This window comes from Allobosea sp. LC85 (assembly GCF_000735605.1).
Classification (GTDB): domain Bacteria; phylum Pseudomonadota; class Alphaproteobacteria; order Rhizobiales; family Beijerinckiaceae; genus Allobosea.
Genome location: NZ_JPKG01000068.1, coordinates 1 through 42,859, shown reverse-complemented (window position 1 = coordinate 42,859; position 42,859 = coordinate 1). Strand labels below are relative to the sequence as shown.

At 66.4% G+C, this 42,859-nt stretch carries 44 protein-coding genes, 1 pseudogene and 1 riboswitch; of the genes and pseudogenes, 18 read left to right on the top strand and 27 right to left on the bottom strand.

Translation table 11 applies throughout. The annotated features are described in order from the left end of the window. Positions 1–106, top strand: a pseudogene (locus tag FG93_RS33765) (IS630 family transposase); the annotation flags it as partial. 594 nt (positions 107–700) lie between these two features. On the opposite strand, the gene FG93_RS30340 reads toward FG93_RS33765, so the two are convergent. Further along, positions 701–1,108, bottom strand: coding sequence for a VOC family protein (locus tag FG93_RS30340; RefSeq protein WP_043242570.1), 408 nt, complete (start codon positions 1,106–1,108; stop codon positions 701–703). Between the two features lie 66 nt (positions 1,109–1,174). After that, complete coding sequence (locus FG93_RS30335) at positions 1,175–1,645, bottom strand: MarR family winged helix-turn-helix transcriptional regulator (protein WP_043242558.1); 471 nt, start codon at positions 1,643–1,645, stop codon at positions 1,175–1,177. Between the two features lie 62 nt (positions 1,646–1,707). Here FG93_RS30335 and FG93_RS30330 point away from each other — a divergent pair, with 62 nt between their 5' ends. Next, positions 1,708–2,439 (top strand): thioredoxin family protein, encoded by a 732-nt coding sequence (locus FG93_RS30330; protein WP_043242555.1) that lies wholly within the window; start codon positions 1,708–1,710, stop codon positions 2,437–2,439. Between the two features lie 161 nt (positions 2,440–2,600). Here the strand turns inward: FG93_RS30330 and FG93_RS30325 are convergent, their stop codons facing one another. Both FG93_RS30325 and FG93_RS30320 read right to left on the bottom strand, forming a co-directional pair. After that, positions 2,601–4,253, bottom strand: coding sequence for an acyl-CoA dehydrogenase family protein (locus tag FG93_RS30325; RefSeq protein ID WP_043242553.1), 1,653 nt, complete (start codon positions 4,251–4,253; stop codon positions 2,601–2,603). Between the two features lie 108 nt (positions 4,254–4,361). Then, complete coding sequence (locus FG93_RS30320; RefSeq protein WP_043242551.1) at positions 4,362–5,900, bottom strand: 4-hydroxyphenylacetate 3-hydroxylase family protein; 1,539 nt, start codon at positions 5,898–5,900, stop codon at positions 4,362–4,364. Between the two features lie 93 nt (positions 5,901–5,993). Between FG93_RS30320 and FG93_RS30315 the strand changes: the two genes are divergently transcribed. The 5 genes from FG93_RS30315 to FG93_RS30295 all read left to right on the top strand — a co-directional run bounded on the left by FG93_RS30315 (position 5,994) and on the right by FG93_RS30295 (position 9,280). After that, positions 5,994–6,632, top strand: coding sequence for a TetR/AcrR family transcriptional regulator (locus FG93_RS30315; RefSeq protein ID WP_043242550.1), 639 nt, complete (start codon positions 5,994–5,996; stop codon positions 6,630–6,632). Continuing rightward, complete coding sequence (locus FG93_RS30310; RefSeq protein WP_043242547.1) at positions 6,629–7,159, top strand: isochorismatase family protein; 531 nt, start codon at positions 6,629–6,631, stop codon at positions 7,157–7,159. Before FG93_RS30315 ends, FG93_RS30310 begins: the two co-directional genes overlap by 4 nt. An 8-nt stretch (positions 7,160–7,167) precedes the next feature. Continuing rightward, positions 7,168–7,803 carry a 2-hydroxychromene-2-carboxylate isomerase gene (locus FG93_RS30305; protein ID WP_161783917.1) on the top strand — a complete coding sequence of 212 codons (636 nt, stop codon included), beginning with the start codon at positions 7,168–7,170 and terminating at the stop codon, positions 7,801–7,803. Positions 7,804–7,898: 95 nt separating this feature from the next. After that, positions 7,899–8,903 (top strand): lyase, encoded by a 1,005-nt coding sequence (locus FG93_RS30300; RefSeq protein WP_043242543.1) that lies wholly within the window; start codon positions 7,899–7,901, stop codon positions 8,901–8,903. Beyond that, positions 8,900–9,280, top strand: a complete 381-nt coding sequence (locus FG93_RS30295; protein ID WP_043242542.1) for a cytochrome c family protein — start codon at positions 8,900–8,902, stop codon at positions 9,278–9,280. Before FG93_RS30300 ends, FG93_RS30295 begins: the two co-directional genes overlap by 4 nt. Positions 9,281–9,282: 2 nt before the next feature. On the opposite strand, the gene FG93_RS30290 is transcribed toward FG93_RS30295, so the two are convergent. The 6 genes from FG93_RS30290 to FG93_RS31555 all read right to left on the bottom strand — a co-directional run bounded on the left by FG93_RS30290 (position 9,283) and on the right by FG93_RS31555 (position 14,949). Beyond that, complete coding sequence (locus FG93_RS30290; protein WP_043242539.1) at positions 9,283–10,275, bottom strand: branched-chain amino acid ABC transporter permease; 993 nt, start codon at positions 10,273–10,275, stop codon at positions 9,283–9,285. Between the two features lie 34 nt (positions 10,276–10,309). Beyond that, the gene (locus FG93_RS30285) at positions 10,310–11,197 is read right to left on the bottom strand and encodes a branched-chain amino acid ABC transporter permease (protein ID WP_043242538.1); all 888 of its coding nucleotides are present in this window, start codon (positions 11,195–11,197) and stop codon (positions 10,310–10,312) included. A gap of 205 nt (positions 11,198–11,402) precedes the next feature. After that, the gene (locus FG93_RS30280) at positions 11,403–12,608 is read right to left on the bottom strand and encodes an ABC transporter substrate-binding protein (protein WP_043242536.1); all 1,206 of its coding nucleotides are present in this window, start codon (positions 12,606–12,608) and stop codon (positions 11,403–11,405) included. 41 nt (positions 12,609–12,649) lie between these two features. Beyond that, positions 12,650–13,393, bottom strand: a complete 744-nt coding sequence (locus tag FG93_RS30275) for an ABC transporter ATP-binding protein (RefSeq protein WP_043242533.1) — start codon at positions 13,391–13,393, stop codon at positions 12,650–12,652. Continuing rightward, positions 13,383–14,147, bottom strand: a complete 765-nt coding sequence (locus FG93_RS30270) for an ABC transporter ATP-binding protein (protein WP_043242531.1) — start codon at positions 14,145–14,147, stop codon at positions 13,383–13,385. The genes FG93_RS30275 and FG93_RS30270 overlap by 11 nt, the downstream gene beginning before the upstream one ends. 178 nt (positions 14,148–14,325) lie before the next feature. After that, positions 14,326–14,949, bottom strand: coding sequence for a TetR/AcrR family transcriptional regulator (locus FG93_RS31555; protein WP_052514391.1), 624 nt, complete (start codon positions 14,947–14,949; stop codon positions 14,326–14,328). Positions 14,950–15,144: 195 nt separating this feature from the next. On the opposite strand from FG93_RS31555, the gene FG93_RS30260 reads away from it, so the two are divergent. From FG93_RS30260 to FG93_RS30240, 5 genes are all read left to right on the top strand, one after another. Continuing rightward, the gene (locus tag FG93_RS30260; RefSeq protein ID WP_043242528.1) at positions 15,145–15,603 is read left to right on the top strand and encodes a (2Fe-2S)-binding protein; all 459 of its coding nucleotides are present in this window, start codon (positions 15,145–15,147) and stop codon (positions 15,601–15,603) included. 3 nt (positions 15,604–15,606) lie between these two features. Beyond that, complete coding sequence (locus FG93_RS30255) at positions 15,607–17,784, top strand: xanthine dehydrogenase family protein molybdopterin-binding subunit (protein ID WP_043242526.1); 2,178 nt, start codon at positions 15,607–15,609, stop codon at positions 17,782–17,784. Next, positions 17,784–18,410, top strand: a complete 627-nt coding sequence (locus FG93_RS30250) for a hypothetical protein (RefSeq protein ID WP_043242524.1) — start codon at positions 17,784–17,786, stop codon at positions 18,408–18,410. Before FG93_RS30255 ends, FG93_RS30250 begins: the two co-directional genes overlap by 1 nt. A 147-nt stretch (positions 18,411–18,557) precedes the next feature. Then, positions 18,558–19,265, top strand: a complete 708-nt coding sequence (locus FG93_RS30245) for a CoA transferase subunit A (protein ID WP_043242522.1) — start codon at positions 18,558–18,560, stop codon at positions 19,263–19,265. 13 nt (positions 19,266–19,278) lie between these two features. Then, the gene (locus FG93_RS30240) at positions 19,279–19,935 is read left to right on the top strand and encodes a 3-oxoacid CoA-transferase subunit B (protein WP_043242521.1); all 657 of its coding nucleotides are present in this window, start codon (positions 19,279–19,281) and stop codon (positions 19,933–19,935) included. 131 nt (positions 19,936–20,066) lie between these two features. Here FG93_RS30240 and bluB read toward each other — a convergent pair whose 3' ends face one another. Then, entirely contained in the window at positions 20,067–20,690 is a 624-nt protein-coding gene (gene bluB, locus FG93_RS30235; RefSeq protein WP_043242519.1) for a 5,6-dimethylbenzimidazole synthase, read from the bottom strand. Further along, positions 20,687–22,015: a cobyrinate a,c-diamide synthase gene (locus tag FG93_RS30230; protein ID WP_043242518.1), complete on the bottom strand. Its 1,329-nt coding sequence runs from the start codon at positions 22,013–22,015 to the stop codon at positions 20,687–20,689. The genes bluB and FG93_RS30230 overlap by 4 nt, the downstream gene beginning before the upstream one ends. Positions 22,016–22,071: 56 nt before the next feature. On the opposite strand from FG93_RS30230, the gene FG93_RS30225 reads away from it, so the two are divergent. After that, the gene (locus FG93_RS30225; RefSeq protein ID WP_043242566.1) at positions 22,072–23,175 is read left to right on the top strand and encodes a cobalt-precorrin-5B (C(1))-methyltransferase; all 1,104 of its coding nucleotides are present in this window, start codon (positions 22,072–22,074) and stop codon (positions 23,173–23,175) included. Between the two features lie 11 nt (positions 23,176–23,186). Here the strand turns inward: FG93_RS30225 and cobM are convergent, their stop codons facing one another. Genes cobM through FG93_RS30210 form a run of 3 tightly spaced genes read right to left on the bottom strand, consistent with a single transcriptional unit; the run spans position 23,187 to position 25,587 of the window. After that, on the bottom strand, positions 23,187–23,954 hold the full coding sequence (gene cobM, locus FG93_RS30220; protein ID WP_043242517.1) for a precorrin-4 C(11)-methyltransferase: 768 nt from the start codon (positions 23,952–23,954) through the stop codon (positions 23,187–23,189). Further along, on the bottom strand, positions 23,951–24,331 hold the full coding sequence (locus FG93_RS30215; protein ID WP_161783916.1) for a cobalamin biosynthesis protein: 381 nt from the start codon (positions 24,329–24,331) through the stop codon (positions 23,951–23,953). The genes cobM and FG93_RS30215 overlap by 4 nt, the downstream gene beginning before the upstream one ends. Beyond that, positions 24,328–25,587 (bottom strand): bifunctional cobalt-precorrin-7 (C(5))-methyltransferase/cobalt-precorrin-6B (C(15))-methyltransferase, encoded by a 1,260-nt coding sequence (locus tag FG93_RS30210; RefSeq protein WP_052514390.1) that lies wholly within the window; start codon positions 25,585–25,587, stop codon positions 24,328–24,330. Before FG93_RS30210 ends, FG93_RS30215 begins: the two co-directional genes overlap by 4 nt. On the opposite strand from FG93_RS30210, the gene FG93_RS30205 reads away from it, so the two are divergent. Further along, on the top strand, positions 25,586–26,350 hold the full coding sequence (locus FG93_RS30205; RefSeq protein ID WP_043242514.1) for a cobalt-precorrin-6A reductase: 765 nt from the start codon (positions 25,586–25,588) through the stop codon (positions 26,348–26,350). The two genes, FG93_RS30210 and FG93_RS30205, sit on opposite strands and share 2 nt — an antisense overlap. Here the strand turns inward: FG93_RS30205 and cobJ are convergent. Genes cobJ through FG93_RS30160 form a run of 9 tightly spaced genes read right to left on the bottom strand, consistent with a single transcriptional unit; the run spans position 26,293 to position 35,526 of the window. After that, positions 26,293–27,084: a precorrin-3B C(17)-methyltransferase gene (gene cobJ / locus FG93_RS30200; RefSeq protein ID WP_043242512.1), complete on the bottom strand. Its 792-nt coding sequence runs from the start codon at positions 27,082–27,084 to the stop codon at positions 26,293–26,295. The genes FG93_RS30205 and cobJ overlap by 58 nt on opposite strands. After that, a complete protein-coding gene (locus FG93_RS30195; protein WP_043242511.1) occupies positions 27,081–27,839 on the bottom strand; it encodes a precorrin-2 C(20)-methyltransferase in 759 nt (252 codons plus the stop codon). Before FG93_RS30195 ends, cobJ begins: the two co-directional genes overlap by 4 nt. Positions 27,840–27,843: 4 nt before the next feature. Then, a complete protein-coding gene (locus FG93_RS30190) occupies positions 27,844–28,476 on the bottom strand; it encodes a precorrin-8X methylmutase (RefSeq protein WP_043242509.1) in 633 nt (210 codons plus the stop codon). Beyond that, a complete protein-coding gene (gene cobG, locus FG93_RS30185; RefSeq protein WP_052514389.1) occupies positions 28,473–29,771 on the bottom strand; it encodes a precorrin-3B synthase in 1,299 nt (432 codons plus the stop codon). Before cobG ends, FG93_RS30190 begins: the two co-directional genes overlap by 4 nt. Next, positions 29,768–33,097, bottom strand: coding sequence for a cobaltochelatase subunit CobN (gene cobN, locus FG93_RS30180; RefSeq protein WP_043242508.1), 3,330 nt, complete (start codon positions 33,095–33,097; stop codon positions 29,768–29,770). The genes cobG and cobN overlap by 4 nt, the downstream gene beginning before the upstream one ends. Before the next feature lie 3 nt (positions 33,098–33,100). Beyond that, complete coding sequence (gene cobW, locus FG93_RS30175; protein WP_043242506.1) at positions 33,101–34,150, bottom strand: cobalamin biosynthesis protein CobW; 1,050 nt, start codon at positions 34,148–34,150, stop codon at positions 33,101–33,103. A gap of 4 nt (positions 34,151–34,154) precedes the next feature. Beyond that, positions 34,155–34,544: a DUF1636 domain-containing protein gene (locus tag FG93_RS30170; RefSeq protein ID WP_043242504.1), complete on the bottom strand. Its 390-nt coding sequence runs from the start codon at positions 34,542–34,544 to the stop codon at positions 34,155–34,157. A gap of 49 nt (positions 34,545–34,593) precedes the next feature. Beyond that, positions 34,594–35,334: a CbtA family protein gene (locus tag FG93_RS30165; RefSeq protein ID WP_043242503.1), complete on the bottom strand. Its 741-nt coding sequence runs from the start codon at positions 35,332–35,334 to the stop codon at positions 34,594–34,596. Between the two features lie 12 nt (positions 35,335–35,346). Next, the gene (locus FG93_RS30160; protein WP_043242562.1) at positions 35,347–35,526 is read right to left on the bottom strand and encodes a CbtB domain-containing protein; all 180 of its coding nucleotides are present in this window, start codon (positions 35,524–35,526) and stop codon (positions 35,347–35,349) included. 37 nt (positions 35,527–35,563) lie between these two features. Beyond that, positions 35,564–35,747: riboswitch (cobalamin riboswitch) on the bottom strand. A gap of 145 nt (positions 35,748–35,892) precedes the next feature. Here FG93_RS30160 and cobU point away from each other — a divergent pair. After that, positions 35,893–36,411, top strand: a complete 519-nt coding sequence (gene cobU, locus FG93_RS30155; RefSeq protein WP_152579709.1) for a bifunctional adenosylcobinamide kinase/adenosylcobinamide-phosphate guanylyltransferase — start codon at positions 35,893–35,895, stop codon at positions 36,409–36,411. Between the two features lie 14 nt (positions 36,412–36,425). After that, positions 36,426–37,037, top strand: coding sequence for a cob(I)yrinic acid a,c-diamide adenosyltransferase (gene cobO, locus FG93_RS30150; protein WP_043242501.1), 612 nt, complete (start codon positions 36,426–36,428; stop codon positions 37,035–37,037). A gap of 103 nt (positions 37,038–37,140) precedes the next feature. Here the strand turns inward: cobO and cbiB are convergent, their stop codons facing one another. Beyond that, the gene (gene cbiB / locus FG93_RS30145) at positions 37,141–38,121 is read right to left on the bottom strand and encodes an adenosylcobinamide-phosphate synthase CbiB (protein ID WP_043242499.1); all 981 of its coding nucleotides are present in this window, start codon (positions 38,119–38,121) and stop codon (positions 37,141–37,143) included. Between the two features lie 11 nt (positions 38,122–38,132). Between cbiB and cobD the strand changes: the two genes are divergently transcribed. Beyond that, a complete protein-coding gene (gene cobD / locus FG93_RS30140; RefSeq protein WP_043242498.1) occupies positions 38,133–39,137 on the top strand; it encodes a threonine-phosphate decarboxylase CobD in 1,005 nt (334 codons plus the stop codon). Between the two features lie 76 nt (positions 39,138–39,213). After that, positions 39,214–40,185, top strand: a complete 972-nt coding sequence (locus FG93_RS30135; protein WP_043242497.1) for a D-2-hydroxyacid dehydrogenase — start codon at positions 39,214–39,216, stop codon at positions 40,183–40,185. A gap of 113 nt (positions 40,186–40,298) precedes the next feature. Here FG93_RS30135 and FG93_RS30130 read toward each other — a convergent pair whose 3' ends face one another. Together FG93_RS30130 and FG93_RS30125 are read right to left on the bottom strand one after the other, a co-directional pair. Further along, positions 40,299–42,002: an ABC transporter ATP-binding protein gene (locus FG93_RS30130; RefSeq protein ID WP_043242493.1), complete on the bottom strand. Its 1,704-nt coding sequence runs from the start codon at positions 42,000–42,002 to the stop codon at positions 40,299–40,301. 215 nt (positions 42,003–42,217) lie between these two features. Further along, positions 42,218–42,859 (bottom strand): energy transducer TonB (locus tag FG93_RS30125; protein ID WP_043242490.1); only part of this gene is annotated, 642 nt, incomplete at its 5' end.

The following is a 42,859-nucleotide window of genomic DNA, read 5'->3' as shown; positions in this document are numbered from 1 at the left end:
CAGAACCTTCGATGCGCTCTGGAAGGCCGTCGGCAACATCTGCGACCTATTCAAGCCGCAAGAGTGCCAAAACCTCTTCAAACATGCCGGGTATGCGTACGATTAAACGTCCGACGGTCTAATGCCTGCGTCATCGAACAGATCGGCTCGTCTCCCTATGCGGGTCGTACTCGGTGTTTCGCTTTCAGGACGCGTCGCGTGAGTGATCTGACGCGAGACCGATCGCCTGGCGTCGAGTGCAGGTCGAAGCAGTGAATGCTCCCTGCGCGCGTCGTTGCTCGTGCCGGGAATACCCGGGCGAGGTTTCGGCCCGCGGGAGGGGGCGCCGTGATGGGGAGATCGCGGCGCCTCCTCTTCGATCGCATATTGAATGGTGCGCATCTCGGGGCAGCCTGGCGGTGTGACGTGTGTCACGCCGGAGGATACAACGTCGTTCCGCCCCCATGCATCCGTGGGCATGCATCCGTGGGCATGCATCCGTGGGTATGACTGCGGAGCCAAATCCCTGGGCTGCGGAGCGCCGGGCGGCCATCGCCCAAGAAAAAAGGGCCACGCCAAAAGCGCAGCCCGAAGTCTAGGGAGGAAACGCCCAAGGAGGGCGCCACAGCATCTCTGCTGCGGTGCACAGGAGATAGGGCGGCCCTCTCGCGACTGCAAGAGGAAAAGGGCAGTATCGCTGCCCTTTTTTCAGGCGGCCTGCTCAGCCTTGCTGCACGGCCGCGGGATCCATCCACATCAGCTCCCAGACATGCCCGTCGAGATCCTGGAAACCGTGGCCATACATGAAGCCGTGGTCCTGCGGCTTCGCGTAGGTCTTGCCGCCGGCAGCGACCGCAGCGTTCACCATCGCGTCGACATCGGCGCGGCTTTCGCGCGACAGGCAGGTCAGGACCTCGGTGACCTTGCTCGAGTCGGCGATCGGCTGCGGTGCAAATCCTGCAAACTTCTCGTGCGTCAGCAGCATCGCGAAGATGGTGTCGCTGATCACCATGCAGGCGGCGGTGTCGTCGGTGAATTGCGGGTTGAAGCTGAAGCCGAGCGCCTTGAAGAAGGCCATGGAGTTCTGCAGGTCCTTCACCGGCAGGTTGACGAAGATCATCTGGGGCATGGTCGTTCCTTGCTTGGTCTTGGTGACGTGGGAGTGGGAAACGGCCGCCGCCATAGGCGGTAGCATTCAGGGCCGAGAGAGTGCCCTGAGATCGTGCCGGAACCGGTCAGGATCCGTCTCTGGCAAGAGCGCGTCGACCTCGCGGTGGACACGCTCCCAGATCGGGACAGCGAGGAGGAGCAGTGCATGGCCGGCTGGCAACAGGGTCAGCAGCCGGTTGCGCCGATCCTCCGGATCGATGCCGACGGACACGAGACCGCGCCGTTCGAGCGGCTTGAGCGCCGCCGTCAGGGTCGTGCGGTCCATGGCGAGAAGGCTCGCCACCGGGCCGAGGCTCGGTGGCTGCGGGCGATTGAGTGACATCAGCAGCGAGAATTGCTGGTTCGTCAGGTCAAACGGTCGCAAAGCCTCGTCAAAGCGCCGTGCCAGTGCCCTGGCTGCCCGTTGCACATGCAGGCACAGGCAATGGTCCCGCACATGCAATGTGGTCTCGAAGGGCAGCCGGCTCTCGGCGGAAAGGGGGATGGGCTTTGACATGGAGCTTTTATGTTGATATCAACCTATCCTGTCAAGAGGGGCGTTTCTGAAGGAGGAAGACCATGCAGCAACACCCGGTTGTTTCCCGCGAGGACTGGCTCGCGGCGCGCAAGGCCCTTCTCGCGCGCGAGAAGGAAGAGACACATCTGCGCGACGCAGTGAATGCCGAGCGGCTGGCTCTGCCCTGGGTCAGGGTCGACAAGAACTACGTCTTCGACACGTCGGCAGGGAAGCGGCGGCTGGTCGACCTGTTCGACGGGCGAAGCCAGCTGATGATCTATCATTTCATGTTCGGGCCGGACTGGGAGGCAGGCTGCCCCGGCTGTTCCTTCCTGGCCGATCATCTCGACGGCACGCTGGCGCATCTGAACAATCACGACGTGACATTGGTCGCGGTCTCGCGCGCACCGCTGCCGAAGATCGAGGCCTATAAGCGTCGCATGGGCTGGCGTTTCCCCTGGGTCTCGTCCCATGGCAGCGACTTCAATTTCGACTACCACGTCTCGTTCACGCCCGAGCAGCTCAAGGGCGACAGCGTCCGCTACAATTTCACCGATACGCCGGTGGACAATGCGCATGACGAATTGCCCGGCTTGAGCTCGTTCATCCGCAACGAAGCCGGCGAGGTGTTTCACACCTATTCGAGCTATGCGCGGGGCCCCGAGGAGCTGATCGGCACGCTGATGATCCTCGACCGCGCGCCCAAGGGCCGCAACGAGGACTCGACCATGAGCTTCGTGAAGCGGCACGACGAGTACGAGACGATGCCGATGGCCGCTGCCTGCTGCGCCTGATTCTAAGGCCTGGAGCGCCCGGAAACCGGGCGTCATCCCGGCCGATGCGAAGCGCAGGACCGGGGTCGATGCCAGCTTGAACCTATCCACGTTCAGGCATGGGCCCCGGGTCTCCCTTCAGTCGCTCCCGGGCGACGGGATCCGCCTGAAGGCAGAGTGGCTCAACCCCGCGCCACGCTCGCGCGTTTCACGATGCTTGCCAGTTCCGGCGATGGATCGAGCGTGCCAAAGACATAGCCCCAGTCTGCGTCGAGCCTGGAGCGGCAGAAGGTCTCGAACACCGCCTCATCCGCGTGCTTCTTCAGCTCCGAGGCCTGCAGCGCATAGGCCATCAGGTTGGCGAGCCGGCGGCCGTGGCCGTCATCATTGCGGGGCTTTGCCACCTCGTCGCCGAGTCTGTCGAGCCAGCGGTCGAGCGCGCGGTTGGTGCCGCGCGCAGAGCTGACTTCGGCCATGAAGGCCTCCTTCGTGCGCGAATCGCGGTTGAACGAGCGCAGCACATCCATGCACATCATGTTCGAGGTGCCTTCCCAGATCGCGTTCAGCGGCGCCTCGCGATAGAGCCGTGCCATCGGGCTCTCCTCGATGAAGCCATTGCCGCCATGGCATTCCAGCGCCTCGACGACGAAGGCGGCAGCGCGCTTGCAGTTCCAGAATTTGGCCAGAGGTGTGGAGACCCGTGCGACATGGCGTTCCTGCTCGCTGCTCTCCATCGCGTCCGTCGCGGCGGCAACGCGGAAGGCCATGAGGGTCGAGGCCTCTGAGTCGATCGCGAGATCGGCAAGAATATTGGTCATCATCGGCTGTTCGGCCAGCGACGAGCCAAAGCCCTTGCGCGATTGCGTGTGGTTGAGCGCCAGGGTCAGCGCCTGCCGCATCAGCCCGGCCGAGCCGATGGCGAAATCCAGCCGGGTCAGATGGGCGTGGCTGAGGATCTCGCGGATGCCATGACCCTCTTCGCCGACCAGCCAGCCCAGGCACTCGCGGAACTCGACTTCCGACGAGGCGTTCGAGCGGTTCCCCGCCTTGTCCTTGAGCCGCTGGATCTGCAGCCGGTTGCGGCTGCCATCCGGCAGGAAGCCGGGGGCGAAAAAACAGGAAACGCCGCTCTCGCTGCGGGCGAGCGTGAAGAACCCGTCCGATTGCGGCACCGAGAAGAACCATTTGTGTCCGGTGATCAGATAGACGCGTCCCTCCGGCGTATCCTCCAGATAGCGCGCGGTCGTCTGGATCTGCCGGAGGTCCGATCCGCCCTGCTTCTCGGTCATCGCGTAGCCGATGCTCGCACCTGTCTTCTGTGAGACCGGGAGCGGGCGCATGTCATACTGGCCAGACGTGATCTTTTCGCGCCAGAGCGAGAATTCAGGCTGGGCCAGACCCGGCCAGGCGGCATAGGTCATGCCGGTCGGGCAGCCGACGCCGTGCTCGATCTGGTTCCAGACATAAGAGAGGACGCCACGTGCGGCATGGCCGCTCGGCGCTGTCGTCGTCCAGGCCAGCGAGGGCACTTCGTGCCGGAAGGCGAGCGCCATCAACTCGTGCCAGGCCGGATGAAACTCAACCCAGTCGATGCGGTTGCCGAAGCGGTCATGTGTCCTGAGCTCCGGCGTGAACCTGTTGGCGAGCCGCGCCAGATCCTGCACGGCCTCGTCTCCGGCATGGGCGCCGAGCGTTGTCGCCTTGCCTGCAACCCAGGGAGCCTGGCGCGCGACGATGCCCTGCAGCACCGCGTCGTCGGAATAGGCGTTCCAGCCCGCGGCCGGGCGCGCCTGGTTCAGCACCTGATGGGTCGAGGCAATGGCGTGCGCGGTCATGATGGTCCTCTGCTCATGCCCGGCGCTGTGCCGGGTATCCCCGCCCTGAGACGGGGAATGAAGGGGATATGAGGCTGGTTGGGACGATCCCGGCCAGGGCGGATTGCACTACTCGGCCGCTTCGCGCGGGAGCCCGCCTGGCGGTTCCGGCACCTCGCAACCTGTGACACAGCAGCGACCCGGCTGTTTCGAGACCCGGCTGCCATCGGCGAGGACGCCCCGCCCGAGCAGGCTCTCGACCAGTTCGACCTTCTCCGTCACCGGATAATTGCGCCAGATCTCGCGCTTCATCGCTTCCGGGGAGCCGCCGCCATGCAGCGAGATCACCGAATACCAGCCGGCCTCCTTCGAGACGGTGATATCCTCGATGAAGCGCGCGACCTCGGCGCGCTGGGCATGCGGGATATCGGGTCGGCCAGCGAGCACGGCGGACAGCGAGGCGGCGGTCTCGGGATTATGGTCCTCATCAGGGCCTGGCAGCGCCACGATCAACCCGCCCGACACGTAATGGGCGATGCGGTGCATGTCGTAGATCTGCGTCGCCAACAGCAGCTTGCCGATATTGGAGAAGACGCTGTCCGGCATCACCGAGCCTGCAGGATCCTTCTGGCAGTAGACGGAGGCCGCCACACCGCAGGCGAAAAATCCTTCGGTGATCTTGATCAGCTCGACCATCTGTTCGCGGACATGGCCATGGCGCTCGGTATCGAGCCCGTTGGCCTCGATCATCAGCGCGCCGGCCCCGATCAGGAGATCGCCGAACCCGGCCCTGGCGCCGATGCAGGAATGGCGGTGATGCGTCGCGTAGCTGGTGGTCAGGAAACCGCCTTCCTCGGTCTCGCCGGCAAGGAAGACGCGGTCCCACGGCACGAAGACATCGTCGAACATCACGACGCCGGTCGACTGGCCATATTGCGCAGAAAATTTCGCGGCCGGATCGCCGGGGCGTCCGGCAGGTCGCGCCACGATGGTGACGCCCTCGGCATCGCAGGGCACGGCGCAGCAGACGGCGAAATCCTCGTCGCCCGGCACATGGGTGCGGCAGGGCATCACCAGGAATTCGTGCATATAGGGTGCGCCGGTGACGATGGCCTTGGTGCCGCGAATGACAACGCCGTCCTTCCGTCGCTCCTTGATGTGAACATACGAATCGCGGTTCGCCTGTGCGCCAGGTCGCTTCGAGCGGTCGCCCTTGGCGTCCGTCATCGCGACGCCGAGCGTCAGGTCCTTGTCCTGAACCTCGTGCAGATAGGCGCGGAAGCGTTGCGCATAATCGGTGCCGTGACGGGCATCGGTGAGGGCCGTTGCCTGCCAGAGCGCGTTCAGCGCGTCATGGCTGAGATAGCGCTGGGCGCAGCCCGAGATCTTGCAGACCAGCCGAACCGCCTCGAGCTTGGCGAGCAGGTCGCTGGAGCTCTCGTCGATGTGCAGCATGCGGTTGACGGTCTTGCCGGAGCTTGTCTGCCGCGCCCTCATCACCGGGAGATGGGCTTCGTGATGGGCGAGACCATAGGTGATTCCGACCGCGTTGATGCCCGGCGCCAGCAAGGGCTCGTCGGCCACGCTCTCGACGCGCTGGCCGTTGACGAAAACGCGTGGATGATAGGCGCGCAGCGACTCGCGATAGCCAGCAGCATCCATCAGCATGAGCGTGTCCTCGTGATATTTGGTTATTGCCCATAAAATTGAACGTCGTTAGAATTTCCGTCAACTCAAATCTGGAGCGATGGCGAGGTGGCAGTGGCCGAGACGACGCGAGGTCGCCGCAAGCGGGCGGTCACGGAACTCAAGCGCGGGCTGATCCTTGATGCGGCGCGCACGATCTTCGAGCGCGACGGGCTGGATGGCGCCTCGCTGCGCGCCATTGCGGCGGAGGCCGGCTACACGCCGGCGGCGCTCTACTTCCATTTCGATTCCAAGGAAGCGCTTTATGCCGAGGTCCTTGGCCAGTCACTGACAGCGCTGCGCGACCATGTCGATATGACGGTCGAAGGGGCTGGTACGCCGGAAGCCCGCTTCCGGCTGGCAGCACTCGCCTTCTTCGACTTCTATGCCACCCATCCGCGCGATCTCGATCTCGGCTTTTATCTGTTTCGAGGCGGCATGCGCCCGCACGGGCTTGGCCGCGAGCGGGACAAGGCGCTGAACGAGGCCCTTGAGGCGGCGCTCTCGCCAATCAGGCAGGCGGCAGAGCAGCTGGGCTCCGATCAGGAAACGGCACGGCTGGCCATGGCCGATGCCTTCGCCCATGCTTCGGGCGTGCTGCTGCTCGCCCATACGCAGCGGCTGAGGATGTTCGGTGCGCAGGCGCGCGTCCTGATGGAACGTTATGTCGATGTCCAGATCGGACAGTTGCTCATGAAGGGAGAGCGTCCATGACGCTGCTGAAGGTCGAGCGCGCCCGCCTCGTCATCATCGATTTTCAGTCGCGCCTGATGCCGGTGATCCATGAAGGGCCTCGCATGGTCGCAAATGCGCGCCGGCTCGTCGACGCGGCGGCCCTGCTCGATGTTCCCGTGGTGATGACCGAGCAGAATCCGGTTGGGCTCGGCAGTACGGTGCCGGAACTGTCGGGCGCCGGTCCGGTGGTGACGAAGATGAGTTTCGATGCCTGCGCCGAACCGGCCTTTCTTGGGGCGCTGGAAGAGGACGAGGAGCTGGTCGTCTGCGGTTGCGAGGCGCATGTCTGCGTCGGCCAGACGGTGCTTGGGCTGCTCACGCAATGGCGCCGCGTACTCGTGGTGCAGGACGCCATCGGTTCACGCGCGGCCGAAAACAAGGAAGCTGCAATCCGGCGCATGTCTGGCCATGGCGCCGAAATCGTCACGACCGAGATGGTCCTGTTCGAATGGCTGCGGACGGCGGACCATCCGCAGTTCCGCGCCGTGTCCAAGCTGATCAAGTGAGGATGCGAATGACCAAGCCTGCCATCTGGTATTTCGATCTCATCTCACCCTTTGCCTATCTCGCACTGACGAAGCTCGCCACGATTGAAGAGCTGCGGCCCGTCGTGATGAAGCCGATCGTCTTTGGCGCCGTGCTCAAGCACTGGGGCCAGCTCGGCCCGGCCGAGATCGCGCCGAAGCGCGTCCACACCTATCGGCTCGTGACGCACCTAGCCCAATCGCTCGGCGTGCCCTTCCGGTTCCCGCCGAGCCACCCGTTCAATCCGCTCGCCATGCTGCGCCTGTTGACCGCGCTGGATGGGCAGCAGGGCGCGGTCCGCGAAGCCTTCCGGCTGATCTGGGGGCAGGGGCGCGACGGTAACGACCCCGCCGTGCTGGCCGAGGTCGCGGCGGCCGCCGGAGATCCTGCGGCGCTCGACCGCATAGGCGATCAGCCAGTCAAGGATAGTCTTCGCCAGACCACGGAGGAGGCCGTCGCGGCCGGAATTTTTGGCGTGCCGAGCTTGCTGATCGATGGAGAGGTCTTCTGGGGTGTTGATGCCATGGCCATGGCACGCGACTATCTGGTGGCGCCCGAACGCTTCCTGACCGGTGAAATGGCGCGGATTTCCAGCCTGCCCGTCGGCGTTCGGCGGCAGGTCTGACGGACAGCGGAGACGGCGCAGTTTCACCATCTTGTCGTCCCAAGCTGGACCCTGGCCGAGGCGTTGCGTCCGGCTGGTACAGGAGGAGACGTTTCATGCTGCGCCGGTCTTTTCTTCAGCTCGGCCTTGCCGGGCTTGCGGCGCCGGCCCTGGTTGGCCGGGCGGCCGCGACCGACCCGACAGTGCCGGGTTCCAGGTTCAACGTCACCTATTTCGATGTGCCCGCGATCAAGGGCTCGCGCGATGTCACCGATGCCGGCGACGGCACGATCTGGGTCTGCGGCCAGCGCAATGGCACGCTCGGCCGCTTCGATCCGCGCTCGAGCCAACTCAAGGTGGTCGAGCTCGGCCAGGGCGCCGCACCTCACGGCGTGATCCGGGGTCCGGACGGCGCCGCCTGGGTGACGGAAGGGGGGCAGAACGCCATCGCCCGCGTCGATGACAAGACCCACAAGGTCGATCTCTTCAAGCTGCCTGCGGGGCGCGAGCGGGCCAATCTCAATACCGGCGTGTTCGACAGGGACGGCATCCTCTGGTTCACCGGCCAGAGCGGGATCGTTGGCCGCTTCGACCCGAAGACCGCCAAGATGGAGGTCAAGGATGCGCCGCGCGGGCCTGGCCCCTATGGCATCACCAGAACACCCTCCGGCGAGATCTGGTACGCCTCGCTGGCCGGCAACCACATTGCCCAGGTCAATCCCGGCACCTTCGAGATCACGATGGTCGAGCCGCCGACGCCTGGGCAGGGAGCGCGGCGGGTCTGGTCGGATTCGAAGAACCGCATCTGGGTCAGCGAGTGGAATTCCGGCAATGTCTCGGCCTATGACACGCTCAGCAACAGCTGGAAGACATGGAAACTGCCGGGTGACAAACCGCGCACCTATTCGGTCTATGTCGATGATGCCGACAAGGTCTGGCTGACGGACTTCTCGGCCAATGCCATCGTGCATTTCGATCCCGTCACCGAAGCCTTCAACAGCTTCCCGAGCGACAAGCCGGGCGCCAATGTCCGCCAGATGGATGGGCGTTCCGGCGAGGCCTGGGGCGGCGAGAGCGGCAATGACCGGCTGGTCCGCATCCTGACTGTGAAGCAGGCGTGAGGAGTGCATCTGCCGCCCTTGCGATTGCGGGGGCCCTGCTTGCCGCGCAGGCTGGCTCGGCTCAGGAGAGCGAAGCGGGCGAGCGGCTGTTCGCGACCTGCCAGGCTTGCCACAGCCTCGACCCTGCCAAGCCGGGCATGGCCGGCCCGCATCTCGCCGGCCTGGCTGGCCGCCGCATCGGCACGGCCGAAGGGTTCGATTACTCGCCAGTGCTGAGGGCCGCTGGCGCGCAAGGCCTCAGCTGGGACGAAGAGCGGCTGAAGGCCTATCTCGCCGATCCCGATTCCATGTTCAAAGGCAGCTGGATGAGCGCACCGGGACTTGGCCGGGAGGCCGACCGGTCAGCTCTCGCCGTCTTCCTGATGCGGCAGCGCTGACGTCAGAGCGGCCGCTTGATGGCCTTCGAGATCACACCGATGATGCCCTCGCGGAACAGCATCACGCAGATCACGAAGATCACGCCCTGCACCACGGTGACCCAGGCGCCAAGGCTGGCGAGATAATTCTGCATGGAGACAATGACGAGCGCGCCGACGATAGGCCCGAACACGGTTCCAAGCCCGCCGACCAGTGTCATCAGCACGACCTCGCCGGACATCGACCAGTGCACGTCGGTGAGCGAGGCGAGTTGGAAGACGATGGCCTTGGTCGAGCCCGCCAGCCCCGCCAGCGCAGCTGAGAGCACGAAGACCGCGAGCTTGTAGCGATTGGCGCGGTAGCCGAGCGAGATCGCGCGCGGCTCATTGTCCCGGATCGCCTTGCAGACCTGGCCGAAGGGCGAATGGATGATGCGGTAGATCAGCAGCAGCCCGGCCATGAAGATGACCGCGACGACGTAGTACAGCGCCCGGTCGTCGGCGAGGCTGATCAGGCCGAAGAGCTTGCCGCGCGGCACGGACTGGATGCCGTCCTCGCCGCCGGTGAAGCGCGGTGTCTGCAGCGAGAAGAAGAACACCATCTGCGCGAGTGCGAGCGTGATCATGGCGAAGTAGATGCCTTGCCGGCGGATCGCGAGCGAGCCGAAGACGGCCCCGAGTATGCCGGCAATCAGCGTCCCGGACAGGATCGCGAGTTCTGGCGTCAGGCCCCAGTTCTTGGCCGTATAGGCGCTGACATAGCTCGCCATGCCGAAATAGGCGGCATGGCCGAAGGAGAGCAGGCCGCCATAGCCAAGCAGAAGGTTGAAGGCGAGCGCAAACAGCGCAAAACACATCACCTTCATCACGAAGACGGGATAGGCGAGGAAAGGCGCCACGGCGAGCAGGACCGCGAGCCCGATGAAGATCGCCTGATGCAGGCGCTCCGTACCCTTCGTGGTCTCGGTGACCGCGAGGCCGCCAGCGGGAACCTCGGCGGAAAGCGCGTCGGCCATGGTCAGCTCCTTGCAATCATGCGGAACGGCGCCATCACGCGGGCCGCCCGAACAGCCCGGCTGGCTTCACCAGCAGCACCAGGACCATGATGATGAAGATCACGGTCGCCGAAGCTTCGGGGTAGAAAACCTTGGTCAGGCCTTCGATCAGGCCGAGGCCGAAGCCGGTGACGATCGCGCCCATGATCGAGCCCATGCCGCCGATCACGACGACGGCGAAGACGACGATGATCAGATCGGCACCCATGTTCGGGTTGACCGAATAGATTGGTGCCGCGAGCACGCCGGCGAACGCCGCCAGAGCGACGCCGAAACCGTAGGTCAGGGTCACCAGCAACGGCACATTGATGCCGAAGGCCTGTGTCAGCGTCGGGTTCTCGGTGGCGGCGCGGAGATAGGCGCCGAGCCTGGTCTTCTCGATCACGAACCAGGTCGCCAGGCAGATGACCAGCGAGGCGATGACCACCCAGGCGCGGTAGTTCGGCAGGAACATGAAACCGAGATTGTGCCCGCCCGCCAGTTGCGGCGGAATTTGATAGGGCAGCCCCGACGAGCCGTAATTGTTGCGGAACAGACCCTGGATGATCAGCGCGAGGCCGAAGGTCAGCAGCAGCCCGTAGAGATGGTCGAGATGGGCCAGTCGCGAGATCAGCAATCGCTCGATGGCGACCCCCACGATCCCGACGATCAGCGGTGCCAGCAGCAGCGCGGCCCAGTAATTGATGCCCAGATAGTTCAGGCACATCCAGGCTACGAAGGCGCCCATCATGTACTGCGCGCCATGAGTGAAGTTGATGATGTTGAGCAGCCCGAAGATCACCGCCAGCCCGAGGCTGAGGATGGCATAGAACGAGCCATTGATCAGGCCGAGCAGGACCTGACCGAACAGCGCTTGTGGTGGGATTCCGAGAAGCTCGAACATGCGTTGCTCAACTCATCTTGAAAATACTGCCAAGGACCCGCTGCCGAAACGCCATCTCCTGCTGCCGTCATCCCGGGCAGGCCGAAGCCCTGACCCGGGATCCATGCCGGAACAGGTCCGGGGACAGGCTCAGATGTGGATCCCGGGCTCCCCTATGGGCGCCCGGGATGACGCACGAACCGGGTAAGCGGGGCCGGAGCCTCGCTCACTTCTTGACGAGCGGGCACTCGCTTTCGCTGAGCGGCTTGAAGGCCTGCTCGGCCGGCAGAACCGCGATCTGCTTGTAGTAGTCCCACGGCGCCTTGGACTCGGACGGCTTCTTGACCTCGAAAAGGTACATGTCGTGCATCTTGCGGCCGTCGGCGCGGACCGAGCCCTTGCCGAAGAGCGGATCGTCGGTCGGCAGTTCCTTCATCTTGGCCATCACGGCCGCGGAATCTTTGCTCTTCGCAGCCTCCACGGCCTTGAGGTAGTGGAGCATGCCGGAATAGACGCCGGCCTGGACCATGGTTGGCTTCTTGCCACCATGGGCCTTCGAGAAGCGCTCCGACCAGGCGCGGGTCTGGTCGTTCGTGTCCCAGTAGAAGGATTCTGTCAGGACAAGGCCCTGCGCCGTCTGCAGGCCGAGCGCGTGTACGTCGGTGAGGAAGACGAGCAGCCCCGCGAGCTTCTGCCCGCCTGCGACGATGCCGAACTCGCCCGCCTGCTTGATCGAGTTGATCGTGTCGCCGCCGGCATTGGCAAGGCCGATGACCTTGGCCTTGGAGGCTTGGGCCTGGAGCAGGAACGAGGAGAAATCGGTGCCCGGGAAAGGCGTGCGCACGGCCCCCAGCACCTTGCCGCCGTTCTTGGCGACGATGGCGGCGGTGTCGCGCTCCAGCGCGTGGCCAAAGGCATAGTCGGCGGTCATGAAGAACCAGCTGTCGCCGCCGGCCTTCACCATGGCGCCGCCCGTGCCCTGGGCCAGGGCATAGGTGTCATAGGTCCAGTGCACGGTGTTCGGCGAGCAGGCCTTGCCGGTCAGATCCGAGGAGGCCGCGCCCGAGTTGATATGGACCTTGTTCTTTTCCTTGGTGATCTGGTTGACGGCCAGTGCCACCGAGGAGGTCGGCACGTCCAGGATGATGTCGACGCCATCCTGATCATACCATTGCCGGGCGATGGTCGAGCCGACATCGGGCTTGTTCTGGTGATCCGCCGAGACGATCTCGACCTTGATGCCCTTCTCGGCGGCCTTGAAATCCTCGACGGCCATCCGGGCCGCGACCACCGAACCCTCGCCGGAGAGGTCGGCATAGAGGCCGGAACGATCGTTGAGCACGCCGGCCTTGACGGAAATCTGCTGCGCCAGTGCCGGGCTCACGAGCAGCGCACCAAATACGCTGCCCAGCAGCAATGTCTTGAGTTTCATGCCGTCTCTCCCTGAAATGACGTCGTTCTCGACGTGATTGTTCAAACCCCGAGGTAACCGTGGAGCTTGTCGATGTTTCGCTCAAGCGCCTCGTTCGGAATCATGTCGACCACCTTGCCCTGCTCGACGACATAGTGCCGGTCGGCGACCGTCGCGGCGAAGCGGAAGTTCTGCTCGACCAGGATGATGGTGAAGCCCTCGCGTTTCAGTTTTGCGATGGTGCGGCCGATCTGGTCGATAATCACCGGCGCCAGCCCCTCGGTCGGCTCGTCGAGCAACAGGAGATTCGCGCCCGTGCGCAGGATGCGCCCGATCGCCAGCATCTGCTGCTCGCCACCTGACAGCTTGGTGCCCTGACTCTTCAGCCGTTCCTTCAGATTTGGAAAGAGCTCGAAGATCTGCTCGAGGGTGAGCCCGCCCGGCTTCACCTGCGGCGGCAGCAGCAGGTTCTCCTCGACATTCAGGCTCGAATAGATGCCGCGCTCTTCGGGAACAAAGCCGATGCCCAGTCGGGCGATGGTGCGCGAGGGCAGATTGATTGTCTCGGTGCCGTCGAACGAGACCGAGCCCTTGCGCTTGCCCATGATGCCGATGATCGACTTCAGCGTGGTGGTCTTGCCCGCGCCGTTGCGGCCGAGCAGGGTCACCACTTCGCCGGGCGCGACGTCGAAGTCGATGCCGTGCAGCACATGCGACTCGCCATACCAGGCCTCGAGCCCGCGGACGGCGAGCAGCGCTTTGGCCGCGGTCGCAGGTGCTGTGGCCCGGGTCGCCTCAGTGAGCATGGCCGACTCCCGATCCGATATAGGCTTCGACCACGCGCGGGTCCTTCGAGACCGTGGCATAGTCGCCTTCGGCAAGGACCTGCCCACGCGCCAGCACAGTGATGCGGTCCGAGAGAGAGGCGACGACCGAGAGATTGTGCTCGACCATCAGGATGGTGCGGTTGGCGGAGACTTTGCGGATCAGCGCCTCGATGCGTTCGACATCCTCACGGCCCATTCCGGCCATCGGTTCGTCGAGCAGCAGCATTTCCGGATCGAGCGCCAGCGTGGTCGCGATCTCGAGCGCGCGCTTGCGGCCATATGAAAGCTCGCCCGCCGGCAGTTCGGCAAAAGTTGAGAGGCCGACGGCCTCGACCAGGCGCAGCGCCTCGGCATCGAGCGATTTCAGCACATCCTCGGAGCGCCAGAAATCGAAGGAGTCACCGCGCTTCCGCTGCAGCGCGATCCGGACATTCTTCATCACGCTGAGTTGCGGGAAAACCGCCGAAATCTGGAAGGACCGTACCAGACCGAGCCGGGCGATCTCGGCCGGTTTCTGCCGCGTGATGTCCTTGCCGTTATAGACGATCGAGCCCTTGGTCGGCGCAAGAAATTTGGTCAGCAGATTGAAGCATGTCGTCTTGCCGGCGCCGTTTGGGCCGATGAGCGCATGAATGCTGCCGCGCCTGACCTTGAGATCGACACCATTGACCGCGGTGAAGCCCGCGAATTCTTTGGTGAGCCCCGAGGTGGAGAGAATAATATCCTCAGACATACCACGCACACATGGTCGCCACCTTAATGATTCTTGGATTGTTCGTTTCCCCTGCGGTCATGCTGCACCGCGCGCAGCGCGCCTGTCAACGCCACGCCCGTGCGGATGAAACCATGTGCATCTGCCCAGGAATGGCGGTTTAGACGAAAGGCTTAGAGCGATGCCGGCCCTTGTCACACTAGCCGGCCGGCAGGACGGCAGCAGCCATGACCGATGCGATCGCGTCGAGCCGCTGCCCGTAATCGGCGCAGGAGGGCAGGGGGCCGAGCTTGGCACCGGCGGCTGCCTGCATCAGCGTGTTGATCAGCATCGTGGAATTGAGGCCTGTGCGGTTCAGCGAGATCTCGCCCTTCGCTTGCGCCCCCTCGATGAGGCTGCGCGCATGCCTGACGAAGATGTCTTCGAAGACAAGCAGTTCCTGCCCGGCGATACTGGCAATGACGGCCTTCAACTCGACCAGGTGTTCGCCGGTGCCGAGGCTTTCGAAGGCCGTGGCGAAATGTGCCCTCAACAGCGCAGTGAGACGTTCCGGGAAGGCGGCCTTGCTGGTCAGGACCTCACGGCAACGTGCGTCGACACGCTTGCCGAGCAGCGCGAGCATGGCCCGGAACACGTCATCCTTGCCCTTGAAATGGAGGTAGAGTGTCGCCTTGGCCAGCCCGGCTTCCTTGGCGATGTCGTCCATCGAGGTGCGCTTGTAGCCGTAACGGGCAAACAGGCGCAGCGCGGCATCGGCGATCTGATCGATGCGACCGGAAGTGTCATCGGCGGCCACGCCGGAATTCTCGCTTCTGTCGGACATTGCAGTCTTGACAAGATCCAAACTGAGCGCGACTATCCCAGTTGGACTCAAACAGTCTAACTCGTCTAGTCGCGCGACCCAAGACGACGGATCGTCCGCCCGCTTCTGATATGTCAGATCGGGCCGTCGAGAGCGAGCCTCTCGATCCGCACCATGGTGCCGCGCTGTGTCATGCCCAGCGATCCGGAGGCAGCCATGGTCTCACTCAAAGTCAACGGCAGGACGCACAGCGTCGATGTCGACGACGATACGCCCCTGCTTTGGGCGATCCGCGACAATCTCGGCCTCACCGGCACCAAGTTCGGCTGCGGTGTCGCGCAATGCGGTGCCTGCACCGTCTTCATGGACGGCAAGCCGCTGCGCTCCTGCGTCACGCCGGTCTCGGCGGTGGGCGATTCCGAGATCACCACGATCGAGGCGATTTCCGGCAAGGAAGCCGATGCCGTTCAGGCGGCCTGGACGGCGCGTGACGTGCCGCAATGCGGCTACTGTCAGTCGGGCCAGGTGATGAGTGCGGTGGCGCTGCTCACGGAAAACAAGAAGCCGACCGACCGCGACATCGATCTCGCGATGAACGGCAATCTTTGCCGTTGCGCAACTTACGTCCGCATCCGCGCCGCGATCCATGACGCGGCCCGCACGCTGGAGGGCTGAGCCATGACCGTTCACGATCAGCACCTCTCCCGCCGCTCGCTGTTGAAGGGGGCCGGCGCCCTCGTCATCGGGCTGCATCTCCCGCAAGCGGCCCGCGCCCAGTCCGGCGCAGGCGCCGCCTTCCGCCCCGGCGGAAACGCCACCTTCGCGCCCAATGCCTTCGTTCGCGTTGCGCCAGACAGCACCATCACGGTGCTGATCAAGCATATCGAGTTCGGCCAGGGGCCGTTCACCGGATTGGCGACCCTCGTCGCCGAGGAGATGGACGCAGACTGGAGCCAGATGCGCAGCGAGCATGCACCGGCCGACGTCAAGCTCTATGCCAATCTCGCCTTCGGCGTGCAGGGTACCGGTGGCTCGACCGCCATCGCCAATAGCTGGGAACAGATGCGCAAGGCCGGTGCCACGGCCCGCGCCATGCTGGTCCAGGCTGCGGCGCAGGCCTGGACGGTCCCGGCCTCCGAGATCAAGGTCGAGGCTGGCGTCCTGAGCCATGGCTCCGGCAAACAGGGACGCTTTGGCGAGTTCGCCGAGGCAGCCTCGAAGCTTGCCGTGCCGGAGAACGTGCCGCTGAAGCCGGCCTCGGCCTATCGCCTGATCGGCAAGGAGGGCGCGGTCAAGCGGCTCGACAGCGCCGACAAGTCGCGCGGCAAGGCCGAGTTCACCATCGATATCCACGCTCCCAACATGTTGACCGTCGTCGTTGCGCGGCCACCGCGCTTCGGCGGCAAGGTCGCGAGCTTCGACGCGGCTGAGGCGCTTAAGGTCAAGGGCGTGGTCGACGTCAAACAGATCGGCTCCGGCGTCGCCGTCTATGCCGACGGCATGTGGCCCGCGCTGAAGGGCCGCGAGGCCCTGAAAGTGACCTGGGACGAGAGTGCCGCGGAGAAGCGCGGCAGCCGCGAACTGATCGCCGAATATCGCGCGCTCGCCCGCCAGAAGGGTGTGGTGGCGGGGTCGCATGGCGATGCCGAGGCTGTACTCGCCAAGGCTGGGACGGTGATCGAGGCCGAGTTCGTCTTCCCCTATCTGGCGCACGCGCCGATGGAACCGCTCGACGGCTATCTGCAATGGGATGGCAGCGAGGCACTCGCCCGCTTCGGCAGCCAGTTCCAGACCACCGAACACATGACCATCGCGACCGTCCTTGGCCTGCCGCCAGAGAAGGTCAGGCTCGAGACCATGCTCGCTGGCGGCAGCTTCGGCCGACGCGCGCAGGTCAGCCAGCATCTCGCGGCGGAGCTCGCCATGGTCGCCAAGGCGATCGGCCCCAATCGCCCGGTCAAGCTGGTCTGGACCCGCGAGGACGATCTCTCCGGCGGCTATTACCGCCCGCTCTTCGTGCATCGCCTGCGCGGTGCCGTGAAGGACGGCAAGATCACGGCCTGGGCCGACAGCATCGTCGGCCAGTCCTTCTTCCTCGGCACGCCCTTCGAAGCGATGGTGGTGAAGAACGGCATCGACGCAACCTCGGTCGAAGGCGCCAACGAGCTCTTCTACGAGATTGCGGATTTCCACTGCGAGGTGAACAATCCCAAGGTTGGCGTGCCGACCCTGTGGTGGCGCTCCGTCGGCCATACGCACACAGCCTATGCGGTCGAGTGCTTCATCGATGAGCTGCTGCAGGCGGCGGGGCAGGATCCGGTCGCCGGCAGGCTCGCCCTGATGAACCGGCATCCACGTGCCGTCGGCGTGCTCAAGGCCGTCGCCGAACTGGCGAAGTGGAATGGCTCCGGCCCGGTCGACGGCCGGGCTCGCGGCGTCGCCGTGGTCGAGAGCTTTGGCTCCTTCGTTGCCCAGATCGCAGAGGTCTCGCTCGGCAGCGACGGTGAGCCGAAGGTTCACAAGGTCTGGTGCGCGGTGGATTGCGGGGTCGCGGTCAATCCCGACATCATCCGGGCACAGATGGAAGGCGGCATCGGCTTTGGTCTCGGCCACGCGCTCTATGGCGAGATCACGCTCGACCAGGGCAGGCCGGTCCAGGCCAATTTCGATACCTATCGCTCGTTGCGCATCCACGAGATGCCGGAGGTCGAGGTCGCGATCATCAACTCGACCGAAGCGCCCACCGGCGTCGGTGAGCCGGGTGTGCCGCCGATCGGCCCGGCGGTCGCCAATGCACTGGCCAGGCTCGGGCAGCCGCGCCCGCGGCAATTGCCGATGGTCGGAGGCACGGTCTGATGCAGGCGCGCTTCCTTCACGCCGCCCTGGCGGGTGCCGGACTCTGTCTGGCCGGTACCGCGCTCACTTCGGCGCAGACCGCGCAGCAGGCGGCCCCAGCCGCCTCGCTGCGTTCCGCCGAGAGCTTCAGCAGCATCGCCAACCAGCGCGACCGCTCGGCCGCGCTGTTCGGCGAGATCGGCAAGGTGCTGCAGCACCCGCGTTGCATGAACTGCCACCCGGCGACTGAACGTCCGCGCCAGACCGATGCGAAGCGCCTGCACCAGCCGCTCGTCGTGCGCGGCAAGGACGGGCACGGCGCGCCGGGGCTGGAATGCGCGACCTGCCACGGAAAGCAGAATTTCGACCCGGCGCGGATCCCAGGCGATGGTCATTGGGCGCTGGCGCCGGCTTCGATGGCCTGGGAGGGCAAGTCGCTTGGCCAGATCTGCGAGCAGCTCAAGGACCAGAACCGCAACGGCAGCCGCGACCTCGCGGCAATCGTGAAGCATGTCACCAGCGATACCCTGGTGCTCTGGGCCTGGAACCCGGGATCCGGTCGTGTTCCGGCGCCCGGCAGCAACGCGCAATTCGGTGCGCTGATGCAGGCCTGGGCCGATACGGGGGCTGCCTGCCCGGCATCCTGACGCGGCTCCTTCCCTCTCGTCTCGGGTACAGGCGAAGGCACGCATTCCCGCCCGCGCCTTCGCCCATGTTGCAACTGCACCATGGGCTCGGCTAGTCCTTGGGAGGAACGCTCCTCTCCTCCTGATCCCAGCGGCAAAGGCATCGCGATGAAGAAGGTCTACCCCGACGCAAAGGCGGCGCTCGCCGGCATCGTCAAGGACGGAATGACGATCATGGCCGGCGGCTTCGGCCTCTGCGGTATTCCCGATACTCTAATCGAGGCGATCCGCGAAACCGGCGCCAAGAACCTGACCTTTATCTCCAACAACGCCGGCGTCGACGGCGCGGGGCTCGGTCTGCTGCTCGAAACCCGCCAGATCAAGAAGATGATCAGTTCCTATGTCGGCGAGAACAAGCTTTTCGCCCAGCAATACCTGGCCGGTGAACTCGAGCTCGAATTCACGCCGCAGGGCACGCTTGCCGAACGGATCCGCGCTGGCGGTGCCGGCATTCCCGCCTTCTTCACCAAGACCGGTGTCGGCACGCTGATCGCCGAGGGCAAGGAGGAGCGAGAGTTCAATGGCGAGCGCTACATCATGGAGCGTGGCCTCTTCGCCGATATTTCGATCGTTCATGCCTGGAAGGGCGATACCGAGGGCAACCTCGTCTATCGAAAGACGGCGCGGAACTTCAATCCGATGATGGCGAGCGCCTCGCGTTTCACGGTCGCAGAGGTCGAGCACCTTGTGCCGGCCGGCGAGATCGATCCCGATCACATGCACACGCCCGGCATTTTCGTGAAGCGCATCGTGCATGTGCCGAACCCGGTCAAGCGCATCGAGCAGCGCACCACCCGTCCCCGTCCGACGGTTTGAGGAGACAACGACCATGGCTTGGACACGTGAGCAGATGGCCGCCCGCGCCGCCAGGGAGCTGCAGGACGGTTTCTACGTCAATCTCGGTATCGGCATCCCGACGCTGGTCTCGAACTACATCCCCGCCGGCATGAGCGTGCAACTCCAGTCGGAGAACGGCATGCTCGGCATGGGCCCCTTCCCCTATGAGGGCGAGGAGGACCCCGACCTGATCAATGCCGGAAAGCAGACCATCACCGAACTGCCGACGACGAGCTATTTCTCCTCGGCGGATTCCTTCGGCATGATCCGTGGCGGCCATATCGATCTGTCGATCCTCGGCGCCATGCAGGTGGCCGAGAACGGCGATCTCGCCAATTGGATGATCCCTGGCAAGATGGTGAAGGGCATGGGCGGCGCGATGGATCTCGTTGCCGGTGTCAAGAAGGTCGTCGTGGTGATGGAGCATGTCGCCAGGAACAAGGACGGCTCGGAATCGGCAAAACTGCTCGAGGCCTGCGACCTGCCGCTGACCGGCGCCGGGGTCGTCGACATGGTGATCACCGATCTCGGTGTCTTCGCCGTGGACAAGGCGAATGGCGGCGGCATGACCCTGATCGAGCTGGCGGACGGCGTTTCGCTGGACGAGATCAAGGCCAAGACCCAGGCCAGGTTCAAGGTCGCGGTCTAACCTTCTGGGTTTGCATCGGCTTTCCCGAAAACCGCAATCCACTTTTCGGGCCGATGCTTTAACCAGCGTCCCCGTCATCCCGGGGCGGCGCATGCCGCCCTGGATCGCTGTGCTGGACCCGCAATGAGGTCTCAGCCGCGGCCCTTCCCGATTTCCCAGCCATGCCGGATCAACTCCGCATCGGCATGCTCTTCTTGCGGATAGCCGACGCAGAGCCAGGCGATCAGCTTCCACTGCCGGGGTACGCCGAGCGCAGCCGCGATCGCCTCGGGTTCGAGGATCGAGACCCAGCCGACGCCGATGCCATGCATGCGCGCCGCCAGCCAGAACTGCGTGATCGCTGCGACCACGGAATAATCGAGCATCTCCGGCATGGTGCGCCGGCCGAGCCCGTGGCCTTGCTCCGTGCCGTGGTCGCAGAACACGGCAAACTGCTCGGGGGCTTCGCGCAGGCCTTCGAGCTTGAGGCTGGCATAGAGCCGGCCTCGTTCACCGCCATAGTCACTGAGCGCCTCGGCGTTGCAGTGCGCGAAACTGGCCTGGACCGCTGCACGTTGTCCTGTGTCCGTGATCCGGAGCCAGCGCCAGGGCTGCGAATGGCCGACCGAGGGTGAGAGTTCGGTCAGCTTCAAGAGATGCGCCAATAATGCTTCGGGCACCGGCTCCGGCCGGAAGCGGCGTACATCGCGTCGCCAGGCGAGCAGCGCCTCGAACTGCGCCGCAAAGGCCTCGTCGAAGACCGGGGGCGCGCTCATGGTTGCGCGCTGATGCGGGCGATGGCGTGGAAGAAGGAGCCGGTCACGAGGCCCCGCCGGCCGCCAGCGGGGACCGGAGCCGAGCCATGCGGATCGGTCACCATCGCGAAGGGCGCGTCATCGCCGACAGAAGCGATCGTCGCATAGTGGAATTCGTGCCCGGTCAGCCCCTGCCCGGCCGAACCGAGCGGGCCGTTCGCCTGGAGCACCGCGCGGCGGTAGCCAAGATTCATCTTGCGCTTCGCGAAGCTGGTCTCGACCGAGAGCAGGTTCGCCATGGCATGGGCGGTGCCGTCGGCATCGATCAGCGTTCGGCCAAGGACCATGTAGCCGCCGCACTCGCCATGGACAGGCCGGGTCTCGGCGAAGTGGCGCAGGCCCGTCAGGAAGCGACTGGCGCCGGCAATCCGGCCGGGATGAAGTTCCGGGTAGCCGCCCGGCAGCCAGCAGCTGTCGCAATTCTCGGGCGGCGGCTCGTCGGCGAGCGGCGAGAAGGGAACGAGTGCGGCGCCGGTCGCGCGCCAGCCGGTTTCGACATGGGGATAGACGAAGCTGAAGGCGGCATCGCGGGCGATGGCAATGCGGCGTCCCGGGGCGGGCAGGGCCGGAGCACTATGCCGGGTCGCTGGGAGGTTGGTCGGCTCGGCCGCGGCAAGTATCGCATCGAGGTCGATCGCAGCTGAGATTGCGTCCGCGAGCGCGTCGAGCCGGGCATGCAGATCCTCGGTCTCGCCGGCTTGCACAAGGCCGAGATGGCGCTCCGGCAGGATCAGGCTTGCCTCGCGCGGCAGGGCGCCGAGCACGGGCAGCCCGATCCGCTCCATGCCGGCCGAGGCAAGCCGGCGATGGCGTTCGCTTGCCACCTTGTTGAGGATCACGCCCACGACACGGATGCGCTCGTCATAGCGCATGCAGCCGAGAGCCACGGCGCCGGCCGACTGGGCCTGGCCGGAGACATCGACGACCAGCACGACCGGCCAGCCGCAGAAGGCCGCGATATCGGCGCTCGCGCCCGTGTGCCCCATCTCGCCGGGCACACCGTCGAACAGGCCCATCGAGCCCTCCGCGACGACGATGTCGGCGGCCTCTGCAGCCTCACCTGCGATCTGGCCGAGCAAGGCGTCCGGCATCGCAAAACTGTCGAGATTGGCGCTCGGCGCGCCGGTTGCGGCTGCGTGGAAGGCGGGGTCGATATAGTCCGGCCCGCATTTCAGCCCGCGCACGGTCAGCCCTCGTTTCAGCAGCGCCCGTTGCAGGCCGAGCGTGATCGTCGTCTTGCCCGAGCCGGAGCGCGGTGCGGCGATGAGGAGGCCTTTTCCGCTCATGCGATGATCTCCTCAGGCCCCTGACGGCCCCTTCTTGCTACGCTATGCAGGCGCTCATGGATGAGATGCGACCTCAAGGCGAATTGCGACGCGGCTGGACGACGGGCGCCTGCGCCGCCGCCGCCGCCAAATCCGCCTATTGCGGTTGGGTGACCGGTGCGTTTCTCGATCCCGTCGAGATCACGCTGCCGGGCGGCCAGCGGCCGGCCTTTGCCTTGGCTCGTCAGGCCAAGCTGGCAGAGGGCGCCGAGGCCGGCATCGTCAAGGATGCGGGTGACGACCCCGACGTGACGCATGGCGCGCTGGTGGTTGCTCAGGTCGGCCCGGCCCTGGCCGGCGCGGGCATCGTTTTCCGCGCCGGGGAGGGTGTCGGCACCGTCACCTTGCCCGGCCTGCCACTGCCTGTCGGCGAGCCCGCCATCAACCCGATGCCGCGCGAGATGATCCGGCAGGCCCTGACGGAGGCGATCGCGGCGACGAGCGGTCCGCGCGACGTCACCGTGACCATCGCGATCCCTGGCGGCGAGGCCATCGCCCGAAAGACCATGAACCCGCGCCTCGGCATCGTTGGCGGGCTCTCGATCCTCGGCACGACCGGAATCGTCATTCCCTTTTCGTGCGCTGCCTGGATTCATTCGATCCATCGCGGCATCGATGTCGCACGCGCAACGGGCCTGACCCATGTCGCGGGCGCCACCGGCTCGACCTCCGAAGCCGCCGTCCAGCGTCTTCATGGCCTGTCGGAGCAGGCCCTGATCGACATGGGGGATTTCGCCGGCGGCATGCTGAAATACCTGCGGCGCCACCCGGTCCGCCGCGTCACGGTCGCCGGCGGCTTCGCCAAGATGGTCAAGCTCGGGCAGGGCATGCTCGACCTGCACTCGCGCGCGGGTCCAGTCGATTTCGCCTGGCTGGCGGCGCGAATTCTGGAGGCGGGCGGCGGCGAGCACCTGGCAGCCTGGGTGCCCGAGGCCAATACGGCGCTCGAAGTGTTGCAACGTGCCCAGGCCGAGGGGCTGCCGCTGGCCGAAACCGTCGCGCGGCACGCCTGGGTGAACGCTGTGCATTCCTTCGGCGTGCCGGACAGTGAGCTGGAGATCGCGATCTTCGATCGCACCGGCGGCCTTCTGGCGCGGACGCCATTCCGCCAGGTGGGGTGAATCCGACCGCGTCACATGCCACCGCCGCTCGGCCGGAAGCGCCGGTCGTAGCCTGCGGAATACAGTGCGCTTTCGTCAAAATCCTGCGAGCCGAGCGCAGGGCCGACGAGGATCAGCGCGGTCCGCTCCAACCCCGAGTCCTGGACCTCTGCCGCGATCGAACTGAGCGTCCCGCACAGCACGCGCTCGTCCGGCCAGGAGGCGCGGAAGACGACAGCGACGGGGCAATCGGCTCCGTAGAGCGGCGTCAGTTCGGCGGCGACCTGTCCGATCACGTGGATCGAGAGATGGATCGCCAGCGTCGTGCCCGAGGCCGCGAAGGTCGCGAGCCTTTCGCGCTCCGGCATGGCCGAGGCGCGGCCTGAAGTGCGTGTCAGAACCAGGGATTGCGCGACACCGGGCAGCGTCAATTCACGCTTCAGCGTCGCTGCCGCCGCGGCGAAGGCCGGCACGCCCGGCGTGACCGTAAAGGGGATGCCGAGCGCGTCGAGCCGGCGCATCTGTTCGCCGCAGGCGCTCCAGATCGAGAGATCGCCCGAATGCAGCCGGGCCACGTCCTGACCGGCTGCATGAGCGGCCTGCATCTCGGCGATGAGCGCGTCGAGATCAAGCGGGGCGGTGTCGACGATGCGCGCACCCGGTGGACACCAGTCGAGCATCGGGCGCGGGATCAGCGAGCCGGCATAGAGGCAGACCGGGCAGGCGGCGATCAGGTCGCGCCCGCGAAGGGTGATGAGGTCGGCGGCGCCCGGGCCGGCGCCAATGAAATGGACGGTCATGATGTGGCGCTCCGCGCCAGCGCGCAGGTGACGCGGGCGGTGGCGATCCGTGGCTGGATCAGCACCGATCCCGGGCCGGCGGCAGCGAGCGCAGCCGCCTCCGCGACGGAGCCGACGCCGTAGAGAGAGGCGATGCGGGTCGAGCGTGTTGCGCAGGCGGCCTCAAAGCCCTTGAGTGCCTCGTCGGGAATCGCGACGAGTTCGGCGTTGCGGCTCTGGGCCGTTGCAAGGAGTCCCGCCTCGCCCGCGCGGCTGGCGATGGTGGCGAGCCGCAACGCGCTCGGCACTATGCCGGCTTGCCTGAGCGCCTGGTCGAGGCAGGCGAGGATATCCGGCTCGCTGGTGCCCGGGCGCAATCCGATCCCGGCGACGATCACGGCTTCACCACCCGCCACTGTGTCACCGGCATCGCGGCGCGCCAGCCATGCATATTGCCGACCGCGTCGAGATGGCTGAGACCGATCCGGCGCAATGTGCCGCCATGGGTGGCGTAGAGCGCCGCAAGCCGCGCTTCGCCCTCCAGCGTCACCACATTGGCGACCAAGCGGCCGCCGGGCTTCAGCGCACTCCAGGCAGCCTCGAAAACTCCGGGCTCGGTGATGCCGCCACCGATGAAGATCGCGTCCGGGGCCGGGCGGCCGGCAAGGCTCGCAGGTGCCGTACCGATGGCGACCTCGATACGCAGCGCACCGAGGGCCGAGCCGTTGCGTGCGATCCGCGCGGCCCGCTCCGGCCTGGCCTCGAACGCGATGGTCTGGTTGCCGGGATTGCGCAGGCACCATTCGAGCCCGACCGAGCCCGAGCCGGCACCGACATCCCAGAGCAGTTCTCCCGCACGGGGCCGCAAGGCGGACAACGTGATCGCGCGGATATCGGCCTTGGTGATCTGGCCGTCATGCTCGAACCAGTCGTCATCCAGCCCGGAGGCGAGTGGCAGGATGCGCGCTTCGGGTTCCGCGACCAGATCGAGCGCGATCAGGTTGAGCGGGTCGACCGTGCCGAGATCGAACGCCTGCGCCTTGCACTCGCGGATACGTTCGCGCGGACCGCCGAGTGCCTCGAGGACCACGAGCCGCGAGGCACCAAAGCCGCGCGCACTCATCAACTCAGCCAGTTTTCCGGGGGTCGAACCGTCCCAGGACAGAGCGAGCACGCGCCGGCCCGGCTGCAGGTAGGGAATGATGCGTTCGAGCGCGCGACCGTGCAGCGAGACGCGGCCGCATTCCTCCTGTGACCAGCGCAACCGATTGCAGGCGAGCGCAAAGGAGGAGAGCTGCGGATAGATCCGCATCTCATCCGGGCCGAGCGCCTTGGCGAGGCTGGCGCCGATGCCGTAATGGAACGGGTCGCCCGAGGCGAGCACGCAGACCTTGCGACCTCGCTGCGAGAGGATCAGCGGCAGCGCATTGCGGAAGGGCTGCGGCCAGGGCGCGGCCTCCCCCGAAACCGGCCCGATCAGGGCGATATGCCGGGCGCCGCCATAGACAAGCTCGGCGCCTTCGAGCGCGGCGAGAGCGTCCTGCGAAAGTCCGGCGCGGCCGTCTTCTCCGAGCCCGACGAGGCAGAGCCAGGGCTCGGTGGCCGGGGCGGATGCCCTCGACAGTTCGTCGGATTCAGGCGAAAACAATGTCATGACGGTCCTGATCCTTGGCGGCACCAGCGAAGCTGTCGCGCTTGATCAGCTTCTTGCTGACCAGGCGCCGGAAATCCGCGCGGTCGTCTCGCTGGCCGGGCATACCTCCGATCCCAAACCCCTCAATCTGCCGGTGCGGGTCGGTGGTTTCGGCGGAATCGAAGGCTTGCGGCACTATCTCATAGAAAACCGGGTCGTTGCCGTGGTCGATGCCACGCACCCCTTCGCGGCCATCATGCCGTTCCACGCGGAGGCCGCCTGCAAGGCCGAGAATGTGCCGATCATTGCGATTCGGCGTGAATCCTGGAAGCCGCGGCCGGGGGATCGCTGGCGCTCGGTGCCGAACATTCCGGCTGCGGTCGAGATGCTGGGCAAGCAGCCGCGTCGCGTCTTCCTGACAGTCGGACGGCTGGAACTGCCGGCCTTTGCCGATGCGCCGCAGCATCATTATCTCGTCCGGGTGATCGAGCCGATCGGCGACCGCCTGCCGCTCAACGGCATTAAGGTCATCCAGCAGCGTGGCCCCTTCGAGGCCGATGAAGAGGAGGATCTGATGCGCCGGGAGGGCATCGAGATTCTCGTCTCCAAGAATTCCGGCGGCCCGGCGACGGTCGGCAAGCTGACGGCGGCGCGTCGGCTCGGCCTTCCCGTGATCATGGTCGAGCGGCCGCCCAAGCCCGATGTTGCAACCGTCGACCATATCGATCAGGTCCTGCCCTGGTTGGTAGCGCAGGGAATTTTCGTCACCGAACGCGGCGTGTAGACGATCGGCGCCCGGCCAGGGCGGGCGATCAATCGCGTGCTCGACGCACCGATCATCACCAGTGTTGCCATGTCGGCCGAGCCTGCCGCCCCGACAGCTTCGCTCATCGGCAGCACGCGCAAGACCTCGTCCGGCCGTCCCACAGCGCGCGCGAAGATCACGGGTGTATCAGGCGCGCGATGCCGGGCAGCCAGCGCCAGGGCCTCGCCAAGCTGCCAGGGCCGTGCCTTCGAGATCGGGTTATAGAGCGAGATCACGAAATCGGCGCTGAGCGCCGCCTCCAGCCGCGCGGTGATCACGTCCCAGGGCTTGAGGTTGTCAGAGAGCGAAATCGCGCAGAAATCGCCGCCGAGTGGAGCGCCGGCCCGCGCTGCCGCGGCCAGCATCGCGGTGATCCCGGGTTCGACGCTGATCGGCAGCGCAAGCCAGCCGGGCTCGCCCGCCTCCAGCGCCTCGAACACGGCGGCAGCCATCGCGAAGACGCCGGGGTCGCCGCCTGACACCACCGCGACCGTGCGGCCTTGGCCAGCAAGCTGCAGCGCATAGCGGGCGCGCGCGATCTCGACCCGGTTGTCGGACGCGTGCTTCGCCTGCCCATCGCGCATTGGCAGTCGGTCCAGGTATGGACCGTACCCGACGAGGTCGGTGGCCGCTTCGAGCGCTGCTTGTGCTGCCGGCGTCAGCCAGTGCGGCTCTCCGGGGCCGAGACCGACGATGGTGAGCGAGCCGCTCATAGCCGCCGGCCCTCGCCCGGAACGAGGATCATCGAGAAATAGGGGGCTGCGTCATCGGCCTTCTCATCGAGCCGGGTCACGACCTGCCCCGCCATCGTTGCCCGCTCGACATAGATCGCGCGGTGGATCAGCCCAGCCGCCTTCAGCGCACGGCGTACCTTCGGCAGGTTGCGACCGAGCTTCATGATCACGGCCGCATCGGTATCGACCAAGCGACGACGCAGTTCAGCCTCTGACAAGGTGCCGGGCAACACGGTCATGACGTCGTCGCCCCAGGTGATCGGCGCACCTGCACGAACCCAGGCGCCGGCCATGCCGGTGACGCCCGGCACCACCTCGGTCGGGAAACGGTGGGCGAGGCGCCGCCACAGATGCATGAAGGAACCATAGAAGAACGGATCGCCGTCGCAGAGGACGGCGACTGTCCGCCCCGCTGCCATCTCGGCGGCAAGCAATTCGGCGGATTCGTCGTAGAAGGCAGCGATCGGCCCGGTATAGCCGTCCTCGCTGACAGGAACCTCGGTCGTCACCGGGAAGGCGAGCATGATCTCGCGCGCCGGATCCGGCGTGATCACCGCATCGGCGGTGACGCGGGCAATGCCACGGCTGCCCTTCTTGCAGAAATGCACCAGCCGGTCGGCGGTCGCGATGATGTCGCGGGCCCTGACCGTCATGTAGTCGGGATCGCCGGGGCCCAGGCCGACGCCGAAGAGCAGGGTGCCCGCGTTCTGAGGGGAGGAGCGGTCGATGCTCACCGGCTCACTCCTTCACTTGCGCCAGCGCGTTGACGGCAGCTGCCGCCATCGCAGAGCCGCCGCGGCGCCCATGCACGACAAGGAAAGGCACGCGGCCGTCCTGCGCCAGCGCCTGCTTCGATTCGGCAGCACCGACGAAACCGACCGGGATTCCGATCACGGCTGCAGGCTTTGGCGCACCGGCATCGATCATTTCGAGCAACCGGAAAAGCGAGGTCGGGGCATTGCCGACGACGACCAAGGCTCCCGCGAGATGCGGTCGCCATAGCTCCATGGCCGCTGCCGAGCGCGTCGTGCCGGCCTGTTTCGCCAGCGCCGGCACCTCAGCCTCATCCAGCGTGCAGATCACCGCATTGCTGGCCGGCAGGCGGGCGCGGGTCACGCCATTGGCGACCATCTTGGCGTCGCACAGGATCGGCGCGCCGGCACGTAGCGCGGCCTCCGCAGCCTCCGTGAAATCGGCGGACATCTCAACGTCGCGTGGCAGGTCGGTCATGCCGCAAGCATGGATCATCCGCACCACGACGCGGGCAGCCGCTCCTGAGAAGCGGGAGAGGTCGGCCTCGGCCCGGATGATGGCGAAGGAGCGCTCATAGATCGCATCGCCCTCGCGGATATAGTCGTAGCGCGTGTTCAAACCTGTGGTCCTGAAAGCCGGCCTGCGGTCAGGCGGGTGTGAATGTCCTGTCCCGGCTGCAGACGCTGCACAATCTGCGAAAGGTCAAGCCTCGCCATCGGCTTGTCCCGCGTCGTTCCGCCAATGACGACGTCATAGCACCCGTCATGCCCGACCAGGGTGAGGTCGGCCGAGCCCGCATGGGCGCAGGATTTGACGCAGCCCGATAGATGCAGGCTGAGGCCCGCAGCAAGGAGCGAGGCTGCCGCTTCGGCCAGGACTGCGGCATCGTCCATCGTCCGCGTCTCGCCGCGCAGGCAGGCCTGCTTGCCGGAGCATGCCTGCACCGAGAGCCGCGGATCGTCGTCGCGGGTGATCAGCCCGAGTTCCTCGCATTGTGCGGTGAGGCTCGCGGCGTCCTCGGGTTCGAGACCGAGGAATGCCAGCCCGCGCCAGGGCGAGAAGCGGATCTCGCTGACGCCATGCGTGCTGGCGGCCTCGCTCAGTCGCGACAATGTCCGGGTATCCGAGCGGCCGAAAGGCAGGCCCGCGACCAGGGCAAAACGAGAGGTGCGCAGCGCGAAGAGGCCGACCCGCCTGGGAGAGGGACGAACCGCAGGCGCCTGCGTCCGGGATACCGAGCAGACCCCGATCAGAGCCGCAACCTGGTCGTCGTCAAGATCGCGCAGGCGATGGATCGTGTCAGGCTCGGCCCGGCGGTATGTCGCAAGACCCGACAACAGGTTTGCCGCCATGGCGCCCCCTTTGTCGGGTGCGACCGGACCTAGCCAGTCGCCTTGCGGCAGCCCGATCACGACGGCGCCCTGGTCAATCGCAACCAGACGCAGATCGGCGGCAAAGCCATCGAGTGCAAGCGCGCCGCCGCCATCGACGATGACGCTGGTCTTGGGCGGCAATCCTGAGACGGCGCGCCCCTGATGCTCCAGGGATGCGGCCAGCGAGGCGGCGTCGATCAGGTCGCCCACATCTTGCCCGGCGAGCGGCGAGGAGAGCACCAGGCGCTGCGGCCCTAGCCCGCCTGCTTCGTCGACAAGCCGCTCCGCCAGCAAGGCCTCGACCAGGGCGGGATGGGCCTCCGGTCGCACACCCCTGATCTGCAGATTGCCACGGCCGGAGACCTCGACGAGGCCATTGCCGGTCGCGTCGGCCAGCTCTGCAATGCGCCGCAATTGGGCGGGCCGCATCCGCCCGCCCGGCGGATGCAGCCGCACGAGCCAGCCGTCCCCGGTTTCCATCGGCCGGAGCGTGCTCGGGCACCAGCCGCGCCGGAGCGTCTCTTGCGTCGGGGCGGTCATTCCGCCGCGTCCTTGCTGGCAAGGAAGGCGGCCACGGAATTACGCCGGCTCTGCCAGAGGCCGCGCCGCTCGGCTTCGGTCAGCCGCGCACGGATCGAGGCGGCCGCGGGCGCGTTTGCCTGTTCCAGCGCGTTCCAGATACCCGGATCGGCGCAATAGGCCTGGAATACGGCGTCGAACAATCCGTCCGAGACCGCGTCGGTGCTGGCGGCATAGACGAAGAGCGTGTCGACGGTCTCGGCGAGCTCGGCCGCACCGCGCCAGCCATGGGCAAGCTGGCCTGCTATCCAGCGCGGGTGGCAGAGCCGGCCATGGACGATGCGCGCAATGTCCTCGGCCAGGGTACGTGTTTTCGGCGCCTCGGGGTTGGAGCTGTCGAGGCTGTAGAGCGCAGCCTCGCTTCCGAGCGCCTGCGCTGCCGCTGCAAAGCCACCGATCACATCGGCCGCGCTGGTTGCTTCGAGAATGTCGCGCCCCGCCGTGTCGCTGACATGGACGAAGGCGCTTGCCGAAGCGACGCGGTGCGCGAAGCCGGGATCGACGCTGGCGAGGCCCTCCGCACCAGCGAAGGCATGGCTGCTGGCAGCGAGATAGGCCGCGCCAAGGTCGCCGCGGTTCGCCCAGTACCCGTCGAGCGCGCGGTCGGCCATGGCCGCGCCGAAGCGCCCGGGCGCCGGGCCGAAGATGCGCGCGGCGCCTTCGCCGCGCCGGCGGGCTGCAGCGGGCTCGTTCGACTCATCGGATTCGTCCAGCGCTGCTACGGCGCGCGCAGCGGCGTCGATCAGTGCGATCTGACCAGGGAATGTGTCGCGGAAGGCGCCGGAGATACGGACGGTGACGTCGATGCGCGGGTGATCGAGCTTGGGCTGCGGAATGACGGAAAATCCGGTCACGCGCGTCGAGGCGTGATCCCAGAGAGGCGCGACGCCCATCAGGGCAAGCACATGCGCGATATCCTCGCCGCCGGAGCGCAGTGTGGGCGAGGCCCAGAGATCCATCACGATCCGGCGCGGATAGTCGCCATGGTCCTGGAGATGGCGTGCGATCACCGATGCAGCGGCCCGGGCACCGAGGCGCGCCGCGGCTCGGGTCGGGATCGCGCGCGGATCGAGCGTCGAGAGATTGCGGCCGGTCGGCAGCACATCGCTCTGCCCGCGATGCGGCGAGCCGGCAGGGCCCGGCGGAACGAACCGCCCGGCCAGAGCGCGCAGCAGGTTGTCGCGCTCGTTGCGTGATGAGGCGGGATCATGCGCCGCCCGCCCGAAAACATGCAGCCCGTCGCGGAAGGGCAGTTCAGCGATGTCGCAGAGATGCGCGTCGAGCTGGCTCAGTGCGCTCGTCATGTCGAGATCGGGCGTGACGCCGCAAGCTTCCGCGAGCCCACTCGCTTCGGCTCGCTCGCGGATTTCACGGGCGACGATCTCGGCGCGGCGCGGATCGAGGACCTGGGCCTGCGAAAATTCCTCGACGAGATCGCGCAGCAGCGCCACTTCGCCGGCGGCATCGGCATGCACCAGTTCGGGCGGGAGATGGCCGAGCGTCACGGCCGAAAGACGGCGCTTGGCAGGAGCCGCCTCACCGGGGTCATCGACGACATAGGGGTAGATCACCGGCAGGCCGCCAATCGCAAGTCGCGGCCAGCAGCTTGCCGAAAGCGCCACCGCCTTGCCGGGCAGCCATTCGGTCGTGCCATGCGTGCCGAGATGGATCAGGGCGTCGGCATCGGCAACCCGGCGGAGGCCGAGATAGAAGGCGAGATAGGCATGGCCCGGCGGCGCGTCGGGATCGTGATAGCGCGCCTTGCGGTCGGGCGTTGTGTCACGAGGCGGCTGCAGTGCGATGGTGAGACGGTCATAACGGATCACGCGGAAACGGAAGGCCGAGCCGTTGCAGGCGCGATCCGCTTCGGGTTCGCCATGGGCCGCGACGAGTGCTCCGCGCGCCGTACTGGGAATGGCGGCGAGCCAGGCGCGATACGCGGCGAGCGGGACTGCAAATTCCGCTGGCCCTTCAGTCAGCGCCTGCATCAACCGCGTGTCGTCACCGTGGAGGTGGCCATCGGTCTGTTCCGATGGACCGACATCGTATCCGGCCTGCGCCAGCAGCTCGCGAATCGCCCCGACGCTGGCTGGGGTATCGAGCCCGACTGCAAAGCCGGCCCGTCCTCCACGCGCCGGGTAGTCGGACATGACCAGGGCGAGGTTGCGCTCGGCGGCCGGTTTGTCGGCCAGCGCGATCCAGCCTGAGGCGAGATCAGCGAGGGCGGCGACGCCATCGGGATCAGGAACCAACCGGCGGCTCGTCAGGCCGGTCCGGCTGTCCGTCATCTCGGCCTTGAAGGCGACGGGAAGTGCCCCCAGCCGTCCGTCGAATTCCGGCAGCGCCACCTGCATGGCGAGGTCGGCTCCGGACAGCCCGCGTGGTGATGCCTCCCAGGCATCGCGCGGGCTGCCGACCGGCACAGCCTGCAGAATCGGGCAGTCGGCGGCATCCAGCACGAAATCCGCGCCGTCGCGGGCCGAGAACGCGGTGGTGGTGATGATGGCGGCTGGCTTGCGTGCGGCGATCAAGGCCGCGAGTTCGCCAGTGACCGCCGGGTCCTTCAAGCTCGTCAGAGCCAGGATCAGCGGGGCATGGCCGCGCGCGCTCAGTGCCTCTGCGATTGCCTCCGCCATGGCGGTGTCCCCGGCGGCGACGCTCGAGCGATAGACCAGGACCGGGACCAGCGCGTTCGCGACGGGGCGCTGCGAGAGCGCTTCACGCCATGCGAGCGGAGCGCCGCCCGTGCCGACGGCGAAGAGCGAGGGCAGGGGGATGGGGGCGAGGTCCGAAGCGATGCCTTCACCGCGACGGAAGCCATGCACCCGTCCAAGCAGACGGCGCATGTTCTCTGCACCGCCGCCGGTGTGGAAATAGGCGAGAAGTTCCGCCGCGAAACGCGGCTCCACGGTGCCGTACGCAGCCAGCCGCTCGTCAGGCCGGTCGTCGCCGGGCAGGACGACGAGCGGTATGCCGTCACGTCGGCAGGCTTCGGCGAGTTGCTCGATGCCGTAGCGCCAGTAATCCAGCCCGCCGAGACAGCGGGCCAGCACGAAGCGCGAATGCACCACCGTCTTTTCGATGAGAAAATCAACGGAGAGCGGGTGTTTCAGCCGGCGCAGTGATGCGAGCCTGACGGCGAGGCCGCTTGCGCCGGCCGCGGCCGCCAGTGCCGAAAGGTCGCTGTCGGCGAAGGAGAGCACCAGCACATCCCCCGGCGGCAGGGCGAGATCGACGGCATCTTCGCCGTCGTCGAGCCTGATCTCGCTTGAGGGGAGGAGGTGCATGGCTCAGCCCGCGAGGGCTGCCTCCACGGCCTTGCGGTCAAAGCCCTTCAGGCCAATCACCACGAGCCGACCGTCCTTGGCTTCACCGGCCGCCCAGGCGCGGTCGTAATGGTGGCTGACCCGGCGACCGACGCCCTGCACGACGAGCCGCATCGGCTTGCCAGGAATCGCGGCAAAGCCCTTCAGGCGCAACACGCCTTCGGCTTCCGCGGCCCTGGCAACACGGGCCGAAAGCTCCTCGGGAGAGGCTGCGGTGGCGAGAGCGAAATCAAGGCTCTCGAAATCGTCGTGGTCGTGGTCCTCGGCGCTCTCGTGATGCGAGGGGCGTCCAGCGAGATCGGCCTCGGCAGCGGCATTGAGGCCGACGATCAAGGCGGGCTCGACCTTGCCATGGGCCGTCTCGACGATCTTGATCGCCTTCGGCAGATGCGCGGCGATCTCGGCCTTTACGCGTTCGCGACCGGCCGCATCGACGAGATCGCTCTTGTTCAGCAGGATCAGGTCGGCGCAGAGGATCTGGTCCTCGAACACCTCTTCGAGCGGGTTGTCGTGACCGACCGCAGCATCCTGCGCCGCCTGCGCGGCGAGAGCATCCGGATCATCCGCGAACTGGCCATCCGCCACCGCCGGCCCGTCGACCACGGCAATGACGCCGTCGACCGTGACACGCGAGCGGATGGCCGGCCAGTTGAAGGCGTTGACCAGCGGCTTCGGCAGCGCAAGCCCCGAGGTCTCGATCAGGATATGCTCCGGCGGATTCGGCCGGTCGAGCAGCTTTTCCAGCGCCGGCACGAAGTCGTCGGCGACGGTGCAGCAGATGCAGCCATTCGGCAGCTCGACGATATCCTCCGCCGTGCAGCCGGAAATGCCGCAGCCGGCGATGAAGGAGCCGTCGAAGCCGAGATCGCCGAATTCGTTGACCAGCACGGCGATGCGCTTGCCCCCGGCATTCTCCAGCAGGTGCCGAACCAGCGTGGTCTTTCCGGCGCCGAGGAAGCCGGTGATGATGGTGCAGGGGATCTTGCCCAGCGAGCGGGCTTGGGGAGCGTTCATGGTCTCATCCTTGTTGGCGCGCCGGGAGAGGCGGTACGCGCGCGACCACGCCTTTGCGGAACGAGGCGGGTCTTTCTTTCCAGGGAACGATACCGTTTGTGCTGGCCGCAAAACTCGCAGCTGCGCCAACGATTTCGTCGATATGGGTGTCAGTGTCGAGGTCGCCGATCAGATAGGTCCATTTGCCGTCGGCCGCTAAGGCGACGGTGCAGGGGCGATTGCAGACTGCGAGGCAGTCGACGGCTTCGACCGGAAGCGTCCCACCGTCGCGTGCGATGCGTTCCCGCAGCGCTTCGGCAAAGCTCAGTCCGGGCTGATCGTACCCCTCCGGCAGGTCCGCCCGCGTGCGCCGGCAGGCGACGCAGACGAAAATGGTGACATCGCCTTCGGGCATGGGCCGCTTCCTTGCTTCCGGCACGATCCCGGGGGGATCGCGCTCAGCGTCAGGCCGTGGCCGGTGCTGCCGCGCGACGCGTGGCCCAGGGCCAGAGCACGCCGACGGCAAAGCCGGTGGCGAGCCAGAGCGCAGCCTGGAGCGCGAGAGAGAGTGCCGCGAAATGCGCTGCGATCTCGGCCGGGACCTTGCTCTCTGGGGCGGCCGGATGCGGCGCGCCGATCAGATGCGGTACGAGCATGGCGAGCACGGCAAGCGCCCGCAGCCAGGAGGCTTCCGCCCGCAGGAAGATCCAGAGTCCGCCGGCGGTGACCAGCGCCGTGGCGATCCACCAGGTCTGGCGGTGAAGCAGTTCGGCTGACGCGCTGCCGGGCAATTCCGGCGCGAGCCCTGTCGCCGGCACGAGGCCGAAGGCCAGGAAGCCGCACGCCGCCCAGATCAGTGCGGTCCGTTCAGTGATGGCATCGCCCGCCGCGATCATGCCGCCGAGCAGCAGGGCGGCGAAGCCGATCGCGGTCGCAATGGTGACGACGGTGGTGAAGGCCGTGCGTTGGAGGCCGTCCTGCGGCTTCCACTCGGCGTGGTCGGCCGCGTCATGGCCACCATGGGCAAGGACGATCCTGGCATCACCGGTGAAGCTGGCGTGCTGCAGTTCGGCCGCGCGCAGCGCCGTCTCGAAGGTTTCCGCCTTGAGGATCAGCGGCGTGGTGGTGACATGCTGGAGCGCTGCAACCAAGAGCCCAGCCAGAAGCCCGGCCAGAAGACTGACCGTGAGAACACGATTGACCATGTTGCAATTCCCTCAGTGGCAGGGAAAGGCGAGGGTGTGGCGCGTGTCGTGGGCCGCGTTATGAACGCTGGTCGAATGGGCGAAGCCGACGGTGAAGATCAGGACTGTGCCAAGTGCCAGGGCAGCTGCCGCAGCCTTGACGCGCTCGGAAGCGCTGGCCTGGTGGGTGATCGAAGCCGTATTCGTCGTCATCTCGGTCTCCTTGGCCACCCCGCCGGCAGCCCGCTGGATTGCATCACTCGCTGACGGCAGGTCTCCTGGCTCGCGGGTCCGGATCTCTCGCCGCCTTCCCGGGACAATCCCAGTGGCCGATGGCGCGAAACTCGCCGCTTACAGTTGCGGGGGCAGCCGCGGTATCACACCGCGTTCCCTTTTCACCTCATTGCAGAGGCACCGTCAGGGATGATCATTAGCCATGTGCGCGGTGCTGTGCAATGCAGCGATCGTGATTGCGAGCGCAGTGAGGCGATGCGATCTCTTCTGGGCCTTCCCGGCTTGCTTCGCTGCGCTCGCCATGTCCGTTCCTTAGGCTGATCTTCCTGGGCAGAGATTTTGGCAGTGGCAGCGATCGTTCCCCCTCTCACCCTCGTTCTGGGGGGCGCCCGCTCCGGCAAGAGCCGACATGCCGAGGCGCTGATCGAGATGGTGCCGGCGCCATGGATCTACATCGCTACCGCACAGGCCTATGACGATGAGATGCGCGCCCGCATCGCCGAGCATCGCGCCCGTCGAACAAGGGAATGGATGACCATCGATGCGCCACTGGCACTGGCGGAGGCGATTCGTGCAGTTCCCGCGGGGCGGCCGGTGCTGGTCGACTGCCTGACGCTCTGGCTGACCAATGTGATGCTGGCGGAACAGGATGTGGCGACTGCGAGTCACGACTTGGTCGAGGCCTGCGTCGCGGCATCAGGCCCGCTGGTTCTGGTCTCCAATGAGGTTGGGCTCGGCATCGTGCCTGAAAATGCGCTCGCCCGACGGTTCCGCGACGAGGCGGGTCGGCTGCACCAGATGCTTGCGGCGCGGGCCGACCGGGTGATCTTCATGGTCGCCGGTCTGCCGATGCAGGTGAAATGAGCAGGAGAGTTCCGATGACGATCGATGCTGAAGAGGCCGCTCGCCACAAGGCCAAGATGGAAAAGCGCAAGGCGGTGCAGGATGCCGAGGTCGCGGGCAAAACGATCGAGAAAGGACTGCTGATCGTCAATACGGGGCCTGGCAAGGGCAAGTCGACCGCTGCTTTCGGGTTGATCCTGCGGGCTCTCGGCCATGACTGGCGCGTCGGGGTGGTGCAGTTCATCAAGGGCGCCTGGGCGACCGGTGAGCGCAAGGCGCTCGACGCCTTCGGCGACCGGATCGTCTGGCACACGATGGGCGAAGGCTTCACCTGGGAAACGCAGGACAAGGCCCGCGACATTGCTGCCGCCGCGCGCGCCTTCGCCAAGGCGAAAGAGTTGATGGAGGATCCGGAGATCCGCCTGCTCGTGCTCGACGAACTCAACATCGCGCTGCGCTACGACTATCTGCCGCTGGCCGAGGTGGTCGAGGCGTTGGCGAACCGGCGTCCTGATCTGCACGTCGTCGTCACCGGCCGCAACGCCAAGCCGGAGCTGATCGGCGTTGCCGACCTCGTCACGGAGATGACGCTGGTGAAGCATCATTTCGCGGCGGGCGTGAAGGCACAGGCCGGGATCGAGTTCTGAGGCTAAAGCATCGGCCCGAAAAGTGGATTGCGGCTTTTGGGAAAGCCGATGCAAACGCGGAAGGTTAGATCATCGGGCCGGATGCGATGTCCGGTCTGCTAATCTACAAGACGAGCGCGGCGACGGTCCCCGCCGCAGCCAGCCCCCACAGGAGCAGGCACGCCCTCCGATAAAGCGCGAGCGCCCGCCGGATATCTGCCGCGCCGGCTTCCGCCCGGCCATCACCCATCCAGCCGTCGTCGACCCTGACATCGCCATAAACGCGCGGCCCCGCCAGCCGCAGGCCGAGCGCACCTGCCATTGCGGCTTCCGGCCAGCCGGCATTGGGCGAACGATGATGGCGGGCGTCGCGTCGGACGGCTCGCCACGCATTGGTGGGGTCGGACGGTCCGTCGAGTGCGGCGGCTGCGGTCAGCAGCAGCGCGGTGAGGCGAGAGGCGGGAAGATTGACGAGGTCGTCGAGACGCGCTGCCGCCCAGCCGAAGGCGAGGTGGCGCGGCGTCTTGTGGCCGATCATCGAATCGGCGGTGTTGATCGCCTTGTAGAGCACGCCGCCCGGCAGGCCGCCGATGCCGAGCCAGAAGGCCGGAGCGACGATTCCGTCCGAGAAATTCTCGGCAAGGCTTTCGATGGCGGCGCGGGAAACGCCGGCTTCGTCGAGGGTTTCGGGGTTGCGGCCGACAATCATCGAAACGGCCGCGCGACCGCCCTTGAGCCCGTCCCGCTCCAGCCCTTCGGCGACGCGTGCGACATGCTCATGCAGGCTGCGCTGTGCGATCAGGCTGGAGGCGGCGAGCGCGAGCGGCAGCCAGCCAAGCGGGCCGAGGCCGCGACAGAGCAGGGTCAGCCCCCATGAGACGACGAATGTGGCGGCAAGCAGCAGCGCGAGGGCGAGGATGCCAGCCGCCTTGCGCATGATGAAGGAGGCGCTCTGGCGATTGAGCGTCCGGTCGAGCCAGGAGACCAGCGCACCGATCCAGGTGACGGGATGGCCGATCAGCGCATACAAGCCCTGGGGATAGCCGAATCCCGCCTCGATGATCAGCGCGGCGGCGAGGAGCGGCAGGGTGTCGGACAGGCTCATGCGGGGCGGGAATGGCTGAGGCGGCGGGCAAGGTCTGGCATGGTGGCGATCTGGCACAGGCGAAGGCGCTGTTCCCGGAGGCGCCCGAGCCATGGATCGATCTTTCGACCGGGATCAATCCGATCCCCTATCCGGTTCCGGAGCTGCCGTTAAGCCTCTGGCAGCGCCTGCCGGGGGGGCGGGACGAGGCGGCGCTGCTTGCGGCGGCGCGCGCGGCCTATCGGGTGCCCGAGACGGCCGGCGTCGTCGCGGCGCCGGGCACCCAGATCCTGATCGAATTGCTGCCGCGTCTCGCAAGCATTGGACCAGTCGCCGTGATCGGTCCGACCTATGCCGAGCATGCCTTGGCCTGGCGCAAGGCAGGGATGAACGTGCGGGAAACCGCTACTCTTGCGGAGACCGGCGATGCGTCCGCGGTCGTGCTGGTCAACCCGAACAATCCCGATGGGCGGATGGTCCAGCGCGCACAACTCACAGCGATTGCGCGTGATCTGGCGGGAAGAGGCGGGTTGCTCGTTGTCGACGAGGCCTTCATCGACTTCATGCCTGAGGCGAGCCTGATCCCGGAACTGCCACCAGCGACGCTGATCCTGCGCTCCTTTGGCAAGACTTACGGGCTCGCCGGCTTGCGCCTGGGTTTCGCGATCGGCGAGGCGTGCCTGACGGAGGCCCTGCGAGCTGCGCTCGGCCCCTGGGCCGTCGCGGGGCCAGCGCTTCATATCGGGGCGCAGGCGCTCAGTGACACAGCCTGGCTCGCGGCAACCTCCGATGCCCGGACCTGCGATGCTGCCCGCCTTGATGCCTTGCTGGGGACACATGGCGCGATCGTGGGCGGCACGTCCCTGTTCCGGCTGCTCGCCACGCCTAACGCGCCGGCGCTCTTCGCCCACCTCGGCCGCAATGGCATCTATGCCCGCCGCTTCCAGAACAATGCGAGCTGGTTGCGCCTTGGCTTGCCCGGTGACGAGCCGTCCTGGCAGCGGCTTGCCGCCGCTCTGGCATCCTTCCTGCCTTAGGGGCGCATGCATGGAACGCCGGGACGGAGCGGTTTCGCGCCACTAAGCTAGGTTTTGTCATCATGGGGAGAATGCAATGAAGCCTTGGCCGCAGGAGAGCGAACTCACGATCGGCTTCGCGCATGCCGCCTACGAGCTGGGAGCGGAGTTCGCCGCGCGGGGTCGCGCAGCTAGGAGCTTTGAGGTTCGCAGCCTCGACGAGCTCAAGGCGCGTGCGCCTGAGGCCGATGTCCTCGTCGTCTCCGGCCTTTGGCGCAACGAGCTGATCGCCGCCTGCCCGCGCCTGCGCTTCGTCCAGTCGATCAGCGCCGGCACGGATCAGTTCGACAAGCCCGCCTTCGCCACGGCAGGCATTCGCCTCGCCAGCGCGCAAGGGGGCAATGAGCGCGCCGTTGCCGAACACGCCATGGCGCTCATCCTGGGCCTCACCCGTCAGATCCATCTCGCCCGCGACAACCAGATGGCGAAGCATTGGCGGCCGATGATCGGAGATCGCGCACGACGCGAGGACGAGCTCGGCGGCAAGACGCTGGTCATTGTCGGCCTTGGACGGATCGGCCTACGTTTGGCGGGCCTGGCCGCGGCCTTCGGCCTGCGCATCATCGGCGTGCGCCGCAGCGAGCGGCCCGAGCCCGGGATCGATGCGATTGTGGCGACAGAGAAGCTGGGCAAGGTTCTGGCTGAGGCCGATATCGTGGCGTTGACCTGTCCTCTGACGCCTGAAACCGAGGGACTGATCGGCCGGGAGGCGTTTGCCGCCATGCGCCCGGGCTCTCTCCTGATCAATGTCGCGCGGGGCCGCGTCGTCGACGAGGCGGCGCTGTTGGAGGCGTTGGGCTCGGGCCGCCTGGCTGGCGCGGCGCTCGACTGCTTTCATGACGAGCCGCTTCCGCCGGCCTCGCCCTTCTGGGCCCAGGCGAACGTCATCGTCACCCCGCACAGCGCCGGCGAGACACGCGCCTACGAGACGAATGTCGTCGACATCCTCCTCGACAATCTCGACGGACTGGCGCGTGGTGACGCGGAGTTGCGCAACCAGATCGTTTAGATCATCGGGCCGGATCTCGTATCCGGTCCGATGATCTGACCTTTTTGTGTTTGCATCGGCTGTCCCGAAAACCGCAATGCACTTTTCGGGCCGATGCTTTGGCGGGCGTTCGCCTACGCCTCGTGCAGCCTGCGGTAGATGCCGTCGGCCTTGACCAGATCGGCATGGCTGCCCTGCTCGGCGATGCCGGTCGAGTCCACCACGACGATCCGGTCGGCGTCGCGGATGGTCGCGAGGCGATGGGCGATCATCAGCGTGGTGCGGCCCTGCGAAAGGTCCGCGAGCGATTGCTGGATGGCGCGCTCGGTTTGCGTGTCCAGCGCCGAGGTCGCTTCGTCCAGGATCAGGATCGGCGGATTCCTCAGGAAGATACGGGCGATGGCGAGGCGCTGCTTTTGCCCGCCCGAAAGTTTGACGCCACGCTCGCCGATGATGGTGTCGAGCCCGTCGGGCATGGCCGCGATGACCTCGTCGAGCCGCGCGCGGCGCGCTGCCTCGACGATTTCGGCCTCGCTCGCCTCGATCCGGCCATAGGCGATGTTCTCGCGCATCGTGCCGGCGAAGAGGAAGACATCCTGCTGCACGATGCCGATCTGCCCGCGTAGTGAAGCCAGCGTCATGTCGCGGATATCGATTCCGTCGATGGTGATGCGCCCCCCGCTGACTTCGTAGAAGCGCGGCAGCAGCGAGCAGATCGTCGTCTTGCCGGCCCCTGACGGGCCAACGAATGCGATCGTTTCGCCCGGCTTGATATGCAGGTCGATGCCGCTGAGCACGGGGCGGCCGGTCTGGTAGGCGAACGAAACGCCCTCATAGCGGATTTCGCCTGAGAGCCTCGGCGCAGACACTGCGTTCGGGCGATCGGCGATATCCGGCTCGGTGTCGAGGAACTCGGTATAGCGCCGGAAACCGGCAATGCCCTTCGGATAGGTCTCGATCACCGAATTGATCTTCTCGATCGGCCGGAAGAATACGGCGATGAGCAGCAGGAAGCCGACGAAGCCGCCCTGGCTCAGGCTGCCGGTGATGACGAGATAGCTGCCGGCGACCATCACCACCATCTGGGTCAGCCGCATGCTGAGATAGCTCAGCGAGATGGTGGCCGCCATGATGCGGTAGGCGTCGAGCTTGGTCTGGCGATAGTTCTGATTGTCGCGAGCGAAGAGCCGGCGCTCGTGCTCCTCGTTGGCGAAGGCCTGGACGACACGGATGCCGCCGACATTCTCCTCGATTCGTGCGTTGAAGCTGCCGACGCGCCCGAAGAGTTGCTGCCAGTTATGTGTCATGCGCCCGCCATAGCGGCCGGTCAGCCAGCCGGTCAGTGGCACGATCGCGGCTGTGACGAGCGCAAGCTCGGGGCTGACCATGAACATCAACACGAAGGCGCCGACGAGGGTCATTGCCGCGATGAACAGGTCTTCGGGCCCGTGATGCGCGACCTCGCCGATCTCCTCGAGGTCCTTGGTGAGGCGGGCCACGAGATGGCCGGTCTTCTGGTTGTCGAAGAAGCTGAAGGAGAGCTTCTGCAGATGGTCGAACGCCTTCCGCCGCATCTCGGTCTCGATGTTGATGCCGAGCATGTGGCCCCAATAGGTCACGATCGCCATCAGCCCGCTATTGAGCAGGTAGATCACCAGCAGCGCGGCGGCGCAGGCGAGGATCAATCCCCAGTTCTGCCCGGGCAGCAGCCAGTCGATGAAGAACTTCACCGCGATCGGGAAGGCGAGCTCGAGCAAGCCCGACAGCACGGCGCATGAGAAATCCAGCAGGAAGAGGCCGCGATGCGGTGCGTAATAGGCGAAGAAACGGCGAAGCATGATGACGATGTCTTTTCAAATCCGGATCGCGGGTCGGATCGGCGTCCTCACTCCGGATCGCGCACGATTTTCGGGGGTCCTGAGACCGGAACGGTGCCGGCCCCTCTATAAGCTCTGACGTGCCGGAGCGGAATGCCGGCGACGCATGGCCGGGCACTGCTCATTCATCGACGATGCAGCGGTTTGGTGCTCCGCCTCGCCCCGGATCGTTCAGGTCAGCGATTGTAACGCACCGGCACGGCGAGCGAGATCGTGCCGCCTCCGCCCACGCCGGCAGGCGGCGCCGGGACGGGGCTTGCCCTGCGGATCATGCTGACGGCCTCCTCGTCGAGCGTGGGATCGCCGGAGCTGCCGGCGAGCCGCGCGGCCAGGACCCGGCCACCACGATCGATCGAGAAGGCGATCTGCACCGTGCCGGGGCGCGCACCGCCCGGGAAACGCTTGTAGCGGTTGAGATGGGCGATCAGCATGCCGCGCCATGACGCCGTCGAGGCAGAGGACGACGCGGCCGCGCCGGTTGGGGCGGCGGAGGGAGCAGCGGCAGGAGCGGCTGTGGCAGGAGGAGCCGCTGCCTCCTTCTCGCGCTCGACCGGCTTGCGCCGCTCGACGACGCGCGGCTTGGGCGGCGTCGGCTTGCGTTCGACCGCTTTCGGCTTCTCCGGCACGGGCGGCGGTGCCGGCGGCGGCGGCGCGAGCACGGCGGCAGCATCCGGAAGCTGCGGCAGTTCGGGCAGCTTGATCTCAGGCTCGGGCAGACGGATCGGTTCGGGCGTCACCTCGGGTTCCGGCGGCGGCTCCGGTTCCTTGACCGGCTCGGGAACAGGCTCCGGGGTTGGCGGGGGCGGCTCGGCCTCGGT

What these genes read in the sequence shown, in the direction of transcription:
- FG93_RS30340 (WP_043242570.1), bottom strand. Translation starts at nt 1,108, where the DNA reads ATGCCCCAGATGATCTTCGTCAACCTGCCGGTGAAGGACCTGCAGAAC.
- FG93_RS30325 (WP_043242553.1), bottom strand. Translation starts at nt 4,253, where the DNA reads ATGACCGCGCACGCCATTGCCTCGACCCATCAGGTGCTGAACCAGGCG.
- FG93_RS30240 (WP_043242521.1), top strand. Translation starts at nt 19,279, where the DNA reads ATGGCTTGGACACGTGAGCAGATGGCCGCCCGCGCCGCCAGGGAGCTG.
- FG93_RS30320 (WP_043242551.1), bottom strand. Translation starts at nt 5,900, where the DNA reads ATGCTGATGGATGCTGCTGGCTATCGCGAGTCGCTGCGCGCCTATCAT.
- cobO (WP_043242501.1), top strand. Translation starts at nt 36,426, where the DNA reads ATGACGATCGATGCTGAAGAGGCCGCTCGCCACAAGGCCAAGATGGAA.
- FG93_RS30290 (WP_043242539.1), bottom strand. Translation starts at nt 10,275, where the DNA reads ATGGCCGACGCGCTTTCCGCCGAGGTTCCCGCTGGCGGCCTCGCGGTC.
- cobG (WP_052514389.1), bottom strand. Translation starts at nt 29,771, where the DNA reads ATGACCGCCCCGACGCAAGAGACGCTCCGGCGCGGCTGGTGCCCGAGC.
- FG93_RS30270 (WP_043242531.1), bottom strand. Translation starts at nt 14,147, where the DNA reads ATGTCTGAGGATATTATTCTCTCCACCTCGGGGCTCACCAAAGAATTC.
- FG93_RS30130 (WP_043242493.1), bottom strand. Translation starts at nt 42,002, where the DNA reads ATGCTTCGCCGTTTCTTCGCCTATTACGCACCGCATCGCGGCCTCTTC.
- cobD (WP_043242498.1), top strand. Translation starts at nt 38,133, where the DNA reads ATGGCTGAGGCGGCGGGCAAGGTCTGGCATGGTGGCGATCTGGCACAG.
- FG93_RS30275 (WP_043242533.1), bottom strand. Translation starts at nt 13,393, where the DNA reads ATGCTCACTGAGGCGACCCGGGCCACAGCACCTGCGACCGCGGCCAAA.
- FG93_RS30260 (WP_043242528.1), top strand. Translation starts at nt 15,145, where the DNA reads ATGGTCTCACTCAAAGTCAACGGCAGGACGCACAGCGTCGATGTCGAC.
- FG93_RS31555 (WP_052514391.1), bottom strand. Translation starts at nt 14,949, where the DNA reads ATGTCCGACAGAAGCGAGAATTCCGGCGTGGCCGCCGATGACACTTCC.
- cobM (WP_043242517.1), bottom strand. Translation starts at nt 23,954, where the DNA reads ATGACCGTCCATTTCATTGGCGCCGGCCCGGGCGCCGCCGACCTCATC.
- cbiB (WP_043242499.1), bottom strand. Translation starts at nt 38,121, where the DNA reads ATGAGCCTGTCCGACACCCTGCCGCTCCTCGCCGCCGCGCTGATCATC.
- FG93_RS30160 (WP_043242562.1), bottom strand. Translation starts at nt 35,526, where the DNA reads ATGACGACGAATACGGCTTCGATCACCCACCAGGCCAGCGCTTCCGAG.
- FG93_RS30300 (WP_043242543.1), top strand. Translation starts at nt 7,899, where the DNA reads ATGCTGCGCCGGTCTTTTCTTCAGCTCGGCCTTGCCGGGCTTGCGGCG.
- FG93_RS30135 (WP_043242497.1), top strand. Translation starts at nt 39,214, where the DNA reads ATGAAGCCTTGGCCGCAGGAGAGCGAACTCACGATCGGCTTCGCGCAT.
- FG93_RS30230 (WP_043242518.1), bottom strand. Translation starts at nt 22,015, where the DNA reads ATGAGCGGAAAAGGCCTCCTCATCGCCGCACCGCGCTCCGGCTCGGGC.
- FG93_RS30255 (WP_043242526.1), top strand. Translation starts at nt 15,607, where the DNA reads ATGACCGTTCACGATCAGCACCTCTCCCGCCGCTCGCTGTTGAAGGGG.
- cobW (WP_043242506.1), bottom strand. Translation starts at nt 34,150, where the DNA reads ATGAACGCTCCCCAAGCCCGCTCGCTGGGCAAGATCCCCTGCACCATC.
- FG93_RS30210 (WP_052514390.1), bottom strand. Translation starts at nt 25,587, where the DNA reads ATGACATTGTTTTCGCCTGAATCCGACGAACTGTCGAGGGCATCCGCC.
- FG93_RS30250 (WP_043242524.1), top strand. Translation starts at nt 17,784, where the DNA reads ATGCAGGCGCGCTTCCTTCACGCCGCCCTGGCGGGTGCCGGACTCTGT.
- FG93_RS30335 (WP_043242558.1), bottom strand. Translation starts at nt 1,645, where the DNA reads ATGTCAAAGCCCATCCCCCTTTCCGCCGAGAGCCGGCTGCCCTTCGAG.
- FG93_RS30285 (WP_043242538.1), bottom strand. Translation starts at nt 11,197, where the DNA reads ATGTTCGAGCTTCTCGGAATCCCACCACAAGCGCTGTTCGGTCAGGTC.
- FG93_RS30245 (WP_043242522.1), top strand. Translation starts at nt 18,558, where the DNA reads ATGAAGAAGGTCTACCCCGACGCAAAGGCGGCGCTCGCCGGCATCGTC.
- FG93_RS30170 (WP_043242504.1), bottom strand. Translation starts at nt 34,544, where the DNA reads ATGCCCGAAGGCGATGTCACCATTTTCGTCTGCGTCGCCTGCCGGCGC.
- FG93_RS30330 (WP_043242555.1), top strand. Translation starts at nt 1,708, where the DNA reads ATGCAGCAACACCCGGTTGTTTCCCGCGAGGACTGGCTCGCGGCGCGC.
- FG93_RS30280 (WP_043242536.1), bottom strand. Translation starts at nt 12,608, where the DNA reads ATGAAACTCAAGACATTGCTGCTGGGCAGCGTATTTGGTGCGCTGCTC.
- bluB (WP_043242519.1), bottom strand. Translation starts at nt 20,690, where the DNA reads ATGAGCGCGCCCCCGGTCTTCGACGAGGCCTTTGCGGCGCAGTTCGAG.
- cobJ (WP_043242512.1), bottom strand. Translation starts at nt 27,084, where the DNA reads ATGAGCGGCTCGCTCACCATCGTCGGTCTCGGCCCCGGAGAGCCGCAC.
- FG93_RS30310 (WP_043242547.1), top strand. Translation starts at nt 6,629, where the DNA reads ATGACGCTGCTGAAGGTCGAGCGCGCCCGCCTCGTCATCATCGATTTT.
- FG93_RS30165 (WP_043242503.1), bottom strand. Translation starts at nt 35,334, where the DNA reads ATGGTCAATCGTGTTCTCACGGTCAGTCTTCTGGCCGGGCTTCTGGCT.
- cobN (WP_043242508.1), bottom strand. Translation starts at nt 33,097, where the DNA reads ATGCACCTCCTCCCCTCAAGCGAGATCAGGCTCGACGACGGCGAAGAT.
- FG93_RS30205 (WP_043242514.1), top strand. Translation starts at nt 25,586, where the DNA reads ATGACGGTCCTGATCCTTGGCGGCACCAGCGAAGCTGTCGCGCTTGAT.
- FG93_RS30305 (WP_161783917.1), top strand. Translation starts at nt 7,168, where the DNA reads ATGACCAAGCCTGCCATCTGGTATTTCGATCTCATCTCACCCTTTGCC.
- FG93_RS30225 (WP_043242566.1), top strand. Translation starts at nt 22,072, where the DNA reads ATGGATGAGATGCGACCTCAAGGCGAATTGCGACGCGGCTGGACGACG.